29 protein-coding genes (2 of these 29 running past the window's edge) are annotated in these 57,671 nt (G+C 58.3%); 7 read left to right on the top strand and 22 right to left on the bottom strand.

The features are described from left to right. The 3 genes from Poly24_RS18815 to Poly24_RS18805 form a co-directional block, all read right to left on the bottom strand. Positions 1-279, bottom strand: partial view of a thiolase family protein gene (locus Poly24_RS18815; RefSeq protein ID WP_145099018.1) — the beginning only. Its footprint begins 1,005 nt before the window's first position; only the first 279 of its 1,284 coding nucleotides appear in the window; its start codon is at positions 277-279; its stop codon lies beyond the left edge, outside the window. Further along, positions 276-1,961 carry an AMP-binding protein gene (locus Poly24_RS18810; RefSeq protein ID WP_145099015.1) on the bottom strand — a complete coding sequence of 562 codons (1,686 nt, stop codon included), beginning with the start codon at positions 1,959-1,961 and terminating at the stop codon, positions 276-278. Before Poly24_RS18810 ends, Poly24_RS18815 begins: the two co-directional genes overlap by 4 nt. An 813-nt stretch (positions 1,962-2,774) precedes the next feature. Continuing rightward, the gene (locus tag Poly24_RS18805; protein ID WP_145099012.1) at positions 2,775-4,016 is read right to left on the bottom strand and encodes an outer membrane protein assembly factor BamB family protein; all 1,242 of its coding nucleotides are present in this window, start codon (positions 4,014-4,016) and stop codon (positions 2,775-2,777) included. 189 nt (positions 4,017-4,205) lie between these two features. Between Poly24_RS18805 and Poly24_RS18800 the strand changes: the two genes are divergently transcribed. Continuing rightward, positions 4,206-4,643 (top strand): hypothetical protein, encoded by a 438-nt coding sequence (locus Poly24_RS18800; protein ID WP_145099009.1) that lies wholly within the window; start codon positions 4,206-4,208, stop codon positions 4,641-4,643. A gap of 10 nt (positions 4,644-4,653) precedes the next feature. On the opposite strand, the gene Poly24_RS18795 is transcribed toward Poly24_RS18800, so the two are convergent. From Poly24_RS18795 to Poly24_RS18770, 5 genes are all read right to left on the bottom strand, one after another. After that, entirely contained in the window at positions 4,654-5,289 is a 636-nt protein-coding gene (locus tag Poly24_RS18795) for an SOS response-associated peptidase (protein ID WP_145099006.1), read from the bottom strand. 72 nt (positions 5,290-5,361) lie between these two features. Next, positions 5,362-6,051, bottom strand: a complete 690-nt coding sequence (locus tag Poly24_RS18790) for an AP2 domain-containing protein (RefSeq protein WP_145103149.1) — start codon at positions 6,049-6,051, stop codon at positions 5,362-5,364. An 846-nt stretch (positions 6,052-6,897) separates the two neighbouring features. After that, entirely contained in the window at positions 6,898-8,001 is a 1,104-nt protein-coding gene (locus Poly24_RS18785; RefSeq protein ID WP_197452014.1) for a hypothetical protein, read from the bottom strand. Then, entirely contained in the window at positions 7,916-9,208 is a 1,293-nt protein-coding gene (locus Poly24_RS18775; protein WP_231753224.1) for a hypothetical protein, read from the bottom strand. The genes Poly24_RS18785 and Poly24_RS18775 overlap by 86 nt, the downstream gene beginning before the upstream one ends. A 43-nt stretch (positions 9,209-9,251) precedes the next feature. Continuing rightward, positions 9,252-9,809 (bottom strand): RNA polymerase sigma factor, encoded by a 558-nt coding sequence (locus tag Poly24_RS18770; RefSeq protein WP_145098995.1) that lies wholly within the window; start codon positions 9,807-9,809, stop codon positions 9,252-9,254. A 224-nt stretch (positions 9,810-10,033) separates the two neighbouring features. On the opposite strand from Poly24_RS18770, the gene Poly24_RS18765 reads away from it, so the two are divergent. Both Poly24_RS18765 and Poly24_RS18760 read left to right on the top strand, forming a co-directional pair. After that, on the top strand, positions 10,034-11,455 hold the full coding sequence (locus Poly24_RS18765) for a hypothetical protein (RefSeq protein ID WP_145098992.1): 1,422 nt from the start codon (positions 10,034-10,036) through the stop codon (positions 11,453-11,455). A gap of 121 nt (positions 11,456-11,576) precedes the next feature. Continuing rightward, positions 11,577-15,152, top strand: a complete 3,576-nt coding sequence (locus Poly24_RS18760; RefSeq protein WP_145098989.1) for a DUF7133 domain-containing protein — start codon at positions 11,577-11,579, stop codon at positions 15,150-15,152. A 229-nt stretch (positions 15,153-15,381) separates the two neighbouring features. Here Poly24_RS18760 and Poly24_RS18755 read toward each other — a convergent pair whose 3' ends face one another. After that, on the bottom strand, positions 15,382-15,735 hold the full coding sequence (locus Poly24_RS18755; protein ID WP_197451241.1) for a ComEA family DNA-binding protein: 354 nt from the start codon (positions 15,733-15,735) through the stop codon (positions 15,382-15,384). A 29-nt stretch (positions 15,736-15,764) separates the two neighbouring features. On the opposite strand from Poly24_RS18755, the gene nadC reads away from it, so the two are divergent. Then, complete coding sequence (gene nadC, locus Poly24_RS18750) at positions 15,765-16,724, top strand: carboxylating nicotinate-nucleotide diphosphorylase (RefSeq protein ID WP_231753223.1); 960 nt, start codon at positions 15,765-15,767, stop codon at positions 16,722-16,724. Here the strand turns inward: nadC and Poly24_RS18745 are convergent. The 5 genes from Poly24_RS18745 to Poly24_RS18725 all read right to left on the bottom strand — a co-directional run bounded on the left by Poly24_RS18745 (position 16,709) and on the right by Poly24_RS18725 (position 23,434). After that, positions 16,709-20,341, bottom strand: coding sequence for a YhaN family protein (locus Poly24_RS18745; protein ID WP_145098986.1), 3,633 nt, complete (start codon positions 20,339-20,341; stop codon positions 16,709-16,711). The genes nadC and Poly24_RS18745 overlap by 16 nt on opposite strands. Next, entirely contained in the window at positions 20,338-21,618 is a 1,281-nt protein-coding gene (locus Poly24_RS18740; protein WP_145098983.1) for a metallophosphoesterase, read from the bottom strand. The genes Poly24_RS18745 and Poly24_RS18740 overlap by 4 nt, the downstream gene beginning before the upstream one ends. Positions 21,619-21,803: 185 nt before the next feature. After that, positions 21,804-22,274 carry an ExbD/TolR family protein gene (locus Poly24_RS18735; RefSeq protein ID WP_145098980.1) on the bottom strand — a complete coding sequence of 157 codons (471 nt, stop codon included), beginning with the start codon at positions 22,272-22,274 and terminating at the stop codon, positions 21,804-21,806. After that, a complete protein-coding gene (locus Poly24_RS18730; protein WP_145098977.1) occupies positions 22,274-22,693 on the bottom strand; it encodes an ExbD/TolR family protein in 420 nt (139 codons plus the stop codon). The genes Poly24_RS18735 and Poly24_RS18730 overlap by 1 nt, the downstream gene beginning before the upstream one ends. A 6-nt stretch (positions 22,694-22,699) precedes the next feature. Further along, on the bottom strand, positions 22,700-23,434 hold the full coding sequence (locus Poly24_RS18725) for a MotA/TolQ/ExbB proton channel family protein (RefSeq protein WP_145098974.1): 735 nt from the start codon (positions 23,432-23,434) through the stop codon (positions 22,700-22,702). Positions 23,435-23,841: 407 nt separating this feature from the next. On the opposite strand from Poly24_RS18725, the gene Poly24_RS18720 reads away from it, so the two are divergent. Further along, a complete protein-coding gene (locus Poly24_RS18720; RefSeq protein WP_145098970.1) occupies positions 23,842-24,516 on the top strand; it encodes a tetratricopeptide repeat protein in 675 nt (224 codons plus the stop codon). Here the strand turns inward: Poly24_RS18720 and Poly24_RS18715 are convergent. The 3 genes from Poly24_RS18715 to guaB form a co-directional block, all read right to left on the bottom strand. Continuing rightward, a complete protein-coding gene (locus Poly24_RS18715) occupies positions 24,510-25,274 on the bottom strand; it encodes a leucine-rich repeat domain-containing protein (protein WP_145098967.1) in 765 nt (254 codons plus the stop codon). The genes Poly24_RS18720 and Poly24_RS18715 overlap by 7 nt on opposite strands. A 159-nt stretch (positions 25,275-25,433) precedes the next feature. Continuing rightward, complete coding sequence (locus Poly24_RS18710) at positions 25,434-26,987, bottom strand: hypothetical protein (protein WP_145098964.1); 1,554 nt, start codon at positions 26,985-26,987, stop codon at positions 25,434-25,436. Then, positions 26,917-28,398 carry an IMP dehydrogenase gene (gene guaB, locus Poly24_RS18705; protein ID WP_145098961.1) on the bottom strand — a complete coding sequence of 494 codons (1,482 nt, stop codon included), beginning with the start codon at positions 28,396-28,398 and terminating at the stop codon, positions 26,917-26,919. Before guaB ends, Poly24_RS18710 begins: the two co-directional genes overlap by 71 nt. Positions 28,399-28,838: 440 nt before the next feature. Between guaB and Poly24_RS18700 the strand changes: the two genes are divergently transcribed. Beyond that, positions 28,839-29,129 carry a hypothetical protein gene (locus tag Poly24_RS18700; protein WP_145098958.1) on the top strand — a complete coding sequence of 97 codons (291 nt, stop codon included), beginning with the start codon at positions 28,839-28,841 and terminating at the stop codon, positions 29,127-29,129. 118 nt (positions 29,130-29,247) lie between these two features. Here Poly24_RS18700 and Poly24_RS18695 read toward each other — a convergent pair whose 3' ends face one another. The 5 genes from Poly24_RS18695 to Poly24_RS18675 form a co-directional block, all read right to left on the bottom strand. After that, complete coding sequence (locus Poly24_RS18695; RefSeq protein WP_197452013.1) at positions 29,248-30,858, bottom strand: TolC family protein; 1,611 nt, start codon at positions 30,856-30,858, stop codon at positions 29,248-29,250. Between the two features lie 666 nt (positions 30,859-31,524). Further along, entirely contained in the window at positions 31,525-33,759 is a 2,235-nt protein-coding gene (locus Poly24_RS18690; protein ID WP_145098952.1) for an efflux RND transporter periplasmic adaptor subunit, read from the bottom strand. 97 nt (positions 33,760-33,856) lie between these two features. Further along, the gene (locus Poly24_RS18685; protein ID WP_145098949.1) at positions 33,857-35,845 is read right to left on the bottom strand and encodes an efflux RND transporter periplasmic adaptor subunit; all 1,989 of its coding nucleotides are present in this window, start codon (positions 35,843-35,845) and stop codon (positions 33,857-33,859) included. Positions 35,846-35,913: 68 nt separating this feature from the next. Next, entirely contained in the window at positions 35,914-36,759 is an 846-nt protein-coding gene (locus tag Poly24_RS18680) for an efflux RND transporter periplasmic adaptor subunit (RefSeq protein ID WP_197452012.1), read from the bottom strand. A gap of 2 nt (positions 36,760-36,761) precedes the next feature. Further along, positions 36,762-38,693, bottom strand: coding sequence for a preprotein translocase subunit SecA (locus Poly24_RS18675; protein ID WP_145098942.1), 1,932 nt, complete (start codon positions 38,691-38,693; stop codon positions 36,762-36,764). Between the two features lie 326 nt (positions 38,694-39,019). Here Poly24_RS18675 and Poly24_RS18670 point away from each other — a divergent pair, with 326 nt between their 5' ends. Continuing rightward, positions 39,020-57,671, top strand: the 5' portion of a protein-coding gene (locus Poly24_RS18670) for a BspA family leucine-rich repeat surface protein (protein ID WP_145098939.1). 5,078 nt of this gene lie beyond the right edge of the window; only the first 18,652 of its 23,730 coding nucleotides appear in the window; its start codon is at positions 39,020-39,022; its stop codon lies off the right edge, out of view.

Below are 57,671 nucleotides of genomic sequence, written 5' to 3'. Positions count from 1 at the left end.
TCCACAGTTGCGATTGACGGTGTGCGCGATTCGATCGTGTGGGATTCCTGATTGCAACGCGATCACTCGCGCGATGTTCGCGGAATCCGCGGGACCCGCCACGTTTCCGAACACAAGCTCCTCTACCTGTTCAGGTTGCAAGTTGGCTTTGGTTAACGCAGCGGTCACCGCGGCGGTGCCCAACGCCGCCGCCGAGACATCGTTCATCGTGCCGTAGGCTTTCGCAAAAGGTGTCCGCTGACCCGATAGGATCGCAATGGGTTTGAGTGTCTCAATCATCGGGGCTCTCCTTCACGCAAGTGCCGACGCAAGACTTTGCCAAGGAAGTTCCGGGGCAGATCGCGTTGACAACGTTCAAAAATTCGCGGCCGCTTATGAGCCGACAGGTGCTCGTGGCAGTACGCCTCCAACGCCGCGACATCCCAAGGGGCTCCCTTCTCCATGACGAGAAAGGCCTTCACGATTTCGCCGCGTTGTTCGTCGGGAACTCCGACAACGGCCGCATCCACCACACCGGGGAAGCTTCGCAGTTTGCGTTCCACTTCGCGGGGAAAGACGTTGAATCCCGACGTGATGATCAGGTCCTTCTTTCGTGCGTGGATTTCGTACAGTCCGTCGGCACGCAGACGTGCGAGGTCGCCGGTATGCAGCCACCCGCCACGAATCGCGTGATTGGTTTCGACCGGATCATTCCAGTAGCCAAGCATCACTTGAGGGCCACGCACCAACAATTCGCCGACTTCCCCTTGCGGCAGATCGATCTTGCCCGTCTCTTGGTCCACGATGCGTGCGTCGGTATCGGGCAGCGGCAAACCGATCGTTCCATGTCGTGCATCGGCGTTTAAGGGACCGACGTGAGTGACCGGCGACGCTTCGCTTAAGCCATAGCCCTCGACGACCAATGCGCCGGTGTGCTCGGCGAATTCAGTGGCCACATCGACGGGGAGTGGTGCGCCGCCGGAGATCACCCACTTGATGGAATCGAGTCGTACCGGTCGCTTCCGCAGCTGTTCATTCATCGCGGCCAACATCGCCGGGACTGCATGGAAGACCGTGGGGCGATGACGCGACATCAGGTCGATCGCGTGGTGCGTGCTGAACCGGGGATGCAGGATGATCGTCGCGACCAGGGCTGCCCCACCCAGGACGGTCGTCGATAGGCCGTAGCTGTGAAAGAAAGGCAGCACGCCGGTCAACCGTTCGCGACCGATCTGAGCGCCAGCCCAGTAGTATTGCTGCCAGGCGTTGGCAACGAGATTGCGATGGCTGAGCGTTACCGCTTTGGGCTGTCCGGTGGTACCGCCGGTGGGCAGGATGTACGCAGCGTCAGTCGCCGGATCGCAATGAGCCGTTTCGAACAAGGGTTCGGCACGATTCAGTTCATCCCAAAACCAAACGGCAGTATCGTTGCCCGGCATCAACCATTGACCCGTCTGGCGGTGCCGCATGTAGAGATAGCCGAGCTGTTCCAACGGTCCGAGTTGCGGACGCACCGAGACCAGCAACGTCTTGCGTGGTCGGTGCGGCCCGCAAAGTGTGTGGGAGAGCATGTCGAAACCGATCACGATTTGGCAATCGGTTTGGCCCAATAATTCATCGACCTCTTCGGCAACCATCAACGGGCTGATGGCCACCGCGATGCCTCCGACACGCCAGATGCCGTTGACGGCGATGATGTATTCGGGAACGTTGGGAAGCAGCACCCCAACGCGATCGCCAGGGCGAACGCCCCAGTCCTGCAAGACCGCTGCTAACCGCATCGCATCGCGATTGAGTTGGCGGTATTGCCATCGCGTTTCGTAGTAAATGCACGCATCGTGTTCGGGCATCAATCCTGCCGCCCGATGCAACAATCCCCACGCCGGGAAGTTTGGGTACTGAAGCTTCCGCGGTGGGAGCGTGAACTGTGACGGCAGCGTTGCCGCGTCGACATGTTGCAGATTTGAAGAGACCGTAGCCATGGTGCACCTCAACACAATGAAGAAGCTTGTCTCCCTCCTTGGCCCGTCGCCATCCGGTTGTCGGATCGCGGTTCCCGTTGTGTTGTTGGTGAGCACGGCGGCTCGGAATGCGGGCCGAGCGCTCCAGGTCAGCGTGCGAAATCAACGTCGACTGCCGATCGAGAGGGGCAGTCTGCGGTGAATGCACCGCATCGGACTCCGCGGGCCAACCTGGAATTTGCGTCTCACGACGCCACTCGGCACTTGTGCAATCCATCGTTGTATCGGCATAACATTGAATAAATGCCGACACGGTATAATGACCGTAAAAAATAGAGGCGGACGAGGGATCGACCTGTCCTGAGCGGCACTCATCGCACTGGAAAGTGCCTACGTCAAGCGTGGATCGATTCAAGGCCCAGCAATCGGCCCAACACGCTCGCGAGTTCTGCAGCAAATATAAAGAAGCAATAATTTAAAGAATCAATTGGCGGCTGCGGAAAACACCGTGTGTTGGATTCGATGCCTTAATCGTAGGTCTTGTGTTGCGCAAGTCAACGTTGTTGGTTCGGAGTGTGGGTGGGGAAGACGTGTTTTGCGGCTTTCACGCGGCGAATTGCTAGGCGAGACGTTTAGACATCACAGCGCAATCGTCGATACGACGGTCTGAGACACTTGGTCCCCGCCGCACTCAATTGGATGCGTATTGGGAATGGCCGTTGCTGTGACCATTCCCGACACGGGCGTAGCGAATCGCCCCGCGGTTTGGATGGGCGTCGTCCCTCGTTGCGGGACGACGAAATGTGAGATCGCGAACACGATCGTCCCGCATCGTTAGCGTTGCCCGATGCAAATTAGGAACTCTTGGCGGTCGGCCCCGGCGCCGCGAGCGTGCCGTAGATAGAGACGGTTGTCGACGACAACTGGCGAAGCGAACGATGCGTCGCCAAATTGATTCTCGGCTATCAATTCAAACCGTTCCGGATTGGCTTTGAAGACAAACGTTGTTCCCAATTCGTTGCTCGCCAAGATTGTGTCCCCGACGGCAACGGGCGAAGCACTTACGGGACCTTTCAACCGGTGCTTCCACATCTCTTCTCCATCGGCGGCACGCCAACAGTAGGCGACGCCCGAATCGGCAACGCCGTATAGAAAACCATCGACGACTAGCATCGATTGCTCATAACACTTGACACCGTTCTGCCAGAGGACCTCTCCCGAACCATCGCCCCGAACGGCGAAGGTGCCCGAGTCGGGGTAGCCGCCGCTGGCGAAGACCAGGTCGCCATCCCAGACCATCGTTCCGCACGTGGCATCGGTGGTCCCCGCCGCTTCCCACAATGAACGACCGGTGGCCGGATCAATCGATGCGATCTGGCGAAACCCGCTGATCAACAACTGGTCTCGGCCAGCGATCTCGGCGACGATTGGCGATGAGAAACTGATCTGTTGCGGCCGGGGTGATTTCCAGCGTGGCTTTCCTGTCTTGGTGTCCAACGCGTAGAGACCACTGTCGGGTCCGTCGTATTCGTTGGCGACGATCAACATGTCTCGATAGATCACCGGCGAGGCGCCGTATCCAAACTGGTATTTTTTAGGATCAAAGCTGCCAACGCGCTGCTGCCACAAGATCTTTCCGTTCAACGAAATCGCTGAAGCCCAAACCGCTTTGTTATTCACAAAGACCGTATACAATTGCTTTCCATCGCTGGCGATCGTTGGACTGGCGTAGGTGTTTTTGTTGTGAATCTTGGCGTCCACACCACCTTGGTGCACAACGATCACACCCTCTTTGGCTCCCGTTTGGCGATTGAAAGCGACAACCGCTTGGACGCCTTTGGTTTGATCGGCGGTCGCCAAATAGATGCGTTCCCCGACAAGGATCGGCGAGGCGTGGCCGCGCCCTGGAACCGGAGTCTTCCAAAGCACGTTTTCGGTTTCGCTCCAAGAGGTTGGGACCGACTCCCCTTGTCGAGCATGGTTGTCAGCCGTCGGGCCTCGCCAAGCGAGCCAATCGGCAGCCATCGCGCTAGACGCATGGAACGCGACCAGCAGCAGAAGAAGGCAGCATCGCATCAAAGGTCTCCCCTATTCGGATATCGACTTGTTTCGCAGTGGTGACCGAATTCCATCGTGAATCGACTGTTGCCGGCACCGTTACGCTTTGTTTGAAACGCTATGATACTTGGCATCTGCAGGGCGTGTGGGGGATGAACCGGAAGTCCGCTCGGGAGCGAAGCGGCGATTTGAAGCGTGAGGCCAGTGATGTCTGAATCCGATGAAGATCCAATCATGGCTGAGCTTGCCGAGCAGCCGGTCTTGGCGGAGCGGACTGTTTATGGTGCGCCGCGGCGGTTTGATTTGGCCACGATGCTGACGGTCACCACCTCTTATGCGCTGATGTTCGCGATAATCCGCGCGTGTGGGGCGCCCGATGGGATGTTGTTGTGGGCGGGAGGCTTCGTGACGTTGGTTGGCGCAGCGCAAGCCTTGCTCTTCAGCGGCGCCTCGCCGCGGGCTGCATCGATTCTGGCCAGCGTTGCCTTTGTTCTGGTGACGGTAGGTTTTGCCGACGCTGCCAGCTGGGGCGTCCTGATGATTGCGGGGATCTTCTGGGGAGTGCCCTTAGGTTATTTGACAGGGGCGTTGATCGGTGGGATTTTTCTGATCGCCGATGCAATTCGCCGCCGAATCGAGCGTTGATGCGACAGCGTTATTCGGGCGCATCGGCGGGCCAGTGGGTCATCAGATCGTCAGCCAGCGGACGGAAGAGACTTTGCAATTCGCCGCGTCGTGAAATCTCAGGGTTCATCCACCGCGTTTTCGCTTCTTCGTTGGCAAGGATCACCGGCATCCGATTTCGCGGATGGTGGCGTCCGACCAGCTTGTTCGCCTGGGTCGTGACGATCGTGCAGGAATCGATCGTTTCGTCGCCGATGACACAGCGATCCCAGAGCCCCGCGAACCAGAAGGTTTCGACGTCTTGAAGCCCGAAAAAGAAACCGTGTTCGAAAAACGCGGTGGCGGGGATCATCGCCCGCCGATCGACGAACGATTGACGAAACGAAAGCTTGTCGTCGATCGATTCGCAGCGGGCGTTGAAGGTGGGATACTTGCGGACGAACGATTTCCACGTTGGATATTTAGCCGAAGGCTTCCACGTTCGAGGCAACAGGCTCCAATTGCACGGAGCCAATTCCAAACGCTGTTGTTCGTCCCGACGGATCACCGGAACCGATGCGAGCGGGAAGAGGTCCTGTTGAAAGGTTCCCGCGTCGCAGTGGTTTGTCGCATTGACGAGATCGGCAATCGCTTGAGCACCGGTCTTAAGATGAAATCGGTGACACATCTTGGCATGGATCCGAGTTGTCGCTACGCCGCCCCGAAGGCGACTGCAGCGTCTGCCGGGTCGATTGAATTCCTAGCGACGCTTGGTCGCCTTCTTTTTAACCGCTGCCTTCTTGGCAACCTTCTTGACGGCCGCTTTCTTAGCGACCTTTTTAACAGGCGCCTTTTTAGCGGTCTTCTTTTTCAAGGCCGCCTTTTTGACCGGCGCCTTTTTTACGGCCGCTTTCCTAACGGCTGCCTTCTTTTTGACAGGCGCCTTCTTGGTCGATTTTTTGGCGGGAGCCTTCTTCACCGACTTCTTGGCTGCCGCTTTTTTGACCGTGGTCTTCTTCTTGACAGGGGCCTTCTTTGGCGCCGCAGGTTCGCCGCCACCGCTGATCAATTTCTCGACCATCTCTTGGCGATAGGCTTTGGCCAATTTCTTGGCGGCTGCGTTACCGTGTTGGTTGATGCTGAACGATTTTTCCAACTGTCGGCCGTCTTCGGTCCAGATCGCGACCCATGCTTGTTCGTCTTTGCCGCGACGCACGCGGGTTCGCAGATAATAACCGGCCGCGTTCAGGCGTGGGCCTTTGCTGCCCTTGAAAACGCGGGCTGGCAACTCTTTCAGCTTTTCATCGCGAAATTTTGTTGCGGCAATTTCAGCTTTTCGAGTGCTTCCATAAATGCCGTCGGAGAACAATTTGCTGACCGATTGGTCGCCACGCTGGATTCGGACCCACCATCCACGGCAGCCCTCGTGATCCATGCGCGTGAGGTTCATTCGTTTTTTCACGGTATTACGATCCCATTGGTTTCTGAAAAAGTTGAGTCGACATTTCGGGTTCCACTACTATTGGACGGGCTTGCCCGGTGTCGGTTCCTGATATTTTTTGAACCTCTGCTAACTCGTCGCAACGCCAACGCTGCACCCCATTGCGAAACAGGACGATCTGTCCTTTAGCATGGACCGACGGATTTTATACAGTCGGCAAGGGGAACCGCAACGATTGAACGTCTGTGTACCAGCGTGGTTTTCGAGTATTTTTGCATTTCCGATAGGTCCTACCGAAAATGGCACACCGACGCAAAGTTTATCTGCGTGTACAGGGGTTAACATCTCGACGTCCCGGTGCCACCCCGATGCAAAATTGTTCAGATCCGATCTGTTGAAAGGCTCGCTGACGATTCCGTCTTTCGCCGCCTCACTCGATCGGAAGCTTGTTGGGTTCGCATCGGTGTCGCATCCGAGGCCGTTGATACGCTTCACCCAAACGTACCTTGCAAAGAGTCTAGGGGCGAAAATTTCGCGTGTCGAAACGCTGGAGACGTGCCAAGGGATGTCGGAGTTTGACGATGTTGCACGCTGCGCTACATCGACATCCTACATGAGCTTTGAAAGACACAAGGTCAAAGCCGCATATCACTCCCGGGGCTACCGCCTTTGGTGTGTGTCGGTGCGTTGAGAGAGGAGAGGAGGGAGGTGGGCTGGGCCTGCATCCGCCGTCCCCTTTTCCCCGCTTGTTGTGGATGGGATTCAACAAGCGAAGATGTTGCCACCTAACCGCGGAGCGGTCAGGCATTGGAAAGCGCAGTGTGTCGCGCCAACGGAGGTGCTGCATGTGGAGTTCTAGCGGGCTTCTCGCCACTGGATCACGACCGCCATCAGGCCTTCTTGCGCTCCGTTGCCGTCGCTAATTGTCGACACCCCCGCTAGGGTCCATTGATTTTCTACGACACTCAATTGACTTTCGAATTCTACTGCGGTGACATCGATGCGATCGATCGTTTGCCCCGTTCCGAAGGTCGCCGAAAGGATCTCATCGGATCCGACGCTGTAGGCAATTCCTACGTCGATAAGTGCTGTTCGTGGTTGGCCCTCTGGCGCTTCTTTTAACACCGGGCGAACTTTACCAACCAAGCCAATCATTGGTGTGATCACGCGAGGCGTGTAGCCGACGTTTCGTCCGTTGGAGTCGCTCGAGCCGTTGGCGCCGACCACCGGGACGGCGCTGATCACGAAACTGCGCCGCGCGCCCGAAGCAATGCTTCCGGTGCGACCGTTGCCGCAGCGTACGGTTGCCGAAATCGCATTTTTTGCTGCTGCCAAGGCTTCGATCTCGGTCGCCTTAAGGCTGCTGGAATCGATCGCGGCGTCGGGGGCAATCGGAACCAAACGCATCGCGATTTCCATTGTCGGCGAAGCCTGCGACTTTTCGCGAAGCATCTGGAGAACATCGGCCAGTTCCTCGTGTCCACGAAGCGTCGCTCTGGCGAGCAACAGTTTGTCGTAAACCATCAGCTGGGCATCACCAATTCCTAAATCGCTCAACACGTCGGCCAAATCGATCACACGGCTGTTCCAAGGGCCGTGCACGCCAACCCCCATGTTAGCGCCTTCAAACTGTGGTTGGATATGCGAAGGGATCGCAAAGAATCCGCCGCCCCCTCCCATGCCGCCAGCACCGGCCCCCATTCCGCCGCCGCCAGTTCCCATGCCACCACCAAATCCACCACCACCACCGATGCCACCGTTGGTCAGGCCGCTGACGGTCCCTTGGCTTTCACCGGTCAACCAATCGCCCAACAGCTTGGGTTGCGGATCGACGATATCGCTGACATCGTAGACGCGCAAGATTCGTTTTTCGTCATCCGCATCTTGCCCGTGGGCTTGCAGCGGCAGCCATGCGAAGGCTGTCGATAGAATCATCCCGTAGAATACTGTCTTGAACATCGCTTCGACTCCTGGTTTCGGTTACCCATTGAAAAGCTTGCGGCCCCCATGCCATCCAACGTCGCCGAGCGGCCGCAAATGCGGGCGACAATTCAAATTGAACCGACGCGTGCGCCAGAAACTGACGCGCCTCGGTGGTGTTGCGAATGATCAATCCTTGGTAAGCCGCCATTTGGCTGCGTCCTTGGACAATCAACTGGATCAGTATGCGGTCGACTTCGGGGCGCTTCATTGCTGCCAACACAAAGCCGCCCGCGACACGCTGTGGTTGGGATCTGGCATCGATGATTTTCAGCAGGCTTTGAGAAGCTTGCGGATCGAGCGCCGCCGCTTCGATTTGCACCGCGGGACGCCACGCCGCCGCAGACGTCAATTCGACAATCCGATCGAGCCCTGACGTTTGCCAGTCGACAACCAACTTGCGACACAAGACGCGTTTCTGTCGATCGCTTTGAGCCAACCGAATCAATCCGTCCCATTGCGACGCGTCGCTGCGATCGACCATCGCTTGCCAAGCATCGTCGCGGGTCGAATCGAACGATAACCATGCGGTTTGCACCGCCGTTGCATCGCTTCCCGCCGCCACCGATATCAGCCCCATCGCTTGTCGACGCGTGGCTTGATTTTGTATTTCCGGGACTGCCAACAGGAGTTCCCGTTGCTGAGGTCGCGACAATCGACGCAGTTGTTCAACGATTCGGTACCGCTGGCGGGCATTGTTCAATGGCAGCTTGGCAATCGCCTGTTCAAACTGTTCGACCAGCGAAGGTTCATTGACTGCCAGAACCTCGGTCGGTTCGGTAGGCGATTGCCGATCCGTTTCCGCTAACATTTCGGTTGGTTCGGTTGTTGTGTTCGGTGGCTCGATGCGATCGGGTCGACTTGTCGTTGTTGGAGCGGTGGAGTCGGGCTGCTTAGGGATCGCGATCGGTTTCTGGGGAACATTGGCATGTTGCTTGTTATTGCCATGGCCGACAAAACCGAGCTGCCAGCCGATTCCAAACGCCATCAACAGGCAGGCCGCTGTGGCCAGGCCGCCGTAGCGCAGCCGACGGATCCGCTGGCGACGCGTCGCGGCGAGTGCGGTCCATTGCTGGCGAACGGCTTTGTCCGAGATCGGTTGCTGGGCTGGATCGGCAGCACGCAACAGCGCGTCGAGTTCCGAGTCGAGCATTTCGCGGTTCGTATTAAGATTTGGATCCGACATCCGTCTTACTCAATTACCAATCGAAGTGTCGCGTCGAAGTTGCCTACACCTCGCGCAGAATTTCCTTTAATCGCTGACGCGCCGCGTGCAGCGTCGCGTAAACATTTTGCGTGTTAATCTCCAACAGTTCGGCCACTTCCGTCGCCGATTTGGCTTCCCAAATCGTCAACGTCAGCACTTCGCGTTGTCGGTCGGGCAGCGTGGCGATGGCTGCCCGCACCCGTTGCTGTTGTTCGACCGCCAGTAATTCCTCCATGGGACCGCGAGCCGTCGATTCGATGCTTCCCGCCTCGTCGCCGTTTTGCAGCGAAGGTCTTCGCGCGGCCAACCGATCGCGGACGCTGTGGATCACGATGCGTCCGACCCAGGTTTCAATCGCCGATTGCCCGCGGAAACTTTTCCACGATTTCGCCACGCGCACCAACGCATCTTGGACCGCCTCTTCCGCAATCTCCGAGTCGCCCGAGAGTCGCTGGGCCATCCGCAACCAATACGGCAGCGAATCGCTGACGGCTTGTTCCAGTGAGGCCCGCGACAACGGTTCAACCATCGGGCCCGCCTTTTCCAAAACCATCCCACCGGGACACGCCAACGCGTTCATTTCTTGAATCCTTTGAGTCCCTTTGCCTGTTAGACCGGCACCGTGGCAAAAAACTCAAAGGCAAAATTGAAAAGATTTTCGCCACGCGTTTCGCGGCGGCGATGCGACAATGTTAGATCAGGTCGGCGGCTGATGCAAAGTTGTCCAATCGGGCCTCTGGACACGATCTTGAGCACGCACTTCCAACGTGCATCGGCGTCGTCCAGATGCTAAATTCGATTCCCATGAAAGTCCCCGACGAACAGCCAGCGTTTGATCCCTATCATGCTTGGTTGGGTATTCCCCCCGATCATCAGCCGGCCAACTTGTATCGTCTGTTGGGACTCGAACGATTCGAAGCGAATCCCGATGTGATCGACGTCGCCGCCAATCGCCAAGTCGCCTACCTGCGGCAAGTGGGCGTTGGGGAGAAATTGCGGTTTGCGAAGCGATTGGCAAACGAGATCGCCGACGCGAGGCGGGTTCTGTTGGACGACGAATTGAGGCGAGACTACGACCAACAGCTTTGCGACGCCGATGATCGCCTTCCGGCTGATCTCGCCACCTCCACGTTTGCAATCGATACCGCCGGTGCAGCAGCTTTCGAAAAGAGACCGACCCGCCGGCCCGCGGATCGCCATCCCGAGAGATCGATGCGTCGCAGGCGTCAACGGATCTTCATGATGTGCGGTGCCGCTGCGATGACCGTTGGCGTCGTCGTCGGCGGAGGCTACGTCGCGACACGTCCTCAACCTGTCGCCAACAACCGTTCCGTTGCAACATCGGCCTCACCGATCGAGGATCTCGCCAGCGAGCGGCCCACGAAAAAAACTCGCGCTGCGGCTCGCTTGTCGGTTCCGGTCGTTGCCCCGAACCCATCGCAAAGCATCTCCGACGCGTTTGATCGCAAGTTTCAGGAGGCAGAAAATTCCGCGTCGGCAATGAAATCGACGCTTGCATCGAACGTGAAGCCTCACGACGGGAAGAAGGCGGTCGGCAACATCGCAGCAGAAAAAAACGAAACCACGCTCCCTGCCGGCGCGCCGTCGCTACTGCCGATCGTCGTCGACTTCGACAGCGATGCGTGGCGCGATCAATTGGCGACGGAAGAAAATTCACTGTTTGAAAAATATCACGCCGTTCACGAGGGCAAGCTGTTCGTCGATCGGGCTGACGATGCTTCTTATATAGGTACGCCGCTGCGTCTGAAGAATTTCCAGCTCGCTGCTGGCGAATCGGTCTCCATCGACGCGCGGATCCCCAAAGGGCTGGCCAATGGCAGCGGCATCGTCCTGCAAGCGGGAGACTTCCGCTTGAGCCTTCGCGTCGACAGTCGAGAGACGCTGTTGGCCCGCACCGAACGGAACGAGGCATCGGTCGATCTGGCGGAGATTCCATTGGAAAGCGACCCCAAAGGTTTGCAAATGCCCTATCGATTGTGGATCACCTGTCCCGTGGCCGATTCGAGCGACTACGCATGGCGAATCGATACGCCTTCGGGGGAATCGTGTCGAGGAACGTTTGATCCACGGCAAAGAATGTCGCGCGGTGAGGTTCTCTTTTTCGCCTCGCGATACGACGCTCGGAATTCCCATTTTTGGATCGACAATCTCCGCAGCGATTCGACCGTCAAACCACCTGAAACGTCGGAAGAGGGAACTCCTTGAGTTCCCGGAGTTGTCGCGGACGACTTCGATTTGCCATTCCAGACCTTGAACTCCCACCACCATGCAGAACTGTCGACGCGATCGATAGTTAATCCTCTACGAAACCAGGCAAACCCACCTCATGACACGCTTCTGTTCCTTTCAGGCGATGCTCCTCGCATCACTAACGATATTGTCGATTTTTAGCGGTTCGGTCTCCGTCTTGGGCCAGCCAACGCCGCCATCGGTAGACGCGCAGCGCGAGCGGTTTCAATTGCCATCGGGGTTTGAGATCCAGTTGGTGATCAGCGATCCGGAGATCGGCCAACCGATGAATCTGAATTTCGACGCCCGCGGTCGGTTGTGGGTCACGCATTCGGTGGAGTATCCCTATCCGGCGGCGGGCGAAGGAGTGCAGCCCGATCGCGGCAAGTTCGCTGGCGGCGGCGACCATCCGCCGCGCGATCGATTGTCGATTGTGGAGATCGGACCGACCGGCAATGCGTCGCAGGTGACTCATTTTGTCGACGGGCTAAATATCCCGATCGGACAGACGCCGTTAAAGGATGGCAGCGAGGGACTGGTCTACGGAATCCCATCGATCTTCCACGTTGCCGATCGCGACGGAGATGGGCGATCCGACACGCAAACCGCTCTCTATTCGACGTTTGGCAACATCGACGTCCACGGAAACGCGAACGCCTTCACCCGTTGGATCGACGGTTGGATCTATGGCTGCCACGGCTTCTCGAATCACAGCGAAATCACCGACGCGGCGGGGCGGACCGTCGTGATGGACTCGGGCAACACCTACCGCTTCCGCAGCGATGGATCGCACTTTCAGCAGTTTACGTGGGGGCAAGTCAATCCGTTTGGGATCACCTTCGACGCCTGGGGCAACCTCTTCGATTCGGACTGCCATTCCAAACCGGTCTACCAATTGCTACGCGGCGCGACCTATCCTCACTTTGGCAATCCCGAACCGGCGATTGGGTTTGGGCCTTCGATGATCGATCACGCCCACGGTTCGACAGGCATCTGCGGGCCGGCTTATTATTCGGCCGACCACTTTCCCGAAGAGTTCCGCGACAATCTATTCATCTGCAATCCGGTCACCGGTCGGGTGCATCGAGACAAATTGCGACGCGTCGGTTCGACGTTGTTGTGCGATACCCAGCCCGACTTCATCACGACCGATGATCCTTGGTTTCGCCCTGTCGATGCGATCGTGGGCCCCGACGGTGCGCTCTATATCGCCGATTTCTGCAACCGTGTGATCGGTCACTACGAGGCGCCGTTGGACGATCCCGATCGCGACCGTACGCATGGCCGAATCTGGCGAGTCGTTTGGAACGGGGAACCTTCGGCACCTCCGCAGTCGATCGATCTAACAAAACTATCGACTGCCGATTTGATCGTCCGCCTCTCCGATCCGAATCTGCAGGTTCGTACGCTGGCGACAAACTATTTGATCGATTCACGAGCCGATGAAGTGCTCGATCCACTGCGTGCGACGCTCGCTTCCGAGAGCGATCCCTTCACCCGCGCCCATGGCTTATGGATTTTGGAGCGTTTGAGTGCGATGGACTCCGAAGCGGTGGAACGCTTCGCAAACGATTCCGATCCGTTGGTGCGAGTGCATCTATTCAAGATGCTCGCCGAACGGGAGAGTCTTCTTGAATCGGAGCGACAGCTTGCGATCCAAGGGCTGCAAGATGCGGATGCCTTCGTTCGTCGAGCCGCCGCCGATGCATTGGGACAACATCCGACGTCGGACAACATCGCCCCGTTGTTGCACGCTTGGCAAGCAGCCCGCGAAGCTGACACCCATTTGATCCATGTGCTGCGTTTGGTACTGCAGCGACATTTGGAAACGCGTTCACCTTTTCAAGAACCGGGGACTGCGTCCTTTTCGACTGGGCAGTTGACTGCCGAACAGCAGCGGCGGTTGTTGCAAATCGCTTCAGTGAGCGGCGGAGATCGAGCGGCAGGGATCGTCTTTGAGCTTGCCGATCCCCAAACGATCGATCCCGCGGTCTTGGTTCGATCGGCGGTTTTGATCACGCGGACTGCATCGGTCGAATCGCAACTGCGGCTGGTGGAACTGGCACCGCAGTGGTTCGCAAACGATGCCGGCCAACAGCTGTCTCTCTTATCGGCGATTTACGAAGGAGCGACGCAGCGCGGCGGAGAGTCTTCCGAACTGAAGCGCCAGCTGCAACGCTGGCTCGAACGCCTGGCACCTGCCCAATTGAAAACGCTACAAGCGGGCGGTTCCGATTGGTCGCGTCAGCCGGCCCTGGGAATGGAAACTTCCGCGTCACCGTGGGGGATTCAGAATCGTGGATCCGCCGACGGCAACACTGACGCGCGGTTTTGGGACAGCATCTCGCATGGCGAACGTTTGACGGGAGTGTTGCGCAGCCCCACTTTCCCGCTGCCCGAAACGCTTTCTTTTTGGCTGTGCGGCCACAACGGCAATCCGAAAAACGAGTCGAGCGATGCCAATCACATTCGGCTGGTTCTCGTTGATTCGGGCAAAACGATCGCCCAGCAAATGCCTCCCCGCAACGATACAGCTCAGCGATACACATGGACGATCGATCCGAATCTTATAGGCCAACAAGCAGCGATCGAAATCGTCGATGCCGATCGTGGGAACGCCTACGCATGGATTGCCGCAGGGCGATTTGAACCGCCCGTGGTCCAAGTGGCGGACGAATCGCAGGAGTCACGGCTGATCGAGTTGATCGGTTCGCTGGACCTTTCGCAATTCGCCGATACGATCGATTCGTTGATCTCCGATCGGCGGCAGTCGATCGACGTCCGGCAGCAAGCGATCCGCACCAGCATCCGACTGGGACGCACCGAGCGATCGTTTGCGATCGTCAGCGACCTGTTGTCCGATCCATCGCAACCGCCCGCGCTGCGAATGCAAGCCGCCGCAGCGCTCGCGGGCTTCGATACCGATGCCAGTCGCGATCGGCTGGTCGCGGCGATCGCTCAGTCGCCCGCGTCGCTGCAACGCGAGATCGCGTCGGGGTTGGCAAGAACCACCGCCGGGATCGATCGCTTATTCGATGCGATCGCCGCCGGAAACGCTTCGGCCCGATTGCTGCAAGAACCGGGGCTGGTCGACACGCTGCGGCGCAGTGCAAGCGAAAAGCAGTTGCAGCAGATCGATCAGCTAACCCAAGATCTGCCTCCGGCCAATGAAAAGCTCGCCGTACAACTGGCGCATCATCGGGCGTTGGCACACCATCGGCCGAGCGCGGAAGCCGCGGTCGCGGGACGGATCGTCTTCGACAAGAACTGCGCCGCCTGCCACCGAATTGGAAGCTCTGGCCAATTGGTCGGTCCGCAATTGGATGGTGTTGGCAATCGAGGAGCCGATCGGTTGTTGGAGGACATCCTCGATCCCAACCGCAACGTCGACGTTGCCTTTCGCAGTCTGACGGTGGTCACGATCGATGGGACCGTCGTCAATGGCCTGCTGCGCCGACAAGAGGGGGAAACGATCGTGCTAGCCGATTCGACGGGACGCGAGATCACCATATCGACCGACGATATCGAGACCCAGCAAAAATCAACGGTCTCGGTGATGCCCGGCAACTTTGCCGAATCGTTAGCGGAACAGGAGATCCAAAATTTGTTGGCGTTTCTGATGGAACAACGCGCTAAAAAGGAATCGCCAGCAGGCCGGCCCGCCACTCCCTAACACCCAAATTCCCCCTCCCCAAACGCAGTTTGCTGGGGGAGGGTCGAACGAGCGAAGCGATGTTCGGGGAGGGACGTCGTGAGGTCGATCCGAGACGTTTGATCCGGTGTGCAGGCCCTCCCCGAAAAACTCGCTAGACGCTTGTTTTCCGACCCTCCCTGGCTTCGCAGGGCGGGTGAAGTTGGGCTCTTCACCCGCCCCAAACGCAGTTTGCGAGGGCGGGTGAAGGCTACTTAATATGAATGAACGGCGCCAATCGCTGCAGCGTTTTCGGGCCGATGCCGGGGACGCGGTCGAGATCGCTGAGGCTGCGGTAGGGGCCGTTTGCTTCGCGATCGGCGATGATTCTGTCGGCCGTCTGCGGGCCGATCGATGGCATCATCGACAGCTCCATCGCGTCGGCGGTGTTGGGATCGATCCAAACCGGCAGATGGATCGGCGGTGGTTGGGGATCGATCGGGTATTCGGTTGGCGTGCGGAGACTGATGATGAACAGGACGCCAAGGACTGCGAGCAGACCGATCTGCAGCGGCAGCGACCGCAGCATCATCGCAGACTCCTTTTCGATCGGTCCGTCGTCCACTTAAACTATCTCCTTGAATTCGAAAATTCATGGATCTCACCGCAGCGCAAAGGTTACCCGGAATGGCCGTCGAATACCAACAAATCCGCGTCGATGCTCCCTTGGAAGACGATTTCCGACAGCTGATTCGATTGGCGGTTCGCGAAGACTTCGATCGCCAGATCGATTGGACCACGGTTTCGTTGGTCCCCGAGGATCGGATCGGCAAGTGCCAGGTGGCGGTCCGCGAAGCGGGTGTCGCCGCCGGATTGGTGACCCTGCCCTGGATCATCGACGAGATGAATCTGGAGCTGCGGATCGAGACGCTGGTCGAAGATGGGGCTCGCGTCGCCGCGGGGCAGATCGTGGCGCAGATCGAAGGCTCGGCTCGGGATATCTTGTCGAGCGAGCGGATCGTGCTGAACACCCTGTGCCGGATGTTCGGGATCGCGACGTTTACCGATCGTTTTGTGCAACAGATCTCGGGGACGAAAGCTCGGCTGTACGACACCCGCAAAACGACGCTCGGTTGGCGGCGGATGGACAAATACGCGGTCCGATGCGGTGGCGGCACAAACCATCGACTGGGATTGTTTGACGCGTTTCTGATCAAAGACAATCACTTGGCGTTGGCCGGTCCCGGCGAAGCGATTCCGCCGAGCGAAGCGGTTGCGAAGGCCAAGTCGTGGGCTGGCGGCGAATCGGCGGGGATGAAGGCTCCGCAGATCGTTGAAGTCGAAGTCGATACGCTAGAACAGTTCCAAGACGTGTTGCCAGCAGGGCCCGACATCATTTTGTTGGACAACTTTTCTTTGGACGATCTGCGGCAGGCGGTTGCGATCCGCAACGAAAAGAGTCCGCAGATCGAATTGGAAGCGTCGGGGAATGTGAAGCTGGAGACGATTCGAGAGATCGCCGAGACGGGCGTCGACCGGATCAGCAGCGGAGCGCTAACGCACGCCGCTCGCTGGCTGGACCTTGGCCTCGACTGGACTCACGACTTCAGTTGAAACAGATCGTCTTCGACGTCATCGTGCGTATCGACCGGATCCGGCTCTGGTTTCGGCTTCGCCTTAGATTTTGCCTTCGTTGTCGACTTCCGTTTTGGCTCGGCCTTCGTCGGCGACTTGACCTCAGTCGTCGGTTCCACCGAATCGCGAGTCAACGTTTGCACGAACAATTGATTGGCATCGACACACTCGCGAGCGGTTTCCAACAACGCCGCATTGTGCGTGAAGAAGATCACTTGGGTGTCGTTCGATAATTCCGCCAACAGTTCAAACGCGGCGCGGCTGCGTTGCAGATCGCACTGGATCAAGATGTCGTCGACGACCAACGGGATCGGATCGCTGCTGGCGAAGCTGTGCTTCAAGCTGGCCAGCCGCAGTGCCAGGTACAATTGATCCGCTGTCCCTTGGCTCATGCCACGCAGGTCGACCGATTGGCCAGTCACGGCGCGAACGCCCAACAGCACCGGATCCCCCTTGTCGTTGTTGTCGGCTCGAAGTTCGCTGTACGAATCGAGCGTCAGTCGGCGGAAGTAATCGCTGGCGATCTTCAAGATCGGAGCCTGATTCCGATCGCGGTAGTTGGTGACGGCGCGATTGAGCAGCGTTTCGGCAACTCGCAGCCGAGCATATTGCGCTGCATGCCGATCGATGCGGCTGAGCAGTTCGTGGATCTCCTGTTGAAGATCGGCCGCGCTGGCACCGCCATCCATCGCCTTTCGCTGTTGATCCAGTTGTCCCAGTTCTTGGCAGGCGGCCGCGTAATCGTCTTCAAGTCCCGACAGCTTATGATGCAGTTCGTCGATGTCCTGTTCCAGCGTTTGCGGATCGACAGCCGCGACTTTTTCAAGGAACTCTTCGACCGGATGCGTTCCCGCCATTTGAGTCAGACGGCTGAAGTGCTCTTGGCGTCGGTGCTCCAGTTGTTGTTTCTGCTGGCTGTTGCGATAGACCTCCGCCAGTTGTTCGGGAGCATCGCAGCAGGCTTCTTTGCACAGCAGATTCAATTGCGTTTGGCAATCGATTCGTTCCTGTTCCAACGCGGTCAGATCGCGTTGATCTTGAGCGATCTGTTGTTCGATCTGTTCGCGTTGGGTCTGTGTCTTCTGCGCTTGTTTCAGATCTTTCGCCCAGCCTTCGACGATCTTCGATGCGTCGAGTGAAGCATCTTTGATCGGCAGACCGAGGCCGCGGACCTGAGCGTCAAACGCGCGGGCATCGGTATCGATTCCGTCGATCCGCCGTTGGAAACTATCGAACTCTTTTTGGTCGACGACCAGTTCGTGGTAGGCTTCGACGACACCGTCTACCTCGTCGGTTCCCGCTTGTTCGTCTAGCTCCAACCGCGACGTGACCTCACGCCATTGAGCCTGCCACTGAGCCAATTCCTCTTGGATTTGTTCGTTGCGTCGTTGCGACTGCGGCAGCGATTGTTGCAGCTGTTGCTTTTGCTTCGTACGCTCCTCGTACTCCTGTTGCTGCTTACGCGTCGTCGCCACTGCGGCTCCGGCTTGGCGGACCAAGGCGACCAGATCGTCCGACGCTGGCGATGCCGAACCGTTTGGCATCGCGGCCAACAACTGCTGCGTCACACGCTCGATCCGCGAGGCGTGCCGGGCGACCGCTTGTTCGGCTTCGACTTGGGCTTCGTACAGTTCGACCAAACGTTGATGTTCGCCCAACCAGCCGAGCATTTCTCGCGGCGATTTAGGTTTGAGGCTGCAATCGGCCCAGATCTCGTTCCAGCGATCGGCGAACTGTTGTCGCTGCGTTTGCAGTTGTTCGCTTTCCTCCGCCAAACGCTGTTGAGCACGCTCGATCGAGCCGCGTTCCGCTTCCAACGTCGCACGTCGGGAAACGCGTTCCGCCTCGCGACGCAAGCGGTCGCTCATCTGATCGCACTGTTCGATCATCGCCAGCAACGATTCAAACGCTTGGCGATCGCAGCGGATGTCTGCCGCCGAATCGGTTGATGCGAGCGCTGCCGACAATTGATCCCGTTGCTCGCGAGCGGCGATCAGTTCCTGTTCGCTAGGGACTTCGCCGGCGCCGTGCAGTTCGTGCAACCGCGTCGTCATTTGTTCCAGTTTGTCGGTACACGCTGTTTGCTGACCGACAATTTGCTGTTGGCGGCTGCTGATCGCTTCCCATTCGCCAGCACACGTTTCGATCGTCTCTCGTTGAGGAACGGGGAGAGCCGTTGCCGTCTGCGCGTCACATTCCAGACCGGTCAGCTTTCGCAGCTGCGTCGCCACGGCGCGGCTTTCACGTGCCAACGCCGCTTGAGCGGCTTCGTGATCGCCGACCAACGTCGCCGCATCGCCAGCCTGTTGTAGCGCCGCGGCCAATGCATCGGCCGATGGCGGTTGCTCGATCGCCGCGATCGCGGCATCGACCTGCTGCACTTGCAACTGCAGCGATTCCAGATCCTCCGCCGACGCGTCAGCTCGCTGGGTGAGCGCGACGTATTGCTTCGCCAGCTGTTTGATCTTGGAGCGTAGGTCGGGAGGCAGCTGCAGATTCCAGACGTCGTCCGAATCGTTGCGGCCTATCCCGCGCAGCTTGCTCACGATTTGAGCCTGGGTCATGTCGCGACGCTTGACGAGTCCGGGACGTTGGATCGCTGCAGTACTGATTCCACCAACCGCCTGGACCAGCGAATCGATCGTTTCGGCTTGATCCAACAGCGGATCGGGCGCTCCCAACGCCGACAGTTTTTTCTGTTGATCGTCGATCCGAGCGCGAACCAGTTGCATCTTCTGCTGGCTTGCCGCCCAAGTCGTGCTCACTTGGTGCTGCCGCGTCGAAAAATCGGGACTCAACATCGGCACGTCGGCCAACGGCGCAAGCTGCTCGGTCAACTGGTTCCATTCGGCGCGCAAAGGGATCGCGTCGCGAAGCGTTTCCAGCCGCTTGACCTCGGTGCGTGTCTCACGGACCGCGTTGCGATAGTTCTCCGATTCGACCTGCTTCTCCTCACGCTGTTGCTGCAGGTTTACAAACGTTTTGACCGGCAAAAGACTCTCTTTCAGCTGGCGTTTCTTTTCGCGCAACTCGCCCAGCAAGCGGTTCAGTTCCGACTTGGAGCCCGACTTTTTGAACAGCTTGCCACATTCGTCTTCGATCGCATCTTGGATCTGTTTCAGTTGCCCCAGTCCGGCACCGGCGGCGAACAAGCTTTGCCCGACATCGCCATCCCCTTTGACCATCATTTCGCCACCTTCGACAAGCGATTGATGGGTGATGCCAAATCGGTCGCCAAAAGCGGCTTTGTCGACGCCACGCAACATCTTCTGCAGCACGGCTTCATCGATTGCGTTTGCGTCGTCACCACAATAAAGAGTACCGGTGCGTCCTTTGCGGCGCACGCAACGGATCTCTTGCCCATCGTGATCGATGATCCGAGCACCCACGCGGAGGTCGCGGTTCTGGTGCCGGAAGTTGTCGCTGGTTACATTGTCGAAACCGTATAGCAATGACGTGATCGCACGCAGCGTCGTCGACTTGCCCGCTTCGTTGGGGCCGTAGATGACGTGCAATCCGTATTTCCCGCCGGAGAGGTCGACGCTTTGGTTCTGGAAGTGTCCGTAAGCGATTAGGTCCAATGATGCGAATCTCATACGTCAGCCTCCAAGGTTGCCAAGCGGTTCAACAGCAGCGGTTCGGCTTCGTCGAGCCACTCGCGGATTTGATCTTGATGATTCCAAGCGACGCCATCGCCGTCTTCGACAAGTTCGATCGGCAGCTTAGCGACCAACGGTTCCAACGCCGACTGGATCGCAGCCATCGCGTCGGGATCAGCCGACACGCTGCTGATCGTCTGCAACAGTTCGCCGATCGGGCCGCTGGCGTCGAGGGTGATCGCTTCCCGCGGCGCCGTCGCTTTGACGCGCAATCGCTCCATCCAAATCGAGCCCTCGTCGATGTCAAAGGTCTCCTGCCGCATCACGCTTTGCCAATGTTCCAGCCTCGCTTGCAGAGTCGAATAGAGGGGCGTCTGGCCGACGACGCGAACCCGGACGATCGAGGTGCGATCGGGATTGTTGGCACAGATCGCTTGCATCCGCGTTTTGCACTGCTGAATCAAATCGTCGATCCGATCGATCTCGGTGGCGTCGATCTCGCAGATCTCCCAGCGGCAGACGTCCAACGGTTGGAATTCGAGCTTCGGCGGGGCGATCGGATCCAATTCGACCAGGACGCAGCCTTTGGCACCGGTCTCGCGAACGCTGCGGCCCTGTGTGTTGCCTGAAAAGACGATCGGGCAGGAGCCTTCGATCGCACGGTCCTCGCGGATGTGGATATGTCCCAACGCCCAATAATCGTATTCCTTGTCGGCCAATTGTTGTGGCGTGCAGGGAGCGTAAGGGGCGTGACCTTGAGCGCCTTGCAGACTGGTGTGCAACATCCCGATGTTCAGCAGATCGCGGGTGGCTCGCGGATATTTATCGGAGAGGTTGGACGTTTCAGCTTGTTTGCTGAAACCGCGGCCGTGGATCGCGACTCCCAGATCTTCCAGAATCACCGAATCGACTTTTGTGCTCGACAACTGGACCGGTGAGCCGTCGGGATTCGTCGGCAGCGGCAAGGCTTTGGTCAGCTTGTTGGCAGCGTCGTGGTTGCCGCTGATGAAGTAAAGCGGAATCTCGGCGGCTCGAAGCCGAGCGACTTCCGAAGTGAAGAAGAGTCCGGTGTTGTGGTCGGGCCAATCGCCGTCGTAGAGATCGCCGGCGATCAAAACAAAATCGACCTTCTTCTCGATCGCTAGGTCGATCAGATTGGTGAGGGCGCGACGCGTGCTGCGACGGATTTCTTCCGCCGGAGCGCCCTCGTAATGCTCCAATTGCAGCATCGGGCTATCGAGGTGGATGTCTGCGGCATGTATAAACCGAACCATCGTGAATTCCTTTCGTTGCAGACTCGAACTCGTCTCCGACACCGACGCTGATTATTGCCGATTTCAGTGCAAATTGGGAGCCGTCGGGCTCGTCGTTGCAGTCGATCGCAGCGACGCGACGATGTGTTGAGCGGGCTCAGGTGCCGTCTGGTTTTTATCTTCGCCAACGGTTTTGACACGTTAGGTCAATTCCCTGGCGGTGCCGAGTCGTCGGCGCGGGCGGCGAAGAGGACGCGGTCGAAGCCTAGGCTGCGGGCGGTGTCGTAGACGCGGATCGCGTCGCCCATCGGGACCTCCGGATCGGGATCGACGATCACCGGCGGCAGGACTCCGACGTCAAGGATCGCTTGCAACCGCTGTCGCAGGGCGTCCAAGGATGGTTGCGGTTGGTCGTTGAACAATAGCGTCGCCGCACCACTTGTCCACTGGATGCGGACGATGATTTCATCAAACGGTTCGCTGGCTGGTGGCGGTTGCAGCGTGGCGTCTGCGCCGGCGGCGAGAGGCGGATCGGCGATCGCTGAGGGCATCAGAAACTCGGGCTCTTCAAAACTGCTGGTCCAGAGAAAGAAGACAAGCAACAGGAAGACGACGTCGATCATCGGCGTCATCTTCAGTTCCAACGGCTCGCGGCCATGTCCACTGGGCAGTCGCATCAGCGATTCTCCTGGTAGACCGAAAACGAAGCGTTCCAAAGTCCGGCAACGCTGGCGGCGCGAAGCAGCGGTTCGACTTGACCGTACGCGACGCTGCGGTCGGTGCGGATCCGGACCGCGGCGTCGGGGCCATGTTCGGCGTGGTGGGACTGCAGCAATCGGTCGAGCATCGGCCTATCGACCTCGGTGCCACTGACCTGCCAGGTGCCGCCGGGGAGGACGTTGACCGTGAACAGATCGCTTGGCGGCGGTTGGTCGACGGAGCCATCGGCGACGGGGAGATCCAACGGGATGCGAGACTCCTGGCGCGCCAAGTGGCTCGAGACGAGAAAGAAGATGATCAGCAGGAAGACGACGTCGATCATCGGCGTCATGTTGGCTGAGCCATCGGAGCGACCGGTTCGTGAGGGAGTTCGCATCGCAGTTTATTGAACTGGAGGAATCGGCGTGCCGGGAACAGGGCGTTTCACGCTGCGGCGTTTCAGTGCGCTCATCGCATGTTGCGCTAGGTAAGCGACTTCGGCGACGAGTCCATCGACTCGATTCCGCAACACGGCAAACGCACCCAGCGCGGGGATGGCGACGATCAGTCCGCCGACGGTTGTCACGAGCGCCTGGTAGATCCCTTCGGCAAGGTCACCCGCGCCGGCGCCCCCTTGCGAGATCGCCACGCGTTGGAAGGCGAAAATCATCCCGGTGACGGTTCCTAACAAGCCGACCATCGGGGCGATGTTCCCGATCACCGAAAGGTATTCGATCCGACGCATCATCCGCGCCGACTGTTCGGCCAACGCTTCCTCCATCGCCTTTTCGACGCTGGGCCAACCGAAGTCGACCTCGGCCAAACCGCTCATCATCACAAACGTAAGCAGGCTCGGCTTCTGTCGGCAGATCGCGTCGGCTTCTTTAACGCGTCGCTCGGCGAGCAGCTTTTGGATCGGTTCGACGACTCCTTCTGGGATCACCTCCCCCCGCCGTAGCGCCATGAATTGGTCGAAGATCAAAAACGCGGCGATCAGACTCAGCGAGAACAGCAGCAGGATGATCAGCAGGCCGACGATCCCACCGCTGAACAGGATCTGCCAAAACGAACCGCCGGCGGCGTCCGCATCCACGGTTTGAGCTAGCAGGCCGGCTAGGGCGAGCGAACTGTTGAGCATTCGGGTTCTCTTGGGCTGCAGACGCGGGTCGAAGCGAAGGTGACAAGTTGAACGAATCGTAACAGTGTAGCGATTGTTGGGCGGGGCATTAAGATCCCCGCCAGATTCGGGGGATGTAGGAGGGTTGTTTCGGTTGGGTAAGCTGTGCGGTTGATTTGCATTACTACGGGCAAGCCTGCCATGATTGGGCCCGTTGAATGATCGCGAGCAAACTGTCAAATAAACCTTTGCTCCATTCGCTTGCCCTAAATAGACTCGAATTCCGTCAGCCGATTGTGCGTAGCCTGAACGGGGTGCCGTTTCCTTGCGAGGAAGTGGTGCGTAGGATTCAGCGATCGCGACGGTGGCGATCCGGCATCATTGCTGTGGCCAAACCAACTGGCGCTAACGAAGGATAGAACAGAAACGTGTCTCAACCCGCAACCCGCACCTCCCGAATCGTCGCCCAGTATCGTCGGTACCTGGATGCCTCGGATTCCTTAGAGTTTTTTCGGACGGTCAACGAATCCTATACGGTCGAGACGCTGTTGACGTTGTTGCGTCGGGGCGATCACGAATCGCGTCGTGCATCGGCATTGGCGTTGAGTATGGTTGGCGACGTTCGCGCGGCCGAAGCCTTGGGGCATCGTTTGTGCGATCGCGATCGTGGCGTCCGGTTGATGGCCGACGATGCGTTTCGAGCGATCTTGGTTCGCGATGCCGCTCCCTCACACCATCAAAATCTTCTGCAGGTGATGCATCTGAACGACGGAGGTGAATTTGCCGCCGCGCTGACTCCGGCGATGGTCTTGGTTCAACAAGCACCGCGTTATGCCGAAGCGCATCACCAATTGGCGATCGCCTATTTGGGACTGCAAGAATACGCGAGTGCCGACTGCGCGTTTAGAAACTGTTTGTGGCAGTGCCGGTTCCATTATTTGGCTTGGTCGGGGCTGGCCGATTGTCGTCGGGCGTTCGGCGATCAACGCGAAGCCTTAAAACATCTTCACCGCGCGATCGCAATCTGCCCCGACTTCGAATCGGCCCGAATTCAAGCGCGCGCCATCCGCCGCTCGCTCAATCGTAACCCTCCGACTCATTGAGGTCGCCAGGCGACTTCGACGTTGGGGTGAGTTTTTTTAAACGCATCGTAGCCCGCTTGGGTTACGAGCGCCCGACGCAGGACCAGCTTGCGTAGTTTGGGGAGCGATTCGAGGTGTTTCAACCCCGCATCGGTGACCTTCGTTCGGGTGAGGTCGAGATATTCCAAGCTCGTCATCTTTCGAAGTGCCGCGATCGAATCGTCGTCGACGCGCGTTCGATTCAGCATCAGCCGCTTCAGCCGCAATTGATCGAGCCCTGGAATGGGGCCTTCGTGCATCTTGGTCATATGCAAATCAAGACTCTCCAAATCCCGCAGCTTCGCTAGTTGGGCGATATCTTGGTTTGTGACCTCGGTATGTGTCAGGCTGAGCGAGCGAATTCCGGAAAGTTTTGCGATAGGATCGATCACTTCTGCCGACGTGTATGTCGCCCCCGCCTGCAACGACGGCGCCTCCAGATATCGCGTACGAACGATATGGACCGGAAGCAAGAAGTTCGGATCGACGTAGTGTGTTAGAGGTTCGAGAAGGCGAGAGGAGAGGGAGCGGGATGTTTTGGAGTGATTCCATTGGTGTTCATACAGTACCGAAACGCCAAGCCGCTGAAATTCAAGCATCGCGTTTCGCTGGCGACTCGCGGTCGTGGCAATTCTCCCCAGCAGAATGCAGAGGATTATAACGACGATCAAAAACGTGCGAAGGCTATATCGGCGCCACTTGGGGTTCATCGCCCGCGTCGGCGCGGAGCCTTCTTGCATCGTTCTCTCCTATCGTCGTGGTGTGACGTTTTTCGAAGCCAACGCCCAACGTGAGAGTTTAGACGCTAACGCATCGAAACAAAAAAAGGGTGATCCCGCGGTCGCACCGCAGAGTCACCCTGTTCGTTTGGAATTTGATCGATCTTCGGCGTGTTTCGCCTACGGGATCAACCAGAATCCGCCGGCAACAACCGCCGCTTGGCTCAACGTTCCGCGGAGGCTCAGCGGAATTGGAGGCAACAGGTACGGGGCACAGTTGCCCGGTCGGTAGTAGCCCAACGCATATTGGCATTCGGTTGCTGGGTGGATGCCCATCTTGTACGGCAACACCGCGATGTTGACGAAGAAGTGAGCTGTCGAGATCAGCGGCTGCTTGATCGGGCCGGCGCTGTGACCGTAGCGTTCCAGTTGCACTTCTTCGAAGTAGAGCGGATTGTGGCACAGGTTCGACGCTTTCCAGGTCATCGTCGAAGGGGTCCAATTACGCGGTTGGTAAGGCGTTTGGGCGATGCGGCATTCGCGCGGCAGGCCCCATTCCTTGGACAGGAAGGCCAGATCGGCTTCGCTCAGTCGCGAGATGTCCAGCTTTTGCGAGCCTCCCGAATCGGTGCGGATGACCACGTCTTGATAGCTCAAATCGTGCAACGTTCCACGACCCAACAGCGATCCGTCGATGCTACGCCAATCGCGAGGCTTTTGATTTTTGTCAAACGCGGTTCGCAATTCGGTGAACTTTTTGTCGTCCAAAACATCGGGGCGGTAGGCTGGAGAGATGTCCAGCGAAATACGGCTGATCGTGCGGCTGGCCACCTCGTGGCGTAAGTCTTCGCAGGAGAGGTTCGATCGTGGTTGAGGCGGCGTGATTCCGAAACCGCGACGCGGTGCGAAATCTGGTTCCGATTCCGTCGGCTGTGGTTCGGGCTCGCGATCCGAAGGACTTTCGGTCGTGTCGGCGCGGCCACGTTTGAACAGATTGGGATCGAGTGTGTCGAGTTTCGAATCGTCCAGGTTGTTGCGTTGGTCATTGGTCGGTGGCAACAAGGGCGCCTCTTCAGCGGCTTCCGCTTGAGGCTGAAGCGCTGGCGGCAATTGAGGCTGCTGCGTTTGTGGTTCGGAAGGCGTGGCGAAGTTGGGCATTCGCAATGCGTCCGTGGCTGGGGCATTCGCCGAGGGGCTGATCGCCGATGGATTGTTTGCAGGGGTGGGCTGCTGCGGATCGTCGAATAGGTTGTTGGAGAATGGGTCGGCCTGTTGTCCCGAGGCTGGGCCCGTCGAATCGTCAAACAGATCGTTCGGTACCGCGCCTTCCTGCTGATAGGCGACACGCATCACGGGACCGTTGTCGGCAGACAGATTAGTTTTGCTTCCCGAAGCGAAGCCGCGCGGGGCGACGCGGTCGGAAGAACGCCATTGCAGCTTGGGTTGCGGACTCGATGCTGGCTGCGGCGAATTCGGCCGCCGTGCAACAACCGAAGAATCGGAGGTTGCGTTCGAGAAACTTGCATCAAACCGCGAAGCGGTCGTGCTGTGTGGCGCGGCTTGAGATTGGGCCGCACCAGGCGTATTCCAAGTCGCTTGGGCCTGGGCGGGAAGAGTCTCCAGCGCGACCAGCGGCATCATCGCTGCCAGCGACATCCATCGACTAAATCGAATCGCCCGCGTGGTGAACGTCGGGGCTGTAATTCGGTGCTTCTTGCGTAATCGCGATATCATGCGGATGGTTCTCCCGGACGGTTGCAGCCGAGACTTTGATGAAGCGTGCGCGAGTCCGCAGCTCCTCAATCGTCTGTGTGCCGATGTAACCCATCCCTGCCCGCAAACCGCCGACCAATTGGAAGACGTATTCGCTGAGCGGTCCCTTAAACGGAACGCGGCCCTCGACACCTTCGGGGACCAGCTTTCCACTCTCGGTCGCGCTTTGGCGATATCGTTCGCTTGAACCCTGAGCCATTGCACCGATCGATCCCATCCCGCGGTACGCTTTAAACGTCCGCCCTTGGTACAGGATCATCTTTCCGGGGCTTTCGGTGAGACCGGCAAACAAGCTGCCAATCATCACGACCTTTGCACCCGCTGCAATCGCTTTGGTTATATCTCCGCTGAATCGAATACCGCCATCGGCAATGATGGGAATGTTTCTTTCATTTGCAACGCGGGCAGCTTCCATGATCGCTGTCACTTGAGGGACACCGACGCCGCTGATTACGCGAGTCGTGCAGATCGAACCAGGTCCGATCCCCACTTTGATCGCGTCGACGCCAGCATCGATCAAATCGCGAGCCCCGTCGGCCGTGGCCACGTTGCCGGCGATCAAGTCGATCTGCCATTGTTGCTTCAATTTTTTGACGGTCTCGATAACGTTCTTCGAATGTCCATGGGCACTGTCAACGGTCAGGATATCGACCCCTTGGTTGATCAGGCTTTCGGCACGCTCGTAATCGTGCACTCCGATCGCCGCTCCCACTCGCAATCGGCCTTGGCCGTCTTTGCAAGCACTTGGGAAACGTTGCATCATGTCGATGTCTTTGATCGTTATAAGTCCCGTCAGTATCCTTTCTTCGTCAACCAGCAAAAGCTTCTCTACTCTTTTTTCCGTTAAAATCCGCTCAGCTTCCTCAAGCGTTACATTCCCTACAGCCGTCACTAGATTCTCATGCGTCATGACTTCGCTGATTAGGCGATCTGGGGACTCTAGGAAGCGAAGGTCTCGCCGGGTCAAGATGCCCGCCAGCTTGCCGTCGGAGTAGACGATTGGGATTCCCGAGACGTTCTTCTGGTCCATCAGCTGTTGGGCGCGGCTGACCTTTTCGTCGGGGTGCAGCGTGACGGGATCAAAAATGATCCCGTTGGCACTCCGTTTGACCTTCAGCACTTCTTCGGTCTGAGCTTCGATCGAGAGGTTCTTGTGGATAACACCAAGCCCCCCCACTTTCGCCAACGCGATCGCCATCTCGCTCTCGGTGACGGTGTCCATCGGTGAGCTGATAAGCGGGATTTGCAGCCGGATATTGGACGTAAGGTGAGTGCTGGTATCGACTTCCGACGGAACGACGGCGCTGTATTGAGGTGTCAGCAGCACGTCGTCGAACGTAAAGCCTTCTTGGATCATGTTCTCTTGAGACATTGCTTCAAAGGTCTGTATGGGGGATCGGGCAACAATCATTGTCGATTATGGAGCCCCCTGCCCAAAGTGGCAACGCCCAGCGAATTAAACCGAATCGCCGCACCGGGGATCTTCATTGGGCCCGCTGGCGAGATCGGGCCTAGGGGCGGAGAGGCGTTTGACGTCGCAGGGGCCGTCTCGATCGGGAAATCGCTGGGAAGAAGGTGCCTCCAATAGGCCCAGCGAAGAGGTGATGGGGAGCGCGGTATGGAATGACAATCGAAACCGAAAGGTTCTCCCACGAGCGCCGCCGGTGTGAGTCGCCCGGTGCTTTGGAATGTTCGCTACCAGAAGCTATGGGGGGCCGGAATGGCCCTGCGCTTGCGGGTTTGGGGGGGAGGTTTCGCTTCTATAGGTATAGCGACATTCGGTCGTTCATCTACTCATTGGAATAAGAACTCATGCAATATCTTCCGTTGATCATTCAACTTGTATCCGGTGCCGCGGGGGGGAACCTTACCGGTAAACTGGCCAAAAAGCTCGATTTGGGCGTGTTGGGCAACTCGATTGCAGGAATCTTGGGGGGCGGTTTGGGAGGCCAACTGCTGGGCATGCTGGGGATTGAAGCGGGCCCATCGGGTTCGATCGACATCGCATCGATCCTCGGCAGCGTCGCTTCGGGGGGCGTTGGTGGTGGTGCCGTGATGGCGCTCGTGGGGCTGATCAAGTCGGTGCTGTTAAAAGGCAAATAGACTCGGAGCGTTCCGCGTACGCGGGGCACGTGGTTCCTCCGGTTAAGAAACCGATGACAGCCAGGCAACGGATCGTTGGATCCGGCTTGGCTGTCTCACTTGAAAACGCCTTGACCCATTAATCGCTTTCGTTCGCGGTGGACGTTTCAAAGTCCGCGGCGCGATACTCGCTTACCGGTTCGGATTCCAGCAGCGTGCCGGTGGCGCGATGCAAGTTGCCAATGCTGACGTTGTAGGTCAGTTGGCTTTGCAAGTATTCGAACTCGGACTGCGCGACGCGATCTTGGGCGTCGAGCAAATTTTCGAGGGCAAAGCTGCCTGTGACGGCATCATTGATGTTGCGTTGCCAACGTTCGGTGAGTGTCTTCAGTTGACGTGTCCGCGCTCGTTGGGCTTCGAATTTCGCGGCCATTTCTTGTTGCGAGGTATGCAATTCTCGGACCGCGACTTCAACTTCCAATTGGACGGTGGAGAGGGTTGACTGGTATTGATCGTTCAATTGACTCAGTTCCAGCATCCGGCGTCGATTACGATATTTGGCGGCGCGATTTCCGATCGGCATTTCATATTCAAAGCCGACGCCGTAGCTGGGTGATCCGGTATCGAATTGCCGTGACAACGACGCGGTGATGTCACCGTTGCCTTGGAGTCCGCTGACATACGCTTCGGTGACGAGATTCAAGACCGGCAACAATTCGTGTCGCGACATGTTCAAACGAACGCTGGCCGATTTGATTTGCTTGATCGCTTGTCCAATTTCTGGCCGATTCCGAACGGCCAGCACGCGTTGATGTTGCATGTCGACTTGGTACGGTTCGATCGTTGGGGGTGCGACGGGAATGAGTTCGCAATCATCCGAACTGCCCAAGGAGGGATCGTTGACCAAGGCGCGGATTTTGCTTTCCGCGTTGACAACCGCGGCTTGGGCGCGGAACAGGTCCGATCGACGTTGTGCTTGCGTCGCCTGCGCGGAAACCAATTGGCTCTGCGAGGCGTCCAGTTGCGCCCGCAATTCCAGTTGTCGGGTGATCTCGGCAGCTCGTTGATACGATTGCAGTTTCTGCAACAATACGCCTCGTTCCAAATGCAATTCCCAATAGCCACGCATGACTTCCAATAGATGCCCCTGTAATTGGCGTTGGAATTCATCACTAGCCTGTCGTTGATCGATGCGCGCCAAGACGGTAATCGAATTGTTGTAGACCGCGCCGCGTCCGCGCAGCAACGGTTGGGTCATCCGTAGTGTCAACCGCGACGTACCTTGGGGAGCGGGAACGAAGAAGGTCGAGTTGTTGTCCTGCCAGCCCAATCGCTGCGACATTTCGACTTGCGCACCGCTGCGGGTTTGCCGGCGAACTCCCGCCGAACCGGAGAGGTTGTGATCGTTGAAACGCGTGCCGTTGCCGCCGACGGTCAGGGAGCTGCCCACCGGATCGCTGACGTCGTCCCAACGGTTGTTGAAAAACGTGATCCAATCGAAGGCTGCATCCGCTTCGCCGACGGTCGTTTCGCGAATCAGTGGCAGTTTCGAAAAGACCTTGATCTGATTGGAGTGTTCCAGCGCGGCGACGATCAATTGTTCCAGTGTCACCGGCACGGGAGTCGTGTTGGGACGCAGCGGACGGGCCACCAGGTCTTGCCACCACGGTTGGTTCGCCGGCACTAATTGCTTGTCATCCATCGAGTGGCCGTCCTCGACGATCTCTGCTTCGGACGGAGGTTCGATCACTTCCAAAGCCTCGCCAGTATTCGCGACGGCGGGAGGAATCTGGTAAGTCGGTTGCTCGTGAACAAATGACTGTGATGTTATCGAGCGATTGGGAGATTGTGTATTTGGATGCGTCGTTGAAACCATTGGATGTGTTGTCGGATAGGCTGCGTTCTGCATAAAGGTTGGCAGAACGGGAACCAGACGTATCGGAACGGCGGGATACGCGATTGGCAGCGGCGATTTCGTGAACGCTCCCGCACCTTCGACCTGGGAGGGCGATGAGAGGACGCGGCGCGGGGGCGCCACGACTGGTTGGATGGTGGATGGGCGAATCGACGGGAGTGCGACTGGAACGGATTCCGAAGGTTGATTGGGGAAGACGCGTCCCCGAGAGTAGGCAAGGGGCAGGTTTGACAAGTCCGTTCTTTGACGGGAGCTCGAATCGGAGTGTGGTATCAAATGCGAAACTGGATCGGGCCGTTGGGCGCACAACTCCGCTCCGACTCCTATCGCGAATGCAATAGCTGAGAGAGTTTTAATGTACGTATGCATTTCGAATCCCACTGAACGGAACCAGGAAGCCTAGACAATATCTTGTATCGGTTTGCTAGCCTTGTGACGCGAGCCCTAGGCAATCGCGCAGTGTAATGCTATCTAAAATTAGAACCGCTACAGTCGGCAGGTTCAGCCTGTTGGGACGTGCCGCTGTCGTGAAGTGATCCAGTTGTGGAGCGTTTCCCACAGCACGACGCCGACCGAGCCGCGATGGGACCGAAAGCCAACCCATCCGGTCGCACCGATTTTTCCAGCTAGCGCGTCATCATCCACGCGGATGGTTGCGGTGAAATAGGGCTCGGTCGCTTCAAACGTTGCGTCGCCGGATGCTTCCCCTGCGGTGGCCGTGATTCCGTCGGTCGGTTCGCTGTCGGGTTGGCGGTTGGCATGGGTGGCGATCGGGCCTCCGGCGGTGGCGCTCAACGCGGCGTGAGGCAGGCGGGTGTCGCCTCGCGGGTCGACCGATTCCAAGCGGCCCACGATTCCGGGGCTGCCATGCATCTGCACGCGGACCGTCTGACCGACTCGCGCGACGAAGTACTCCAGTTCGCGCTGCGGGACCAGCGCGCGGATCCGGCACTGCCCTTGGGGACCCAAGGTCATCAACGATTCACCGGGGGCGACGTAAGTTCCCAACACCGATTCCAGCGTGTCGCCGATTACGATTCCCGGTTTTGTCGCGCGGATGATCAAGTTCGACAACATCCCGCGGCGGTCGTTCCATTCCGATTCGATCGCGGCCAATTGTTGTTGTTCCACATCGTAGGCAGCGGCTTGGTGCGATGCGGCGTAGATGCGAGCGCGGGTCCGCGACCGTTGGACTTGCGCTGCCAGTTCCGCCGTTTTCATCTGCAGCGGCTGATTTTCGAGTTCCAACAGAACGTCGCCGGCGTGGACCTGTTGCCCGCTGCGGACGGCGACCCGTTTGACGAAGCCCATCGTCGGAGCGCGAACTTGAATCAACGGATCGTAGCCAACGATCGCCGGAGCTGTCGTCTGGCCATACCAGGGTGACAACAGAATGCCTGCGGCCAGGAGCGATACGATCGCGATCGCCTTGCAAAATTGGCGGCGGTTGGGTTGGCTGGTCGGATTTCCCCAAACGATGAAGTGGAGGGTGCGGGCGATGGGCAGGATGAACCACAACGTGGCCGCGATCAACGCCATCGCGATCCCTGCGCCCCATAGCATCTGTTCGGCACCGACGATCAACGCGGTGCACATCACGACTCGCCAAGCTATCGCCGCGACGCCATATCCCGCGACAAACCACCGCGAGCGGAGGTTGCCGTGGGACGCGGGGGATTCGATTCCCAAAAAGAACTTCCGCACCGCGCCGCGGACCATCTGACTTGCATGCGTCGCCAGGTTCGGCATCTTCAACCAATCTGTCAAAATGTAGTAGCCGTCGAATCGCATCAGCGGATTGGCGTTGAACATCCACGTGATCAGGCTGCCCGACAGCATGACGTTAAACGCGTGCTGCACGACCAGCGGCGACGTCGAACGGCTCCATAGGATCGCCGCGATCGCCGCGATCATCAATTCGGCCATCACCCCGGCGGCCGATGTAAGGATACGACGCGATCGAGCGCGGAATTGCCACGCCGAGGTGACGTCGACGTACGGCAGGGGGATCAGCATGAACAGGACGATGCCACATTCGCGGACCGACCCACCGAAGCGTTTACAGGCCAGACCGTGGGCCAGTTCGTGAACCAGCTTCAACAGAAACCAAGTTGTCCCCAACCAGATCCAGTTGTTGCGGGCGATGACCGTTTCGGCACTCGGATTGATCCGATCCGCCGCTGCAAATACGGAGACCAGGCCACCGCCGATGACGATCATCCAGATCGCAAATCCAAGGGGCGAGAACCACCAACCCAACAGCGGCGAGATCGCCCCGATCGCGCGGTCGGGATTGCCGAAGGGAAGCTTGGGGCTGATCAAAGAGAGGCTTGCCAGTCGTTTTTGGAAGCGGTGTTGGCCGGCCGCCTCGGCCATCCGGCACGAGGTCAGCGATGCGGGAGTCGAGGCCAATTGATTTTCGACTAACCAGCGGCAAAGGCCCGCGGTCTCTTGATCGTTGAGCGCTTGGGCGCCCAACGCCGACGCGGCCAGGCCGTGCGCTTCGGCGATCGTCACGTGGCCGTCCAACAACGAGATGAACGCGAATTCGGCGATTCCAACCCGATAGAATTTCGTTCGCGCATGATCTTCAATTAGATTGGTGTCGGCCGCGCCGTCGTGTTGCAACGTGAACCGCAAGTCGTCGCGGAGTGTCAGCACGACACCACTCAATTCGACACAGCTGTGCTGCGCTTCGGGGGTGTACGATTCGGGTGTTTCCAAAGACGATTGCATGGCGAGGTGACAGTTGGTTGGGTTGGGATTGTGGTGGATGGAATCCGATTCGCCGCGGTCGCGTTGGCAGCGGTCGATCGGTTGGATTTTGGTTGGCTTAGGTGAAGGTCAGCGACAACCACGCGACGGCTCGTTCCCAAGGTTTGTGGAACCAATTCCAGGCCAGCGTGTGACGAACGGTTTCGATACGGGCGTCCCCTTCCATTCCGGGGCGCAGCTTGCCGTCGGGGTTGGGGACGCTCAGTTCGGCGACAAACACATTGCGATTCTCGCGGACGACCGAACGGGGGCGGATCGATTCCAGTTTGCCAACGATCGGTTGCAGCCGTTCGGAGTTCAATCGAATCTGCACCTTCATGCCGATCTCCACGTGGGAGATATCTTCCGCCGGAATCGCAACTTCGACCCGCAGCGGCGAGATCTCGGCGATCTCATACAGTTTTTCGCCGATCCCGACCGGAACGTGCTCGCGTCGTTCGAGACTTCCCGCCAGCACCAATCCGGCGACCGGAGCGCGGATCTCCATGTTGTCGCGTTGGTATTCCAGCAACTGGCGACGGGCGGCGAGTTCGGCCAGTTCCGCTTCACAGATCATCGCCTTGGGCGTCTCATGATTTGCCATGTGGCTGTCGAGCGTTTTTCGGATCCGCGCTTGTTGCGCGACGACGCCGGCCAATTCCCAGTTGATCTCGCGTTGTTCCATCCGGGCAAGCGGCGCGCCGGCGACGACGCGATCGCCGGGTCGGACAAAGGTCGCGTCTAACAATCCGTCGTACGGAGCGACGGCGAAGCGTTTGGCTGCCGGTTCCAAGCGGCAGCGACAAGCGACGCGGTAGGGCCAGGGGAGGCACAACGCGATCAGGACGACACCAACCGACGCGAGCAACAGATTCCGCTGGGTGGCGATCGATTGCGAAGCGATCCGCTGGGCGAAGCGTCGAAGTCGCGAGGGTTGAGCGCGACGGCTGATCGACAACACCGAACCGATCGGCAGCGACAACGCGGTCAACAAGTTCTGTGTCTCCGGATTTCCGACCGATAGAAACGGACCGGCTGCCGAAAGCACGCCGACGATTCGGCCATCGTTATCGCGTAGCGGCGTCGACGCGATCAATTCGACTCCCGCCGATTCGACGATCTGCCGGTGGGCGATCGAGAGTTCGCGACGATTCGGCGCCAGCGGAGGCCAGCTGGTGACGCATTCACGCAGCACACATTCGTCGTGGGCCGATTCGATCGCATGTGCCAGTGGAGAACTGGGGTCGAAGTGTGCAAGTCCGGAGATCGCCTGTAGACGCAGCGGTTGGGAACGTCCTTCGGCCAATCGGCTCGCCGCAGGGAACAGGCTCAACGCGATGAACTTGCAGCCGAGATGAGCTTTCCATTGGTCGACGATCGACTGGCACGCCTCGGCCAACGTGGGACACTTCTGAACCTCGGCGACCAGTTCCACCAAGGCGGCGGTGACGCGGAGGTCGTGTTGGCAGGCGATCGCTTCGCGGCCGAAGTGCCACGCGGTTGCCATCACCGGCAACAACTGGATCGTCCGCTGCAGGTCGCCAGCATCGCTGCCGATCGCGACCAAGGTGATCGCGTAATGCTGCGATCCGACCGCGAGATGGATGCAGGTCGCGTGCAGGCCCTGAACTTGGGGCGAGGTGAATGTTTGCGGTTCCTCGTCGGTTGCCAGCGACGTTCGGCAAGCGTGCAGCCATTGTTGCGTTGCGGGCTGTCCCAAGAGGCCGCCAGGGATTTGGGCCGCCAGCGGTTCGCTGTCGTCGGTCGCCGGGTCGGTGTTGGAACGCGGGTGCCACATGCCGCCGATCGCGATTCCGGATCGACAGATCGCTGTCAGCGAGGCATCGGCAAATTGTTGGATCGAACCGGCGTCGCGGGCGATCTGAGTGAGCGTCTGCTGCAGTTGGCCGAATCGTCGGTCGATGCTCGCTGGCGTCGCGGCCGATTGCTCGGACTGTGGTGTCGATTGGGGCAGCGGGTCGTTGGAACGGGGAACCACAACCGAAGCGGGGGACCACTGGGTGTTGGTGCCGGTCGCGATATGGGTTGGGATCGGTGGGCTTGTCATGATGGATGTGTCAAAATTTTGGGGCGATGGGCGATTGCGATGTTCCGCGGGAAAGTGCGTTGGTCGGGTTACGGGTGCAGTCGACAGCGGAGGCCACTGCGGTACTGGTTGTTGGGATTGTCGATGATCACTTCGACACCAACGCGGCCACTCTCGGCGTTGGTGACCGGATCGATGTGGCGAATCGTTGCGGCCACGTCAGCGGCGGATTCGGGGAACTGCAAGGCCAGCGTTTGTCCAACTTGCAGCTGCATGGCAACCTGTGTCGGCAGATAGAAGACGGCGCGGAGGGCGCTCAGATCGACGACGCGAACGGTTGTCGGTTCGGCTCCGGCGACAAATTCGCCCACCTCTTGGACGACTTCGGTAACGATCCCGGCGATCGGACTGCGAATCTCTTTCATCGCGATCCGCGCGTCGATCTCGGCGATCTCCAGTTCGGCGATCCGTTGCCGTTCGAGAGCTGTCTGCACGCGAAGCTGGGCGATCTTGACTTCGGTTTCGGCTTGCAAGACTTCGTCCGGACTGCCCGCTCCTTGCGACCGCAGTTCCAGCAAGCGTTGGTAGCGGTGGGCGAGTCGTTGGTGTTCGATACGCAGCGAATCGATCTCGCTGGTCGCTTCGGATTGTTTGACGGCGACGGCTCGCGTGGCGCGAAGCACTTGGCTGTCCAAGGCCATCAACAACGCATCGGCTGCGACCTGAGCCCCCGGTTCGACGAAGACCTTTGCCACGCGTCCAGGCTCGGCCGCCGCGACGTCGATCGTTTGGAAGGGTTCGGTGAATGCGTCGTAGCTGGCTGACGGAGGATCGTTTCGCGGCGCTGCCGCTGCGGCGGATGCCAGGACGATGAAGAGGAGCGTTGGCGGTGCGATCGTGAATCGCGAGTGCACAAATAGTTGTGGGGTCGACATATTTAGACAGCCTCTTTGGCGACGGTTTCGAGGACGCGATCGAGCCATTGGTCGGCGCGGGTCAGCTGCGTGCGGCGTTGGTAAGCTTGATGTTCCAGGTCGTTTTGCAGCCGAGCGATTTCGGTGGAGAAATCGTGCTGCGCTTCGGGGGCCCCACTGCATCGTGCCGAGATCGACTCAGCCAATTGCGGGGCGTGTTGAAAGATCTCGTCTTCGGCCGAGACGAAGAACTGGTACGCCCCCGGATCTCCTTGTCGCGCCGCGCGGCCGATCAACTGGCGATCGACGCGGGCGCAGGGATGGTGTTCGGTGGCGATTACATGCAGACCGCCGCGGGCGCGCGATGCATCGGTCAGGGCGATGTCGGTGCCGCGGCCGGCCATGTTCGTGGCGATCGTGATCGCGCCCGGTTGGCCGGCGATGGCGATCAGATCGGCTTCGGCTTCATCCTGGATGCCGTTGAGCGTGCGATGGGGAATGCCACATTTCTGCAGCGCGGCCGAAAGCGTTCGACTTTCGGCGATCGTTCGCGTGCCGACCAGCATCGGGCCTCCATTGGCATGCCGGGCGCGGATCTCCGCGACGATCGACGCATGTTTGGTTTGGAGGGTGGAAAAATAGCGACTGGGCAGCCCGAACCGGTGGCAGGGTCGATGCGTCGGGACGCTGACGACACTCAAACGATAGAAATCCTTGAGTTCGCGGGCCGCCGCTTGGGCGGTTCCCGTCAAACCGCAGATCGAATCGTATTGGCCGATGAAGCGTTGCCGGGTGATCCGGGCCTGCGTTTGTTGTTCGGGGACGACCGCGACGCGCTCCTTCACTTGAACCGCTTGGTGCAGTCCATTTCTCCAGCTGCGTTCGGGATGGATGCGGCCTGTATTTTGATCGACGATTTGGATCTCCCCATCGCGGACGACGTAGTCGACGTCGCGGCGGAAGATCTGTCGTGCACGCAGTGCGTTTTCGACGTAACAGGACCAGGCACGAGCCAGACGCAGCGGATTGGCTTGAGCAAAGTGTTGATGGATGCGAAACCAGCCGGTTGGCGTGAAGCTTATTTTTCGATCGACCGGATCGAGGCTGAAGTCTTCTTCGGGCTGCAGTTCTTGGGCCAGGATGTCGGCGACGCGGTAGGCCTCCGAGTCGGAGGATGCTTGACGCATCGACTGCTCTTGTCCACTCAAGATCAACGGCGTGTTCGCCTCGTCGATCAACACGCTGTCCGCTTCGTCGATCACCGCACAAGCCAAGGGGCGTCCGATCAGCGAATGGGTTTTGTCGATCGATTGGCCGCGCAGATGGGCCAGGTGTCGAATGCCCAGTCGCAGCCGGGGGGCCGATCGAAGGGCGATCTGATCGCGAAGGAAATCGAATCCAAATTCAAAACCGGGGCCGTAGGTGATTTCGCAACGGTAGGCCTGGCGTTTTTCGGCGAGACTCATTTCCGAATCGATCCGGCCGACGCCGACGCCTAACAATTCGAAGGTGGGCTGCAACGTTTCGAAGTCGCGGCGCGCCAGATAGTCGTTGACGGTGCTGACATGACAGCCGCGCCCCGCCAGCGCTTGCCAGAAGGCGGGCAGACCCGTGGTGATCGTTTTGCCTTCGCCGGTTTGCATCTCCGCGATCGATCCGGCTGCCAAAATCCAACCGGCTTGCAATTGGACGTCGTAATAGAGTTTGCCGGTCGTGCGGCGCAACGCCTCGGCCATCAGACCATGGGCTTCGATCATCGGTTCGGCGGCGTCGGGGCGTTTCCAACGCTGCCAGCCGCTGGAGATGGATCGGTTGTGTCGATGTTGCGATTTGCGCAGGCGTCGCAATTCGTCGGTGTGGTCGCGGAGCGTCGCGTCGGATAATCGCTGAAACCGCTGCTGTTGCTGGCGAACCGCGGCAACGATTCGATCGGGAGTCATCAGCGTTGATTTCATTGCGGTTCGCTACGTTGGATCTGATTCAGGCAAAGAAAAACATAGGGAGGCACGCTGGGTATATAGGTTGTGTTACGGCGCCGATACCGCCGTTGGGAAGCGTGCATTCGACGAATGTGCAATTTGACGTCAGCAGGATCGTTGCAATCGACAAAGTCTCAACGAAGGGAACCGAGGTATGTCGATGTTGGTGAAGAGAAACAAGACCTAGATAAACTGCGCTGTAGGTTTCATCTGCAGGGATGATATTTCGTACACTCGTTGCGCGCGAATTGGATTTGGGGTGAATCCAAATTCGCGACGCACTCCTACCCGACTTCGACCCAATGAAATCAAACCAATCTTCGGCGACCAAGCCAACCGTTTGTTCCGCTACTGAATCGCATCGCGTCCAACGAAAGCTGGATCGGTTGATGGAGGTGTTGGAAGATCGGGTGATGTTCGATGGGGTTCCCGATGGGACATTGGATCCAGCGGCACTCTCGCATGACGATCCTTTGATCGATGTGGCCGATAGCCGCGTCGATGGAGAGCGTGACGGGGCGTCGCTGCAAGCGGAGCCGAAGGGGATCGTTTTCGTCGACAAACGGGTGGCGGGATTCGAGCGTTTGGTGGCCAATCTGGCGACCGATGCGAACCGCGAGATTGTGTTTCTGAACAAACAGATCGATACGCTGTCGCAGATTGCCGATGTGTTGGCCGATCGGAATGCGGACGACGGAACTGTTTACGACACGGTGCAGACTGTCGCAGCGGGGAATGCGGACGATCCCGATCCGCGGTTGGTCACGCTGGACCAGGCATCGCTGCTGGCAGCTCAAACGGCTCGCCATCTCGAAGGATTCGACGAGAGCTCGTCGGTGGGGAACGCTGCCGCAACGGTGGCCGCGGTGCGGACCGAAGTCGTGGTCATCGATAGTGGGGTCGAGGATGCGGAGACGATTTTGGCGGGGCTGCGCGATGCATCGGACCAGGTGACCGATTGGATCGTCGTTCGGATCGATCCATCGGATGATGGGATCCAACAGATCAGCGCTGCGCTTGCTGGTCAGAAGTCGGTCGACGCGCTGCATTTGATCAGCCACGGCGACGGGCGTGGGATCGATTTGGGCGGGACGCATTTGGACATCGATTCGATCGCGGCTTTCGCGGGGGAAGTAGCGCTGTGGGGCAACGCGTTTGCCGAGGATGCCGACATCTTGATCTACGGTTGCGATCTGGCGAGTACCGAAGCGGGGCGATCGTTGGTCGAAGCGATGGCGGCGCTGACCGATGCCGACGTGGCGGCGAGCGACGACGCGACCGGTCACGAATCGCTCGGTGGCGACTGGGAACTTGAATTTGAGACGGGGCTGATCGGGACTGCGTCGTTGGGGCAGACGTGGAGTTTCGATGTCAGTTGGTACGGCACGTTGGCAACGATCAATGGCACGTCAGGATCGGACATTTTGGAGGGAACGAATTCCACCGATACGATCAGCGGCAAAGGGGGCAATGACATCCTGTTGGGTGGCGTGGATCTGATCGATGAAGGGAATTTCAATAGCTCGTCGACAAGCACCCAATTGGACGTCACGACGGCGAACAGCGGATGGGATGTCAGTTCGGGATCTGTCGATTTCCTGTCGGCAAGTTCAGGGATCTCCTTACCGAATGATCCGAATGACGCTAGTCTCCGCGCTGTCGATCTGAACGATGGAGAGATCAGCCGATTGGTCGGTGGGTTGACGATCGGCGAGACCTATCATGTGGCCTTTTTCATGGGGGCCGATGGCGTCATGACGCAAACCTTGGATGTTGCCGCGGTGGGTGTCGACAGCGCATCGATGTCGGTGACGATGCCTTCGGGGAACAACTTGAGCAACATCGATTGGCAAGTGAAACTGTTTACGTTCACGGCCACGGCAACGTCGCACAGCATTCAGTTCACCTCGACGTCTGGCTCGCCAACCGCCGGCGCGATCATTGCGGGTGTGCGGTTGGTTCACGATAACGCCGCGGACGGTAACGACACGATTTACGGTAACGCTGGCGATGACCTGATCATTGGTGGCGGTGGGGACAACGAACTCTGGGAAGATAGCGGAACGAACATCATTGTTTCCGGGGCGGGGGAGGACGATATTGAGGGCGGCGACGACAACGATACGATCTACGCGGGCGATGGAAACAACTATGTCGACGGCGGGTCCGGCGATGACATCATCATGAGCGGATCGGGGGACGATGAGCTGTATGGCGGTGGCGACAACGATACCATCGACGCAGGCGATGGCGAAAACATCGTTGTCGGCGATGCCGGCGATGACAATATTCAAGCTGGAAGTGGTGATGACTATATCCGGGGCGGTGACGGAAACGATGTCATCGATGGCGGGGACGGCAACAATGTAATCGATGGCGACACTGGTAATGATCAGCTCACATCGGGTTCCGGGAACGATGAGATTTGGTCCACGGAGGGAGCGGACACCATCTTTGCGGGAGCTGGCGATGATGAAATCTACTCCTACGGCGATATGGCGCAGGACACCATTGATGGCGGCGAGGGAGCGGACACCTACTATATCTACGTGGACGATACGGCCGACGTTTTTCAGGACAGTGGGACCGACGGTGCGATCGATATTCTGTATCTCTATTCCGGCGGCAGTGAGACCTATTACATCACGGACCAGTTTTCCAAAGCGGAAACTGGCATCGATACGATCTACAACGACTGGACGGGGAGCACCTCCTATCTTGGCAGCAGCAGCCATGCCACCGCGTTGTACTGGGACTTCAGTGGAATGGAATTGGAAGCTGTCGAGCAGGTGCATGGTGGCACGCAAAACGACACGATCATTCTCGATTCAGCCGGCCCCGATAATCCGAATGCGATCTATGGAAACGGTGGCAACGACACGTTGACCGATGGTGCGGGGGTGCACTCCCTGTATGGTGGTCCGGGAAATGACCGGCTGTATGGTGGTGCGGGAAATGATCGTTTGTTTGGTGGTTTGGGCGTCGACAGCGCACGATACGATGGCGCGCTTGCCGATTACACCATCAATCGAGACAGCTACGGTCTTGCCAACGACGCCAGCGTGTTGCGGGTTCACGAAACGACGATCAATGGGACCGATGAAGAAAACGATTTCGTCTATGGGACTGTGGAATATTTGTATTTTTCCGATGGTACCTACGACACGGCAACTGGCGGGTTCGTGCCGAACGTTCTCCAGGTTCATTCCATGCCGGGGACCCAGGAGATCGCCGTCGCGGCAGGATTGACGTTCAATGCCGCCAATGGGAATTCGATCTCGATCACCGATGATTCCAGCGATCTGTTGGAAGTGACGCTATCGGTCAGCGAGGGGACTGTGACCCTGGGAGCGATCCCTGCGGGATTATCGTTCTCATCCAATGATGGGACAAATGACGCGACGATGACGTTCACCGGGACCGTCGCGGATATCAACACGGCGTTGGATGGTTTGCAGTTCACATCGCCCGTCGACTACGAAGGCGGCGCGGTGTTGAGCATGGAATCGTCCGATCTCAACTTTGGCACCAGCGATGCCGACAGCTTGCTGATCAAGATCGGCGATGCGTTGGTTGTTGATACCGCGAGCGATAGCTCCAACAACGGCGATACCTCGAGTCTCGAAGCGCTCTATTTGGATAAGGGGAGCGACGGTTTGATCTCGCTGCGCGAAGCGATCATCGCTTCGAACAACACCTTGGGGACGCAGGCGATTCGGTTTGATATCTCCGGGGCGGGGCCCCATACGATTGCATTGACATCGGCGCTGCCGCTGATCTCCGATGGCGTGTTCATCGATGGTTGGAGTGAACCCGATTACGCCGCCGACGGCGTGCCGGTCATCGTGATTGATGCTGGGGGGGTAGGCAGCTTCGATACCGGGCTCGAGCTTTCTTTGGGATCGGATGGTTCGACGGTCCGTGGTTTGGTTTTGAGTAATATTTCACATCACGGCATTGAGATTGACAGTGACAACAATTGGATCTATGGGAACTATATCGGTGTCGATGCCAGCGGATTGACGGCTGCTGCGGTCGGTGGTGCCGGAGTCTTTTTGAACGCGGGTGCGTCTAACAACATCATTGGAACCAATGGCGATGCGGTGGCTGACGTTTCCGAACGCAATGTTATCGGCGCTGGACGCAACGGTGTTTTCCTTGCGGGAGATGGTGTCAATTCAAACACCATCGCAGGAAACTACATCGGGGTGGGAGTCGATGGCGAGACGGTCCTCGGGTTGGAATTCCATGGTGTCCGGATTGTTGGAGATGCCAGCAACAATACGATCGGTGGTGCGACCGCGGCATTGGGAAACGTGATCGCCGGCGCTGATGATGCGGCGGTGGAAATCGGGAGCGAGTCGACGACGAATTCGGTTCTCAACAATCGAATCGGCATCTCCGCGGATGGAAATACGTTGCTGGGGGACAACACGTTCGGAGTCAGCATTTTGAATGGGGCCGATGGCACGACGATCATTGGCAATTCGATTGGCGGTAGCGTGCAGGCGGGCATCTTGATCGATGGTGATTCGGTCGGCAGCGTGATCCAGGGCAATACGATCGGCACCGACGCAACAGGGACTCTTAACTGGGGCAACGGCGAGCAGGGGATCTTGCTCGCCGGGGGGGCCACCGGAACCGTGATCGGTGGCGTCGGAGCGGGAGAAGGCAACACGATCGCGTTCAGCGGTCAAGCGGACCCAGACAACGGGGCGGGGATCGCGATCTGGGGGACGGCAACAGGCAATACGATTCAAGGAAACTCGATCTATTCGAATCAAGGAATCGGCATCGACTTGGGAGTCGCCAGCGACGACGGAGCCGATCCGAACGACGCGGGGGATAGCGATACCGGCGGGAACAACAAGCAGAATTGGGGCGAGGCGGGGGGGCCGTCGATCAACGACGCCGGCGATTTTCGATACTACGTCAACCTCTACTCATTCGCTGGCGGAACGACCTACACCCTGGACTTCTATGCCAGCAGTGATCGCGACGGTGGCCAGGTGGAAGGCGAACGCTATCTGTTCAGCCGGACGGGGCTCACCAATCTCCAGTCGGGATGGATTACCGAAACGGGGATCGATGCGACGCCGGGCGAATACATCACCGTGACGTTGACCGACGACACGACGGGGGATACGTCGGAGTTTTCCAGCTATTCCGTCGTCGTCGACAGCGACGGTTCGGGTTCTGCTCCACACGACCTCACGCTCGTCGCGGCGGGCGATGGGGGAGTGGAAATCAATGCCGATGGCGGTAAGGACGCGAATCTTGTTGTCCACAGCGACGGAAACACGGGGAGCATCGGCGATCGAATCGGCGGACTGGGATCGATGACGATCGAAGTCGATTTTGCCGCCGCCGACGGCGCCCACCAGACCCTGCTTTCTTACGCAGCAAGCGATCCGGATGATTTCACGCTTCAGATCGATCCGGATGCTGGCAACGGCAGTGTCACCGTGATGATCAACGGATCGGCGAATCAGGTCGTCGCATCGGGCATCGATTACAACACGCTGTTGGACGGACATCGGCATCAATTGGCCTTCACGTGGGACAACACCGACGGCGATTGGTCGATCTATGTCGATGGACAACTGGCCGAATCGGGAACGGGGTTGGCGACCGGGTTGACGTTGGCGGGGGATGCTGCCAATGGAACCCTGATGTTCGGCCAAGAACAGGATGCCATCGGCGGCGGGTTCAACGCGTTCGATACCTTTCGCGGTACCTATTTCGATGCACGCGTGTTCGATTCGGTTCGCTCCGCCGGGCAGATCGCCGCGGGGGCGGGGCAGACGTTGGCCTACAGCGAACCGGGGATGCTCGCCAATTGGACGTTTAACGATCTGTCGACCGATGGCGTTGTCACCGAATCGGTGGCTGGGAACAGTTTGAAATTGGAAGCCGCCGCGGCCAGTGGTTTTACGTCGAGCGAATCGGTGTTGTCGGTTTGGTTGGACGAAAATGCAGTCAATGGCACGTCGGTCGGAAAGGTTTACGGAACGGATATTGAACGCGAGGCGTTGATCGCGGCGTTCCTGGCCGCGTACCCGACGCTGCATTACAGTGAGGAAACCGACAAGTTCTACAAAGTGTTGTCAGGTGCCTATGATCGCGACGCGGCCGATGCTGCGGCCAGCGGTGAAACGTTGAACGCCAACGCGGGATCGCTGCTGACGATCGAATCGGCGCACGAAAACGAACTCGTTCGCCGCTGGATCTCCGAGACGGGGGAGAGTCGCGTTTGGTTGTCGGGTTCCGATCTGGCGGAGGCGGACCAATGGCGTTGGGATGATGGCACGTTGTTCTTTGATGACGACGGCGCGGTTGACGGAGCGTATGAAAACTTCGCCTCGGGGGAACCCGATGGGGCTGTCGATCCGTCGATCGTCTATCTGTCGATGGGCAGCGATGGCCAATGGGCCGACAGTGCGGCCGCACAGGCAAGCACGGGGGTGATCGTGGAGTGGTCGGCTGACGAGGCGCTCGATCGGTCAAGGATGGTGCTCTATTCGATTCAATCGCAGACGACGCCGGGGGCGTTTGCCATCGATTCCGATTCGGGCGTGATCACCGTCGCCGATGCGTCGGCAATCGATTACGAGACACTGGACAGCCACCAATTAAACATTCGCGTATCGGACAACAGCGGGCAAAACTACAAGGAGTTGTTTACGATTCAATTGCTCGATGGCAGGGAGCCCGTGTCGCTATCGGGTCTTGAAATCGGGACGTTGACCTATACCGAGAACGACCCAGAGCTCGCGATCACATCGACCTTGGAGGCTACCGCTCCCGAGGTCGTGGCGATCGAATCGGCGACGATCGCGATCAGCGTGGGATATGCCAACGGCCAAGACGTGCTCACGTTCGACACGACGAACGGGATCACCGGGGATTGGGACGCAGCGACCGGAACGCTCACGCTGACCGGATCGGCGACGCTGGCGGCCTACCAAACGGCGCTCCGCAGTGTGATGTACGTCAACACCAGCGAAGTGCCCGACGAGACAACGCGAGAGGTCCGCTTTACCGTCAACGATGGCGAACTCGACAGCAACACGGTTCACCGCAGCATCGCGGTCGCCAGCGTCAACGATGCGCCGACCTTCCCGTTGGGGACGGGATTTTTGACAATGCCGGACGATGCGTATCAGGGGTCCGAAACGACGGCGATCCTGCTGCAACCCGATGGGAAGAGTCTGGTGGTTTCGCCCGTCTTTCGCCCCTTTGACGACTCCTTTGGTTTGAACCGCTATACCGAATCGGGCGTTCTCGATACCAGCTTTGGTGGCGGCGATGGGAGCGTGGTGACAAGCTTTGGCACAGGCTACGCTTATCCGACCAGTGCCAGCTTGCAAGCCGACGGGAAAATTGTCGTGGCGGGATCGTTTTATGACATTGACGCCGGCTATTCGGTTGCTGCTTTGGCACGCTACAACATCGATGGCACGCTCGATACCAGCTTTGGCACCGCGGGGATGGTCACGACGGTCGTCGCCGGATTCAGCTCCAATATCACAGAGGTGACGGTCCTGGCGGACGGCAAGATCCTGGGGGCGGGATATGTTTACGATTATGACGGTCTCAATGAAATCGCACTCTTTCAATTCAACAGCGATGGAACTCTGGATGCCAGCTTTGGCGCGGGGAATGGATACGTTACCGCAACCGGTCTCGCGGACCGATCGTTAGCCAACAGCATGGTGGTGCAGTCCGATGGGAAAATCCTGGTCGCGGGGATCATCGGCAACGGTGGGGACAGCGATTTTGCTGTCGCTCGCTATAACAGTGATGGCACGCTCGATACGAGCTTTGATGGCGATGGAGTCGTCAATATTGTAACGGGCGGAACTGAGGCCTACGTCAATGAATTGCTTCTGCAACCCGACGGCAAGATCTTGTTGGTGGGAGACACCGATGTCAATGGCGACAGCGACTCGGTGGTTGTGCGTCTTCTGGCCGATGGTTCCATCGACACCAGTTTTGGTGGTGGTGATGGGATGGGAATCACCGCGATCGCTGGAAGCCACGAAACGATCTACGCCGCCGCGATACAAGCCGATGGCAAGATCGTTGGGGTGGGGGGCGATTATGATCCGGCTACTTTCAAAAATCGTGGTTTCACGGTCCGCTACAACAGTGATGGCACGCTCGATACCAGCTTTGGCGACGACGGGATCGTTCCCTTCACGCTCGGTGACACCAGCTCGGATGCTTCTTACGGCATCGCGTTCGATGACGATGGCAAAGTGTTGGTTGCAGGGAGCAGCTACAGTACTCGAGGCACAGGCTATCTAGTGCGCTACAACACCGACGGCACCCTGGACATGACCTACGGCGCGGATCATCAGTTGGACGGAGCGCCAATTTTCATCGAAAACGGTTCGGCGGTCGTCTTGGACGACGACGTGGCGATCGTGGATGCCGACCTGATCGAGTTGGACAACTTTGCCGGGGCGACCCTGACGCTGCAGCGAAATGTCGCAGCCAACGACGACGATCTGTTCAGTGCCACCGGAACGCTCTCCTTTGCCGGCGGCGATCTGGTCGTCGATGGGACGACGATCGGTAGCGTGACGAACACCGGCGGAACGCTTTTGCTGGCCTTCAATAGCAACGCCACGCACGCCTTGGTCCGTGCGGCGATGTCGCAGATCGCTTACGCGAATGCAAACGACACGCCCGCGGCGAGCGTGCAGATCGATTGGATGTTCGACGACGGAAACACCGGAGATCAGGGAAGCGGCGGGGCGCTCAGCACCGTCGGCAGCACGACCGTCGCGATCATCGCGGTCAACGATGCGCCGGTTGTTTCGGGAATCGAGACCGAGGCGATCGACTACACTGAAAACGACGGAGCCGTTGCGATCAGTTCGACTTTGGCGATCTCGGATGGCGACGGCACGCAGATCGAATCGGCGACGGTCGCGATCAGTTCGGGATACGCCAACGGGCAAGACCTGCTTGGTTTTGTCGATCAGAACGGGATCATGGGCGCATGGGATGTCGGTACCGGAACCCTGACACTCAGCGGTTCGGCAACGATCGCCGAATACCAAACGGCACTCCGCAGTGTCACCTACACCAACAGCAGCGAATCACCGAACACGGCAACGCGCACGGTCAGTGTCACCGTCAACGATGGCGACGAGAACTCGGCTACTCAAAACCGTGATATTGCGATCACGGCCGTCAACGACCGTCCGACGTATGGATCTATCGTCCTTCCCACATTCACCGCGCACGAGCTCACGAACAACGCCCTTGGCGCAAGCTTCGTCACGACAGCCGACATGGACGGTGACGGCGATCTGGACGTGCTTTCCGCATCGTTTGTTGACGATAGGATCATCTGGTTCGAGAACGACGGCAGCGGAATCTTCACCGAACATACTGTCACGTCGACGGCCGATGGATCGCTCGCCGTTTATGTCGTGGACCTGGACGAAGACGGCGATTTGGACATTGTATCCGCATCGCATCTTGACGATACGGTGTCCTGGTATGAGAACGACGGCAACGAAAACTTCACCTTGCATGTGATTACCACGTCAGCCGATTTCGCCGCCTCGGTGACCGCTGCCGATGTGGATGGTGACGGCGATCTCGACATCCTTTCCGCTTCCTACCGTGACCACAAAATCGTTTGGTATGAGAACGATGGTAACGAGAACTTCACCATCCGTGTGATTACCTCGACCGCCATGGGTGCGAGATCCGTTGCCACGGCGGACATGGACGGTGACGGCGACCTGGACGTTCTTTCCGCAGCGCGGGATGACAGCACGGTGATTTGGTACGAAAACGACGGCAGCGAGAACTTTACCACGCACGTGATCGCCGCAGACGCCGAAGGAGCGATGCACGTCATGACAGCGGACGTTGACGGTGATGGCGACCTGGACGTTCTTTCCGCGTCATACGACGACAACTCGGTGACCTGGTACGAAAATGATGGCAGCCAGAATTTCACCCAACATGTGGTTGACACGACAGCCGTTGGCGTGATCTCGGTCGCGGCAGCGGACGTTGACGGGGACGGCGACCTCGATCTGCTTTCCGCTTCATCCGTCGGCGACACGGTGGCCTGGTACGAGAATGATGGCAACCAGAATTTCACCCAACATATGATTGCTGTGGCATCCGATGGCGCGAGATCCGTCATCATGGCGGACATTGATGGTGACGGCGACCTGGACGTCGTTACCGCATCGCAATATGACAACACGGTCACATGGTACGAGAGCGAGGTGATTGCGTTGATCGGCGACAATCCGACCTTCGTCGAAGACGGCCCGGCCGTGGTGCTCGGTTCAGGCGTCGAGATCGAGGACATGGAACTGACCTCACTGGATGATTTTGATGGCGCATCGCTGTCCTTCGCCCGCATGGGTGGACCAAGTCCCGACGATCACTTCAGCGCGACGGGCAATTTGGCCTTCGTCGGAACCACGACCGGCAACATCGAACTCTCGTCGGTCGTCATCGGTACCTACACCAACACCGCCGGCACGCTGACGCTCTCCTTTGCTGCGGGCACCACCAACGCCCAGGTCAACGCGGCGGCGCGGGCGATCGCCTACAGCAATTCTAATAACACACCACCGACGAGCGTCCAAATCGACTGGACCTTCGATGATGGCAACACCGGAAGCCAGGGCATCGGCGGAGCCCGACAGGCGATCGGCAGGACGACCGTCACGATCACCGCTACCAACGATGATCCAACCAACGCGGGCTCGCTGCCCAGCAGCATCAGTGTCATCGAAGACGTCAGCAGCAACGTCGACTTGTCGTTGATCGATTTAAGTGACTTCGATGCCGGCACCAGCAGCCTGACGGTGTCACTGACCACCAGCACCGGCGGCCACCTGACCGCCGCCGCAGCAGCGGGGATTACCGTCGGTGGGACGAGCACGGCGAGAACGTTGACCGGCAATCTCGCGGATCTGAATAGTTATCTCAACACGGCCAGCAATCTCACCTACCTGCATGGCACCGCGGACATCAACGGCGATGCCGCCGACACGATCCAGGTCGACGTCACCGACAACGGCAACACAGGCAACGGCGGCGGTGGAACGATTGATCTCGGTTCGGTCGATGTCGACATCACGCCTGTCAACGACGACCCGACCAACGCGGGCAGTTTGCCAGCAACGATCACTGTGACCGAAGATGTGCTGAGCAACGTGGATTTGTCTGCGATCGATTTGAGCGATGTCGATCACAATGGCGGGGATCTGACGCTGACACTCACGACGTCGACCGGCGGCAATCTGACAGCCTCCACCTTGGGCGGTGTGTGGATTGCGGGCAGTGGTTCGTCGTCGCTGTCGTTGACCGGTACGCTCAGTATGCTCAATGTCTATCTGAACAACGCCAGTGCGATTCAGTATTTGTCAGGCGTCTCGCATGCCAATGGAATCGCTGCGGATACGTTACAATTGTCATTCACCGACAACGGCCATTCGGGAATCGGCGGCGGTTTGTTGATCGATTTTGGGACGCTGGATGTTGACATCGCAAGCGTCAATGACGCGCCGACTTTTGAGATCGGCGATGGGGTGGTGACGACTCCCGTGGGCGCGTTGAATGAGTCCGCCAGTGACATCCTGGAGCAGCCCGATGGCAAGATCGTGGTTGCTGGCTACGTCCACAATGGCCTCAGTTTCGATTTTGGCTTGGTGCGTTACAACGTCGATGGGACGTTGGATACCAGCTTTGGCGGCGGTGATGGGGTGGTGACGACTGCCACCGGATCTCAGGCGGATATTGCTTACAGTGCGACGTTGCAGCCCGATGGCAAAATCCTGTTGACAGGTTTCACGACGGTCAGTGGAACGTACCACCATACGGTGGTGCGTTACAACATCGATGGGACGCTGGATAGCAGCTTTGGCGTCGGCGGGATTGTTGTAAGCAACATTGGTGCGAATGGGGATGCAGGCAAGTCCGTCACGTTGCAATCCGATGGCAAGATCTTGGTCTCAGGGTGGAAGATGAGTGGCGGAACCACAGGGTCCATGCTAGTGCGTTACCACAGCGATGGGACACTGGATACGAGTTTTGGCGGCGGTGATGGGATTGTGGTTTCCGACTTTGGAGCGACCAGTAGCGTTTATGACGATGTGGTGGTCCAGGCCGACGGCAAGATTCTAGTAGCAGGATACCTGGACTCAGGTACCGCGACCAAACGCGATATAAGCTTGGTGCGTTACAACAGCGATGGCACCTTGGACAATAGCTTTGGTGTCGCAGGTATCGTGAGCACTGACTTAGGAGACAGCACCGACAATGCCAGTCGGATTGTGTTGACTGCCGATGGGAAAATTCTGTTGTCGGGCTATAGCAAGCATGCTGGCGATTTTGACTTTACCGTGTTGCGTTACAACAGCGACGGAACGTTAGACTTCAGTTTCGGCGGCGGGCTGGGGGTTGTCACGACCGACGTGCAAGCTGACGATAACTATGCCAATGGCTTGATCATGCAGGATGACGGCAAGTTCCTGGTGGCCGGTCATGTCGCGAGCGGACCCGAGTTTGTCGTGGTTCGGTATCACAGCGACGGCACGTTGGATACCAGTTTTGGTGACGATGGGATTGCGGTCGGGGCGGTGAATGGTGGTATCGTTGGCATCAACAATGCCACGCTCCAGGCCGACGGTAAGATTCTGTTGACAGGTTACCACACGCAAAGCGCGAACAGTGATTTCTTGCTGGTGCGTTACAACAGTGATGGCACCTTGGACACGCGTTTTGGTATCGACTCCAGCTCGCTTGCTGGCACGGTGAGCTATACCGAGGATGGCCCGGCAGTGGTGCTCGATATCAATGTCGAGCTCAGCGATCAAGAACTCGATGCGCTCAACGGCGGCGATGGCAACTATGCCGGCGCCCAGATCACGCTCGTCCGCGACGGTGGCGCGGCCAGCGAAGACGTGTTGGATTTTGCCAACGGCAATGGGATCACGCTCGTGGGGGATCAGTTGATCAAGAATGGGCAAAGCATCGCAACGTTCGATACCACAACGACCGCAGGCGCGCTGGTCATCACGTTCACCGATGGCAATGGCGAGATCCCCACGTCCAGCGATGTCGTCCAGATGCTCCGTCAACTCACCTATGCCAACAGCAACGACACGCCGCCGGCGAGTGTCCAAATCCATTGGACCTTCAACGATGGCAACACGGGCAGCCAGGGCAGCGGCGGGGCATTGGACACGACCGGAAGTACCCTTGTCACGATCACCGCTGTGGACGACGCGCCGGTGATCGCTGCGATCGAATCGATTGCCATTGACTACATCGAGAATGACGGCGCCGTCGCCATCAGCCCGTCGTTGACAATTTCGGATGTCGACGACACTCACATCGTATCAGCGGTCGTCGCCATCGGTGCGGGATATGCCAACGGCCAGGACGAGCTTTCATTCGTCAATCAAAACGGCATCTCGGGCAACTGGAATGCCAGCACCGGAACGCTCGTGCTGAGCGGGACCGCGACGTTGGCACAGTACCAAACCACACTGCGAAGTGTCACGTACGCTAACTCTAGCGAAGTGCCGGACACGACCACCCGCACGATCAGTTTCACCATCCATGACGGCCAGTCAAACAGCAACGTCGTGGCGCGCGATATCACGATCACGAGCGTCAATGACGGGCCCGTGTTTTTCGAACCTACCCTCGACTCAGCCGATCTCTCTTTCGTCCATGTCGAACTGGACGGATATAACAGGATCTATCTCGAGAGCATTGTCTTGCAATCCGACGGCAAGAGTCTACTGCTGGGAACGGCAGCCTCTGGCGGCGTCTACGAACTGGCACTCGTTCGTTACACAGCATCGGGAATCAGCGACACCAGTTTTGGCGGTGGCGACGGCAGCACGGTGACGAGCTTCGGCTCGGATTCTGTCTATGCCGCTTCCGTCGCGCTACAAGCGGATGGCAAAATCTTGGTGGCCGCCAATCAGTATCACGATGACAGCAGTTCAATCATGTTGGTGCGATATAACAGCGATGGGACGTTGGACAGTAGTTTTGGCGGAGGCGATGGGATTACAACCACCAACGTTTCGGGAAGTTATGACTACGTCGAGGAGATCACATTGCAAGACGACGGAAAAATCTTGGTAGTGGGACGCATTACCAATGGTGCTAACAATGATTTCGGAGCGATTCGTTACAATAGCGACGGTTCACTGGATGCCAGCTTTGGCGGCGGCGATGGGATTGTCGAAGACTCTCTTGGCGGTACCGTTAGCAATATTTCTAGCATCATCGTGCAGTCCGATGGCAAGATCCTGATCGCGGGCGGCAGTTCGGCCGGATTGGAATATAGTGTCGTGGTGGCGCGTCTCAACAGCGATGGTTCATGGGATTCGGGCTTTGATGGCGATGGGATTCTGAAATTCGACTTGGGGGGCATCGATTCCTCCGCCAGTTCGGTCGTCCTCCAATCGGACGGTAGAATTGTCGTGGCAGGTTATATCTCGACAAGCGGCAATAGCGACAGCGATAGCTTTGTAGTGCGTTTGCTGGCGGACGGAACGTTCGACACCAGCTTTAGTGACGACGGGATCGTGATTACCGATGTGGATGGGGCAGATGAATATGTGGGGTCCGCCACCGTGCAAGGCGATGGCAAGATCGTTGTCTTGAGCACTTCTTACGGCAGTACGACACATGGCCAAATTATCCGGTACAACGTTGATGGCACAATCGATAGTAGTTTCGGCGACGATGGGGTCGTGAACATTGCGGTGGGTGAGGACTCGGAGGATTACAGCAGCCACCTGGTGATCGATGCCGATGGAAAGATGATTGTTGTCGGCAACAGCTATTCCGATGATGTCATCGGTTTTGTGCAACGCCTCAACAGCGATGGCACTCTGGATTCTACTTATGGAGTGGAGGATCCGTTGGCGGGTTCACCAAGTTACGTTGAGGGCGGCGCGGCGTTTGTCTTGGATGACCATGTTTCCATCTTCGACGAAGAATTGGTTGTCGACGATAACTTCGCTGACTCGACGCTGACGCTACTCCGCAGCGGCGGCGCGAATGCGGAAGACCAATTCATCGCTACCGGAACGCTCTCCTTCAGCGGTGGCGATCTGGTCGTCAATGGGATCACGATCGGCAGCGTGACCAATGACGCCGGAACGTTGGCAATGGTTTTCAATGGGAACGTAACGCAGGCGCTGCTCAGCTCGGCGATGCAGCAGATCGCGTATGCCAACGCCAGCGACACGCCCCCAGCGAGCGTGCAGATCGATTGGACTTTCGACGACGGGAATACCGGTGCCCAAGGCATCGTCGGGGCGCTCACGGCGACCCAAAGCACGATCGTCGCGATCACAGCGGTCAACGACGAACAGGTTCTCGCGGTCAACACCGGCGCGACTGTAGTGGAAGGTGCGACCGCTAACACGATCACGTCCGCCATGTTGCAGACGACCGACGTCGACAATACCAACGAGGAATTGGTCTACGTCGTCGATACGCTTCCCAGCAACGGGACGCTCTACCGCGACTCGGTCGCGATGTCGGCAAGCGATACGTTTTCGCAAGCCGACATCGCGGCTGGTTTGATCACGTACGATCACGATGACAGTCAGACGACGAGCGATAGCTTTGCGTTCACGGTGGACGATGGGGCGGGCACGACCAGTTCTTCATCGTTCCACTGGACAATCACCCCCGTCAACGACGCGCCCTACGATTTGACGAGCACGCCCCTTTCGGTCGCGGAGAATTCGGCCAACGGAACGAGTGTGGGAACGGTTACCGGGTACGATGTCGATTCGGCATCGCTGACCTATTCGATCTTCGCTCAGGATTTCCCAGGCGCGTTTGCGATCGATTCGGTGACCGGCGAGATCACCGTTGCCGATGGTCGTTTGTTGAACTACGAGGATGCGACCAGCCAGGGCGTGACGGTCCGCGTGACGGATGCCTCCGGTGCAACGTACGATGAGGAAATGACGGTCACTATCACGGATGAAGCGGGCGATGTGGTTGCCACCGCTGATGCCATAACGGTTGTCGCTGGGGCTCCGATCGTGATCGATCCACGCGGCAACGACGTCTCCGGAAGCGGCGATCCTTTGGTGGTCACCGAGATCATCGACGCAGCGGCGGGCGACGCGGTCACGCAGCTATCCAGTCCCGGTGATACGGCAACGCTCGCGTCGGGAACAACGCTCACCCTGCGCAGCGACGGTCGGTTGACGGTTGTCGCTGCCGCTGACGGTATCGAAACGTTTGCCTATCGCGTTTCCGATGGAACGACGGACGATTTGGAGCTCGTGACATTGACGGTCGATTCAAACGAGTTGGCGGCGCAGTCGATCGGCTTGGTAACGACGTGGGACACGACCCAAGCTGGTAGTGCCAGCGATACGATCACGATCGCGGCAGCGCCGGGCAGCAGCAACTACACGGTCTATTGGGGTGACGGCACGAGCACCGTTGGTGCCAGCGGCGATCTCTCGCACACCTACGCGTCGCCGGGGCAGTACACGGTCACGATCGTCGGCGATTTTGCGGGATTCAATTTCGACGGCGGCGGCGACGCGGCAAAGATCCTGTCGGTCGAACAGTGGGGGAACGTGGCATTCGAGGACCTGGACGATGCCTTTGATGGGGCGGTGAATCTGCAGATCAACGCGGCAGACGCTCCCGATCTCAGCGGCGTCACCAGTTTGAAGGAGATGTTCAATGGCGCTACCGCGATGAATGCCGACCTGAGCGGTTGGGATGTCGCCAGCGTTGACAATATGAACGGCCTGTTTCGGGGAGCCGGTTCGTTTAATCAAGACCTGAGTGGATGGGATGTATCGAACGTCACCAATATGGCGAGCATGTTCTATGGAGCCAGTTCCTTCAACGAAGACGTGAGCAGTTGGGATGTTTCCAGCGTTACCAGTATGGTGGGAATGTTTCAGGACGCCGGATCTTTCAATCAAGATGTGAACGGCTGGGATGTCTCCAACGTCACCAGTATGGTGAGAATGTTCTATGGAGCCGGTACTTTCAACCAAGACGTGAGTGGTTGGGATGTTTCCAGCGTCACCAGTATGATCAACATGTTCTATAGCGCCAGTTCCTTTAACCAAGATATAAACGATTGGGACGTTTCCAACGTCACCAGTACGGCGATCATGTTCTATGGAGCCAGCTCATTCAACGGAAACGTGAGCGGTTGGGATGTTTCCAGCGTTACTAATATGGTGGGGATGTTTCAGGACGCCGTTTCTTTCGACCAAGACGTGAGCGGCTGGGATGTTTCCAACGTCACCAATATGGGGAGAATGTTCTCTGGAGCAAGCTCATTCAACCAAGACATCAGCGGTTGGGATGTCTCCAACGTCACCAGTATGATCAACATGTTCTATAACGCCGGTTCCTTCAACCAAGATGTGAGCCGTTGGGATGTTTCCAATGTCACTGGTATGGCGAGCATGTTCTCTGGAGCCAGTTCTTTCAACCAAGACGTGAGCGGTTGGGATGTATCCAATGTCACTGGTATGGCGAGCATGTTCTCTGGAGCCGGTTCCTTCAATCAGGACGTGAGCGAATGGGATGTCTCCGGTGTTACCAGTATGGAGAGCATGTTCCAAGACGCCAGCGCTTTCAATCAGAATCTAGGCGACTGGGATATTTCTAGCCTGGCCGTTGCGACGAGCATGCTGTCGAATTCCGATCTGTCCATTCCAAACTACGACGCCACGCTGATCGGCTGGGCGAGCCAAACGGTCAAACCAAACGTGCCCTTGGGGGCGGACGGTTTGCAGTACAGCATCGCGGCACAAGCGGCTCGCGACTTGTTGATCAACGATCACAACTGGAGTATCACGGGGGACAGTTTCTATAACTACGTTCCCGAGATCACCAGTGATGGCGGCGCCGATACCGCGTCGGTACATGTCAACGAAGACACGGCAGCCGTGACGACGGTGGCGGCGTCGGATCAGGACGGTCTGCTCAACACGCTAAGCTATTCGATCTATGGCGGATCCGATGCAGCGCGGTTTGCCATCGACAGTGTGACCGGTGAGCTGGCGTTTCTATCCGCTCCGGACTATGAAAACCCGACGGATGTCGGCGGAGACAATCTCTACAACGTGGTCGTGCGTGTCAGTGACGATCAAGGCGGAACCGATGACCAAACCCTGACGGTCGCCGTCAGCTCCATCAACGATGCGCCGCTGGCCGTCAACGATCCGAGCTTTGTCACCGACGAAGCGACAGCGCTCACGGGGCTTGATATCTTGGCGAACGATATCGACGTCGACGTCGACTTGTTGACGATTTCGCGAATTGATGGCAACGCGTTTACCGTTGGCGTACCGATCTCGCTCGCCAGCGGCACCCTGGTCACGGTGAACCCCGACGGCACGATCGATTTTGATCCCGCGAATGTGTATACGCAGCTGGGGGACATCCATTCGGCGATTGAAAGCTTTACGTATGAGATCGCCGATGGCCAAGGGGCCTTCGATACGGCGACGGTGACCATCCAAATTCAAGGGCTCGACAATCCGATCAGCATCTCGGAACTGACCGATGGGCCGACGATCGACACCGATGGCGAGGTCTTTGAAAGCGATCTGCCGCAGGGAACCGATGCCGTTGGCGTCGGTGAATCGACATCGGGAACGTTCCTGTTGCAGCCGGGAGATGGTCTGGTTTCGCTGCAGATCGATTCCCGAGTCATCACCGCCGCGGAACTGATCGATACCGCAACCACTCCCGTGTTCGTGAACACCTCGCTGGGGCGATTGGAAGTCTCGGGCTACAACGCCATTTCCGGAGTGGTCTCGTATTCGTATACGTTGACCGGATCCGGGGATCACGCCGCCGGTAGCGTGATCGACAACATCGCGCTGACGATCACTGACACCGATGGCGACATCGTCAACGCCACGCTAGGAATCT

It is taken from the genome of Rosistilla carotiformis, from assembly GCF_007753095.1.
In the GTDB taxonomy this organism is placed as follows: Bacteria; Planctomycetota; Planctomycetia; order Pirellulales; family Pirellulaceae; genus Rosistilla; species Rosistilla carotiformis.
Note: the sequence above shows the minus strand (reverse complement) of the source record. Positions and strands in the feature narration are given on the sequence as shown.

What these genes read in the sequence shown, in the direction of transcription:
- Poly24_RS18810 (WP_145099015.1), bottom strand. Translation starts at nt 1,961, where the DNA reads ATGGCTACGGTCTCTTCAAATCTGCAACATGTCGACGCGGCAACGCTG.
- Poly24_RS18805 (WP_145099012.1), bottom strand. Translation starts at nt 4,016, where the DNA reads ATGCGATGCTGCCTTCTTCTGCTGCTGGTCGCGTTCCATGCGTCTAGC.
- Poly24_RS18800 (WP_145099009.1), top strand. Translation starts at nt 4,206, where the DNA reads ATGTCTGAATCCGATGAAGATCCAATCATGGCTGAGCTTGCCGAGCAG.
- Poly24_RS18795 (WP_145099006.1), bottom strand. Translation starts at nt 5,289, where the DNA reads ATGTGTCACCGATTTCATCTTAAGACCGGTGCTCAAGCGATTGCCGAT.
- Poly24_RS18790 (WP_145103149.1), bottom strand. Translation starts at nt 6,051, where the DNA reads ATGAACCTCACGCGCATGGATCACGAGGGCTGCCGTGGATGGTGGGTC.
- Poly24_RS18785 (WP_197452014.1), bottom strand. Translation starts at nt 8,001, where the DNA reads ATGTTCAAGACAGTATTCTACGGGATGATTCTATCGACAGCCTTCGCA.
- Poly24_RS18775 (WP_231753224.1), bottom strand. Translation starts at nt 9,208, where the DNA reads ATGTCGGATCCAAATCTTAATACGAACCGCGAAATGCTCGACTCGGAA.
- Poly24_RS18770 (WP_145098995.1), bottom strand. Translation starts at nt 9,809, where the DNA reads ATGAACGCGTTGGCGTGTCCCGGTGGGATGGTTTTGGAAAAGGCGGGC.
- Poly24_RS18765 (WP_145098992.1), top strand. Translation starts at nt 10,034, where the DNA reads ATGAAAGTCCCCGACGAACAGCCAGCGTTTGATCCCTATCATGCTTGG.
- Poly24_RS18760 (WP_145098989.1), top strand. Translation starts at nt 11,577, where the DNA reads ATGACACGCTTCTGTTCCTTTCAGGCGATGCTCCTCGCATCACTAACG.
- nadC (WP_231753223.1), top strand. Translation starts at nt 15,765, where the DNA reads ATGGATCTCACCGCAGCGCAAAGGTTACCCGGAATGGCCGTCGAATAC.
- Poly24_RS18745 (WP_145098986.1), bottom strand. Translation starts at nt 20,341, where the DNA reads ATGAGATTCGCATCATTGGACCTAATCGCTTACGGACACTTCCAGAAC.
- Poly24_RS18740 (WP_145098983.1), bottom strand. Translation starts at nt 21,618, where the DNA reads ATGGTTCGGTTTATACATGCCGCAGACATCCACCTCGATAGCCCGATG.
- Poly24_RS18735 (WP_145098980.1), bottom strand. Translation starts at nt 22,274, where the DNA reads ATGCGACTGCCCAGTGGACATGGCCGCGAGCCGTTGGAACTGAAGATG.
- Poly24_RS18730 (WP_145098977.1), bottom strand. Translation starts at nt 22,693, where the DNA reads ATGCGAACTCCCTCACGAACCGGTCGCTCCGATGGCTCAGCCAACATG.
- Poly24_RS18725 (WP_145098974.1), bottom strand. Translation starts at nt 23,434, where the DNA reads ATGCTCAACAGTTCGCTCGCCCTAGCCGGCCTGCTAGCTCAAACCGTG.
- Poly24_RS18715 (WP_145098967.1), bottom strand. Translation starts at nt 25,274, where the DNA reads ATGCAAGAAGGCTCCGCGCCGACGCGGGCGATGAACCCCAAGTGGCGC.
- Poly24_RS18710 (WP_145098964.1), bottom strand. Translation starts at nt 26,987, where the DNA reads ATGATATCGCGATTACGCAAGAAGCACCGAATTACAGCCCCGACGTTC.
- guaB (WP_145098961.1), bottom strand. Translation starts at nt 28,398, where the DNA reads ATGTCTCAAGAGAACATGATCCAAGAAGGCTTTACGTTCGACGACGTG.
- Poly24_RS18700 (WP_145098958.1), top strand. Translation starts at nt 28,839, where the DNA reads ATGCAATATCTTCCGTTGATCATTCAACTTGTATCCGGTGCCGCGGGG.
- Poly24_RS18690 (WP_145098952.1), bottom strand. Translation starts at nt 33,759, where the DNA reads ATGCAATCGTCTTTGGAAACACCCGAATCGTACACCCCCGAAGCGCAG.
- Poly24_RS18685 (WP_145098949.1), bottom strand. Translation starts at nt 35,845, where the DNA reads ATGACAAGCCCACCGATCCCAACCCATATCGCGACCGGCACCAACACC.
- Poly24_RS18680 (WP_197452012.1), bottom strand. Translation starts at nt 36,759, where the DNA reads ATGTCGACCCCACAACTATTTGTGCACTCGCGATTCACGATCGCACCG.
- Poly24_RS18675 (WP_145098942.1), bottom strand. Translation starts at nt 38,693, where the DNA reads ATGAAATCAACGCTGATGACTCCCGATCGAATCGTTGCCGCGGTTCGC.